Source organism: Marinobacter segnicrescens (genome assembly GCF_900111555.1).
GTDB lineage: Bacteria > Pseudomonadota > Gammaproteobacteria > Pseudomonadales > Oleiphilaceae > Marinobacter > Marinobacter segnicrescens.
The window spans coordinates 1-47,329 of sequence record NZ_FOHZ01000020.1 but is presented as its reverse complement, the minus strand read 5'-3'; the positions used below and the strand labels follow the sequence as shown (position 1 = coordinate 47,329).

General features: G+C 58.2%; 51 protein-coding genes and 1 pseudogene. 35 read left to right on the top strand and 17 right to left on the bottom strand.

Going from position 1 to position 47,329, the window contains the following annotated elements; all coding sequences use genetic code 11:
• Positions 1-283: integrase core domain-containing protein (locus BM036_RS15640; RefSeq protein ID WP_143066626.1), on the top strand; the 283-nt coding region annotated here is incomplete at its 5' end.
• A gap of 18 nt (positions 284-301) precedes the next feature.
• Here BM036_RS15640 and BM036_RS15635 read toward each other — a convergent pair.
• Positions 302-481: a CDGSH iron-sulfur domain-containing protein gene (locus BM036_RS15635; RefSeq protein ID WP_091854088.1), complete on the bottom strand. Its 180-nt coding sequence runs from the start codon at positions 479-481 to the stop codon at positions 302-304.
• Between the two features lie 200 nt (positions 482-681).
• Here BM036_RS15635 and BM036_RS15630 point away from each other — a divergent pair, with 200 nt between their 5' ends.
• Together BM036_RS15630 and BM036_RS15625 are read left to right on the top strand one after the other, a co-directional pair.
• Positions 682-1,026, top strand: a complete 345-nt coding sequence (locus tag BM036_RS15630; protein ID WP_091854086.1) for a PBPRA1643 family SWIM/SEC-C metal-binding motif protein — start codon at positions 682-684, stop codon at positions 1,024-1,026.
• Positions 1,027-1,045: 19 nt separating this feature from the next.
• Positions 1,046-1,483, top strand: a complete 438-nt coding sequence (locus BM036_RS15625) for a DUF3010 family protein (protein ID WP_091854084.1) — start codon at positions 1,046-1,048, stop codon at positions 1,481-1,483.
• A gap of 214 nt (positions 1,484-1,697) precedes the next feature.
• Here BM036_RS15625 and BM036_RS15615 read toward each other — a convergent pair whose 3' ends face one another.
• Together BM036_RS15615 and BM036_RS15610 are read right to left on the bottom strand one after the other, a co-directional pair.
• The gene (locus tag BM036_RS15615; protein WP_091854082.1) at positions 1,698-2,366 is read right to left on the bottom strand and encodes a glutathione S-transferase; all 669 of its coding nucleotides are present in this window, start codon (positions 2,364-2,366) and stop codon (positions 1,698-1,700) included.
• A 210-nt stretch (positions 2,367-2,576) separates the two neighbouring features.
• Positions 2,577-3,440 (bottom strand): PEP-CTERM sorting domain-containing protein, encoded by an 864-nt coding sequence (locus BM036_RS15610; RefSeq protein WP_177186080.1) that lies wholly within the window; start codon positions 3,438-3,440, stop codon positions 2,577-2,579.
• 462 nt (positions 3,441-3,902) lie between these two features.
• Between BM036_RS15610 and BM036_RS15600 the strand changes: the two genes are divergently transcribed.
• The gene (locus BM036_RS15600; protein WP_143066625.1) at positions 3,903-4,127 is read left to right on the top strand and encodes a hypothetical protein; all 225 of its coding nucleotides are present in this window, start codon (positions 3,903-3,905) and stop codon (positions 4,125-4,127) included.
• Positions 4,128-4,229: 102 nt separating this feature from the next.
• Here BM036_RS15600 and BM036_RS15595 read toward each other — a convergent pair whose 3' ends face one another.
• Entirely contained in the window at positions 4,230-4,613 is a 384-nt protein-coding gene (locus BM036_RS15595) for a group I truncated hemoglobin (protein WP_218144823.1), read from the bottom strand.
• 101 nt (positions 4,614-4,714) lie between these two features.
• On the opposite strand from BM036_RS15595, the gene BM036_RS15590 reads away from it, so the two are divergent.
• The 3 genes from BM036_RS15590 (at position 4,715) to radD (ending at position 10,827) form a co-directional block, all read left to right on the top strand.
• Positions 4,715-6,760 (top strand): ATP-binding protein, encoded by a 2,046-nt coding sequence (locus BM036_RS15590; RefSeq protein WP_091854074.1) that lies wholly within the window; start codon positions 4,715-4,717, stop codon positions 6,758-6,760.
• A 242-nt stretch (positions 6,761-7,002) separates the two neighbouring features.
• On the top strand, positions 7,003-8,724 hold the full coding sequence (locus BM036_RS15585) for a mechanosensitive ion channel family protein (RefSeq protein ID WP_091854072.1): 1,722 nt from the start codon (positions 7,003-7,005) through the stop codon (positions 8,722-8,724).
• Positions 8,725-9,048: 324 nt separating this feature from the next.
• The gene (gene radD, locus BM036_RS15580) at positions 9,049-10,827 is read left to right on the top strand and encodes a DNA repair helicase RadD (protein WP_091854070.1); all 1,779 of its coding nucleotides are present in this window, start codon (positions 9,049-9,051) and stop codon (positions 10,825-10,827) included.
• A 96-nt stretch (positions 10,828-10,923) separates the two neighbouring features.
• Here the strand turns inward: radD and BM036_RS15575 are convergent, their stop codons facing one another.
• Positions 10,924-11,331: a hypothetical protein gene (locus BM036_RS15575; protein ID WP_091854069.1), complete on the bottom strand. Its 408-nt coding sequence runs from the start codon at positions 11,329-11,331 to the stop codon at positions 10,924-10,926.
• 150 nt (positions 11,332-11,481) lie between these two features.
• Here BM036_RS15575 and BM036_RS15570 point away from each other — a divergent pair, with 150 nt between their 5' ends.
• Positions 11,482-12,285 (top strand): helix-turn-helix domain-containing protein, encoded by an 804-nt coding sequence (locus tag BM036_RS15570; RefSeq protein ID WP_091854067.1) that lies wholly within the window; start codon positions 11,482-11,484, stop codon positions 12,283-12,285.
• On the opposite strand, the gene BM036_RS15565 is transcribed toward BM036_RS15570, so the two are convergent.
• On the bottom strand, positions 12,277-12,879 hold the full coding sequence (locus BM036_RS15565) for a DUF938 domain-containing protein (RefSeq protein WP_091854065.1): 603 nt from the start codon (positions 12,877-12,879) through the stop codon (positions 12,277-12,279). The two genes, BM036_RS15570 and BM036_RS15565, sit on opposite strands and share 9 nt — an antisense overlap.
• 107 nt (positions 12,880-12,986) lie before the next feature.
• Here BM036_RS15565 and BM036_RS15560 point away from each other — a divergent pair, with 107 nt between their 5' ends.
• The gene (locus BM036_RS15560; RefSeq protein ID WP_091854063.1) at positions 12,987-13,466 is read left to right on the top strand and encodes an FKBP-type peptidyl-prolyl cis-trans isomerase; all 480 of its coding nucleotides are present in this window, start codon (positions 12,987-12,989) and stop codon (positions 13,464-13,466) included.
• A gap of 18 nt (positions 13,467-13,484) precedes the next feature.
• Here the strand turns inward: BM036_RS15560 and BM036_RS15555 are convergent, their stop codons facing one another.
• Positions 13,485-13,697: a penicillin-binding protein gene (locus tag BM036_RS15555; RefSeq protein WP_091854061.1), complete on the bottom strand. Its 213-nt coding sequence runs from the start codon at positions 13,695-13,697 to the stop codon at positions 13,485-13,487.
• 209 nt (positions 13,698-13,906) lie between these two features.
• On the opposite strand from BM036_RS15555, the gene BM036_RS15550 reads away from it, so the two are divergent.
• From BM036_RS15550 to BM036_RS15535, 4 genes are all read left to right on the top strand, one after another.
• Complete coding sequence (locus BM036_RS15550) at positions 13,907-14,299, top strand: glutaredoxin family protein (protein ID WP_091854059.1); 393 nt, start codon at positions 13,907-13,909, stop codon at positions 14,297-14,299.
• Positions 14,300-14,448: 149 nt separating this feature from the next.
• Positions 14,449-14,670: a DUF4177 domain-containing protein gene (locus tag BM036_RS15545; RefSeq protein ID WP_091854057.1), complete on the top strand. Its 222-nt coding sequence runs from the start codon at positions 14,449-14,451 to the stop codon at positions 14,668-14,670.
• 3 nt (positions 14,671-14,673) lie between these two features.
• A complete protein-coding gene (gene yidD, locus BM036_RS20550; protein WP_091854055.1) occupies positions 14,674-14,931 on the top strand; it encodes a membrane protein insertion efficiency factor YidD in 258 nt (85 codons plus the stop codon).
• Positions 14,909-15,292, top strand: coding sequence for a TM2 domain-containing protein (locus BM036_RS15535; RefSeq protein WP_091854053.1), 384 nt, complete (start codon positions 14,909-14,911; stop codon positions 15,290-15,292). The genes yidD and BM036_RS15535 overlap by 23 nt, the downstream gene beginning before the upstream one ends.
• Before the next feature lie 39 nt (positions 15,293-15,331).
• Here BM036_RS15535 and BM036_RS15530 read toward each other — a convergent pair whose 3' ends face one another.
• The 4 genes from BM036_RS15530 to BM036_RS15515 all read right to left on the bottom strand — a co-directional run bounded on the left by BM036_RS15530 (position 15,332) and on the right by BM036_RS15515 (position 19,029).
• Complete coding sequence (locus BM036_RS15530; RefSeq protein WP_091854051.1) at positions 15,332-16,405, bottom strand: putative urea ABC transporter substrate-binding protein; 1,074 nt, start codon at positions 16,403-16,405, stop codon at positions 15,332-15,334.
• Positions 16,406-16,472: 67 nt separating this feature from the next.
• On the bottom strand, positions 16,473-17,042 hold the full coding sequence (locus BM036_RS15525) for a hypothetical protein (RefSeq protein ID WP_091854049.1): 570 nt from the start codon (positions 17,040-17,042) through the stop codon (positions 16,473-16,475).
• Positions 17,039-17,980, bottom strand: a complete 942-nt coding sequence (locus tag BM036_RS15520) for a hypothetical protein (RefSeq protein ID WP_091854047.1) — start codon at positions 17,978-17,980, stop codon at positions 17,039-17,041. Before BM036_RS15520 ends, BM036_RS15525 begins: the two co-directional genes overlap by 4 nt.
• Positions 17,977-19,029 carry an isopenicillin N synthase family dioxygenase gene (locus BM036_RS15515; RefSeq protein ID WP_091854045.1) on the bottom strand — a complete coding sequence of 351 codons (1,053 nt, stop codon included), beginning with the start codon at positions 19,027-19,029 and terminating at the stop codon, positions 17,977-17,979. The genes BM036_RS15520 and BM036_RS15515 overlap by 4 nt, the downstream gene beginning before the upstream one ends.
• A 461-nt stretch (positions 19,030-19,490) precedes the next feature.
• On the opposite strand from BM036_RS15515, the gene BM036_RS15510 reads away from it, so the two are divergent.
• Positions 19,491-20,126: a class I SAM-dependent methyltransferase gene (locus BM036_RS15510; protein ID WP_091854043.1), complete on the top strand. Its 636-nt coding sequence runs from the start codon at positions 19,491-19,493 to the stop codon at positions 20,124-20,126.
• Between the two features lie 75 nt (positions 20,127-20,201).
• Positions 20,202-20,585 carry a DUF2750 domain-containing protein gene (locus BM036_RS15505; protein WP_091854041.1) on the top strand — a complete coding sequence of 128 codons (384 nt, stop codon included), beginning with the start codon at positions 20,202-20,204 and terminating at the stop codon, positions 20,583-20,585.
• A 66-nt stretch (positions 20,586-20,651) separates the two neighbouring features.
• Here BM036_RS15505 and BM036_RS15500 read toward each other — a convergent pair whose 3' ends face one another.
• Complete coding sequence (locus tag BM036_RS15500; protein ID WP_091854039.1) at positions 20,652-21,635, bottom strand: CobW family GTP-binding protein; 984 nt, start codon at positions 21,633-21,635, stop codon at positions 20,652-20,654.
• A 159-nt stretch (positions 21,636-21,794) separates the two neighbouring features.
• Between BM036_RS15500 and BM036_RS15495 the strand changes: the two genes are divergently transcribed.
• Positions 21,795-22,502 carry a tellurite resistance TerB family protein gene (locus tag BM036_RS15495; protein ID WP_091854037.1) on the top strand — a complete coding sequence of 236 codons (708 nt, stop codon included), beginning with the start codon at positions 21,795-21,797 and terminating at the stop codon, positions 22,500-22,502.
• A 137-nt stretch (positions 22,503-22,639) separates the two neighbouring features.
• Here the strand turns inward: BM036_RS15495 and BM036_RS20350 are convergent.
• Positions 22,640-24,286 (bottom strand): annotated as a pseudogene (locus tag BM036_RS20350) (methyl-accepting chemotaxis protein); the annotation flags it as partial.
• A 231-nt stretch (positions 24,287-24,517) separates the two neighbouring features.
• On the opposite strand from BM036_RS20350, the gene BM036_RS15485 reads away from it, so the two are divergent.
• Positions 24,518-24,895, top strand: a complete 378-nt coding sequence (locus tag BM036_RS15485; RefSeq protein WP_091854033.1) for a DUF4112 domain-containing protein — start codon at positions 24,518-24,520, stop codon at positions 24,893-24,895.
• Between the two features lie 69 nt (positions 24,896-24,964).
• On the opposite strand, the gene BM036_RS15480 is transcribed toward BM036_RS15485, so the two are convergent.
• Together BM036_RS15480 and BM036_RS15475 are read right to left on the bottom strand one after the other, a co-directional pair.
• Entirely contained in the window at positions 24,965-25,267 is a 303-nt protein-coding gene (locus BM036_RS15480; protein ID WP_091854031.1) for a monooxygenase, read from the bottom strand.
• A gap of 62 nt (positions 25,268-25,329) precedes the next feature.
• The gene (locus tag BM036_RS15475) at positions 25,330-25,728 is read right to left on the bottom strand and encodes a DUF2306 domain-containing protein (RefSeq protein ID WP_091854029.1); all 399 of its coding nucleotides are present in this window, start codon (positions 25,726-25,728) and stop codon (positions 25,330-25,332) included.
• A 133-nt stretch (positions 25,729-25,861) separates the two neighbouring features.
• On the opposite strand from BM036_RS15475, the gene BM036_RS15470 reads away from it, so the two are divergent.
• The 7 genes from BM036_RS15470 (at position 25,862) to BM036_RS15440 (ending at position 33,126) form a co-directional block, all read left to right on the top strand.
• On the top strand, positions 25,862-26,410 hold the full coding sequence (locus BM036_RS15470) for a PadR family transcriptional regulator (protein ID WP_091854027.1): 549 nt from the start codon (positions 25,862-25,864) through the stop codon (positions 26,408-26,410).
• Positions 26,411-26,626: 216 nt separating this feature from the next.
• Positions 26,627-28,072 carry a YfcC family protein gene (locus BM036_RS15465; protein WP_091854025.1) on the top strand — a complete coding sequence of 482 codons (1,446 nt, stop codon included), beginning with the start codon at positions 26,627-26,629 and terminating at the stop codon, positions 28,070-28,072.
• 24 nt (positions 28,073-28,096) lie between these two features.
• A complete protein-coding gene (locus BM036_RS15460; RefSeq protein WP_091854023.1) occupies positions 28,097-29,326 on the top strand; it encodes an arginine deiminase in 1,230 nt (409 codons plus the stop codon).
• Between the two features lie 59 nt (positions 29,327-29,385).
• Positions 29,386-30,303, top strand: a complete 918-nt coding sequence (gene arcC / locus BM036_RS15455; protein ID WP_091854021.1) for a carbamate kinase — start codon at positions 29,386-29,388, stop codon at positions 30,301-30,303.
• Between the two features lie 40 nt (positions 30,304-30,343).
• The gene (locus BM036_RS15450) at positions 30,344-31,081 is read left to right on the top strand and encodes an AzlC family ABC transporter permease (protein ID WP_091854019.1); all 738 of its coding nucleotides are present in this window, start codon (positions 30,344-30,346) and stop codon (positions 31,079-31,081) included.
• The gene (locus BM036_RS15445; protein ID WP_091854017.1) at positions 31,081-31,395 is read left to right on the top strand and encodes an AzlD family protein; all 315 of its coding nucleotides are present in this window, start codon (positions 31,081-31,083) and stop codon (positions 31,393-31,395) included. Before BM036_RS15450 ends, BM036_RS15445 begins: the two co-directional genes overlap by 1 nt.
• A gap of 117 nt (positions 31,396-31,512) precedes the next feature.
• Complete coding sequence (locus tag BM036_RS15440) at positions 31,513-33,126, top strand: BCCT family transporter (protein ID WP_245742672.1); 1,614 nt, start codon at positions 31,513-31,515, stop codon at positions 33,124-33,126.
• A 46-nt stretch (positions 33,127-33,172) separates the two neighbouring features.
• On the opposite strand, the gene BM036_RS15435 is transcribed toward BM036_RS15440, so the two are convergent.
• On the bottom strand, positions 33,173-33,793 hold the full coding sequence (locus BM036_RS15435) for a flavin reductase family protein (protein ID WP_091854015.1): 621 nt from the start codon (positions 33,791-33,793) through the stop codon (positions 33,173-33,175).
• Positions 33,794-33,923: 130 nt separating this feature from the next.
• The gene (gene rpsT, locus BM036_RS15430) at positions 33,924-34,190 is read right to left on the bottom strand and encodes a 30S ribosomal protein S20 (protein ID WP_091854013.1); all 267 of its coding nucleotides are present in this window, start codon (positions 34,188-34,190) and stop codon (positions 33,924-33,926) included.
• 225 nt (positions 34,191-34,415) lie between these two features.
• Between rpsT and murJ the strand changes: the two genes are divergently transcribed.
• From murJ to BM036_RS19945, 11 genes are all read left to right on the top strand, one after another.
• Positions 34,416-35,993: a murein biosynthesis integral membrane protein MurJ gene (gene murJ, locus BM036_RS15425; RefSeq protein WP_091854011.1), complete on the top strand. Its 1,578-nt coding sequence runs from the start codon at positions 34,416-34,418 to the stop codon at positions 35,991-35,993.
• Positions 35,994-36,066: 73 nt separating this feature from the next.
• Positions 36,067-37,038 (top strand): bifunctional riboflavin kinase/FAD synthetase, encoded by a 972-nt coding sequence (ribF, locus tag BM036_RS15420; protein ID WP_091854009.1) that lies wholly within the window; start codon positions 36,067-36,069, stop codon positions 37,036-37,038.
• A gap of 10 nt (positions 37,039-37,048) precedes the next feature.
• Positions 37,049-39,868, top strand: coding sequence for an isoleucine--tRNA ligase (gene ileS / locus BM036_RS15415; protein ID WP_091854007.1), 2,820 nt, complete (start codon positions 37,049-37,051; stop codon positions 39,866-39,868).
• A 15-nt stretch (positions 39,869-39,883) separates the two neighbouring features.
• On the top strand, positions 39,884-40,402 hold the full coding sequence (gene lspA, locus BM036_RS15410; RefSeq protein WP_091854005.1) for a signal peptidase II: 519 nt from the start codon (positions 39,884-39,886) through the stop codon (positions 40,400-40,402).
• Between the two features lie 5 nt (positions 40,403-40,407).
• Positions 40,408-40,860 (top strand): FKBP-type peptidyl-prolyl cis-trans isomerase, encoded by a 453-nt coding sequence (fkpB, locus tag BM036_RS15405; RefSeq protein WP_091854003.1) that lies wholly within the window; start codon positions 40,408-40,410, stop codon positions 40,858-40,860.
• Positions 40,861-41,036: 176 nt separating this feature from the next.
• A complete protein-coding gene (gene ispH / locus BM036_RS15400) occupies positions 41,037-41,987 on the top strand; it encodes a 4-hydroxy-3-methylbut-2-enyl diphosphate reductase (protein ID WP_091854001.1) in 951 nt (316 codons plus the stop codon).
• Positions 41,988-42,253: 266 nt separating this feature from the next.
• Entirely contained in the window at positions 42,254-42,769 is a 516-nt protein-coding gene (locus BM036_RS15395; RefSeq protein ID WP_091853999.1) for a GspH/FimT family pseudopilin, read from the top strand.
• On the top strand, positions 42,769-43,251 hold the full coding sequence (gene pilV / locus BM036_RS15390; RefSeq protein ID WP_091853997.1) for a type IV pilus modification protein PilV: 483 nt from the start codon (positions 42,769-42,771) through the stop codon (positions 43,249-43,251). Before BM036_RS15395 ends, pilV begins: the two co-directional genes overlap by 1 nt.
• 8 nt (positions 43,252-43,259) lie before the next feature.
• Positions 43,260-44,369 carry a PilW family protein gene (locus BM036_RS15385; RefSeq protein WP_091853995.1) on the top strand — a complete coding sequence of 370 codons (1,110 nt, stop codon included), beginning with the start codon at positions 43,260-43,262 and terminating at the stop codon, positions 44,367-44,369.
• Positions 44,366-44,848 carry a pilus assembly PilX family protein gene (locus BM036_RS15380; protein WP_091853993.1) on the top strand — a complete coding sequence of 161 codons (483 nt, stop codon included), beginning with the start codon at positions 44,366-44,368 and terminating at the stop codon, positions 44,846-44,848. Before BM036_RS15385 ends, BM036_RS15380 begins: the two co-directional genes overlap by 4 nt.
• Positions 44,849-44,892: 44 nt before the next feature.
• On the top strand, positions 44,893-47,148 hold the full coding sequence (locus BM036_RS19945) for a pilus assembly protein (RefSeq protein ID WP_143066624.1): 2,256 nt from the start codon (positions 44,893-44,895) through the stop codon (positions 47,146-47,148).
• Positions 47,149-47,329: the final 181 nt, after the last annotated feature.

The following is a 47,329-nucleotide window of genomic DNA, read 5'->3' as shown; positions in this document are numbered from 1 at the left end:
CCAGTTCACCAGTGAGGCCTTCACAGGCGCTCTCAAGGAGCATGGCATTCGGATCAGCATGGACGGCAAGGGCTGCTATCATGACAACATCTTCGTGGAACGGCTCTGGCGCAGCGTCAAGCACGAGTGCGTCTACCTCACAGCCTTCGAGGATGGACGCCACTTGAAGCAGGCGCTCCACCGGTACTTCCGGCATTACAATCAGGCCCGGTACCACCAAACCCTTGATTACCAAACACCGGATGAGGTGTACTACCAACAACCCATGACCCTGGCAGCTTGAGCCGGGAATACAGCCGGATCAGAGCTTAACTGCACCTTCAGGCTGTCCAACTGATGGGGTCCACCTCACGGTACCCTTGTGGGAACCGTCGCAGAAGGGTTGATCATTGGAACGCCCGCAGGCGCAGAACATATACTTTTTACCCTGTTCGAGCGTCACTTTCATCGGCTTGTTGTCTGCAATAATAGGGTTGCTCATGGTCGGCCTCCTTAATGTGTACAAAGTATACGGCCCTGCTGTTATGGAGTATTAATCCTCCAGGACAGCGGACATGATTATGAGCCTGAAAATCATGCAGGAGATTGTCCCGGTTGTCGAAAGCGTGCTAAAACGTCGCCGCCCAGTGGCCCATCCTCATCGAGCGCCCCAGGTACCCTCCCTTTCACCAGGATATCAGCATGTCAGACAAGTTTTTCTACAAGGGCCGCCAGGACGCACGCCAGCACCACACCGATTACGGCGGCTTTGAAACCAAGGCCAGCAAGAAGGCGGGCACCAAAAAATACCCGCTGAACCTGGTGGTTACCAGCGAGGCCCGCAAGCAGGAGCTCGAAGCCCAGGTGGCAGAGGCCAGGCTATATGCGAACATTACCGTTGATCTTCGCGATGGAGCGGTCGAGTCCATCAGTGAACTGACCGCCCTTTCCGGAAAAGGCGCGACGGTAACCACGGCAAAAGCCCCGTCCCGGAACGATCCCTGTCCCTGTGGCAGTGGCAACAAATTCAAGAAGTGCTGCGGCTGAACGCCGTCAGGAGAACAGTATGGTGATCTGTGGCGTCGAACTGACCGGCAACGATGCGGTGGTCTGTTTACTGAACCTGGATCGCGGCCAGTTCAGCCTGCCGGAGACCAAGCTGCGCAAGCTGTCGCTGAACAGGAACCACACCCGGGAAGATCTCAAGCAGTTCCAGTCGGCTTTCGCTGACCTGATGGCCGAGCACGGCGTGTCCCGTGTTGTCATCAAGGAGCGGATGCAGAAGGGCAAGTTCGCCGGCGGCGCCGTCAGCTTCAAGCTGGAGGCCGCCATCCAGCTGATTTCCGGACTGGATCTGGACGTGGCGTTACTTCCACCCGCACTGATCAAGTCTACCCTCGCAGCCAACCCACAGCCGGTACCCTTTGCCGAGACCGGGCTGAAGGCCTTTCAGGAAACGGCCTTTACCGTGGCCTATGTGGGGCATATGGCGGCTGTCGGCTGACAGTCTGGGTACTGAGCACCTGCACCGATCCGGTTTGCGTTCCCGCGCCCAGGGAAAACCGAGGGAAATCCGGGACAGGAAATCCGGGTGGTTCTGGGCCGCGGCGTTTTACGCTGCCCAGTACGGTAGGTCGGCTGAAAGTGAGTGAAGAGCGTGTATCCGGAGAAATCATCGAACTGCCGGTTTGATGCGTTTCGGTCTGGGCCCCTTACCCTCAGGCAAAATCATACTCCCCACCCTTCTCAAGCCCCCGCTGATAAGCCGGCCGGGCATGGACCCGCTCCACCCAGGCGTTGATGTTGGGCCGGTTGTTGCCGACGATGGCCCGGGCGACGGAGGCTTCCAGGGGGAAGCTCATCTGGAAATCCGCCGCGCTGAGGCGGTCACCCAGGAACCAGGTGTTCTGCGCCAGGTGGGCCTCTACAAAGTCCATGTGGGTGTTGATCATCGGACCGATGAAGGACTGGTTGGTTTTATTAGCAATGCCCCTGGCCACGGGTTTGATAAAGAACGGCATCGGGCTGGTTTTGACTTTTTCGAACACCAGGCGCATCAGCAGCGGCGGCATCAGTGAGCCTTCGGCATAGTGCAGCCAGTAGTTGTAGTCGAGCCACGCCTGGCCACTGTCGGGTGGGGGCATGGTGTCCTTGCCGTAGGTTCGGGCCAGGTAGTCAATGATAAGGCCGGACTCCGCCACCACCAGGTCGCCGTCGGTGATGACCGGCGATTTACCCAGCGGGTGTACCTTCTTGAGGCTTTCCGGAGCCTGCATGGTCTCGGGATCGCGCTCGTAGAACCGTATCTCGTAGGGTACGTCCAGTTCTTCCAGTATCCAGAGAACCCGTTGTGAGCGAGAATTATTCAGGTGATGGACTGTAATCATGCAGGTACTCCGTTCGCATCAGTGGAATGGGCAGGTTAGCAGACTGGTTGGCCAATGGTTGGCTGCGATCAGGGAAAGGTACCTGTTACGGCGCTAAAGGAGGTCATTGGTGGCACTGCTATTCGGGAGTACTAATCCATCAAGACACAGGGAAAACCAGTAAGTTCTATTTTTACCGTTCCAGAAAGGCGCCAAGAACACCGCTATCCATCAACGGGTCCTGCGCCTCCTCAGCATCAGGGTCCCAAGTCCGAACATCAATAATGCCCATGAGGCGGGTTCTGGCACCTCCACTGGGCCATCAGGAACATAGGCGACCAGACCACCAGCGCTGAAGTTTGAATTAATGTTCAGCTGTGAGAACGAGCTGTCGGCGATAATGCCATCCAGCAGGTCTTGGAAATCATCGAAACTGGCCAGGAAGATTTCGTTCCCGGCGCCGCTGTCCATATCGGATTCAAGCAGTAACTGATAGGACGAGCCGTCGAAGGCCAAACCACCCGCACTGAAGTTTGAATTGATGTTCAACTGTGAAAACGAGCTGCTGGCGACAGTACCGTCCAGCAGGCTTTGGAAGCTGTCGAAACCGGCCAGGAAAATTTCGTTTCCGGCACCGCTATCCACATCGGATTCAAGCAGTAACTGGTAGGAGGAACCGTCGAAGGCCAAACCACCCGCACTGAAGTTTGGATTGATGTTCAGCTGTGAAAACGAACTGCTGGCGACAGTGCCGTCCAGCAAGCTTTGGAAGCTGTCGAAACTGGCCAGGAAGACTTCGTTCCCGGCGTTGCCGTCCACATCGGATTCAAGCAGTAACTGATAGGACGAGCCGTCGAAGGCCAAGCCGCCAGAACTGAAGTTCGAATTGATGTTCAATTGAGAAAATGAACTACTGTTGATAGTGGCATCTATCAGGCTTTGGTAACCGTCAAAATTGGCAAGGAAGAGTTCATTCCCGGCACCACTGTCATCGTTGGACTCAAGCAGTAGGTCAATGGGCATTGCATGTGACTGGATCGAACCCAGGTAAAGCATCGCGGCGAAAAGCGATAGCAAAGAAGAGCGGCTTATCATGGTCTGTCCCCCGTTCGCTGAGTAGAGGGAACAGAATGCATATTCAGCGCCAGTAATATTTGTTGTTACCATTTAACGCGTTAGGGTTTTGCGTCAAACCGGTGTGTAAGATTATTCGACAGTCCCCGCTGGGCATCTCATAGTGTGTCTGGGATTGGTCAATAAATCGGTTTCGGATCAGTTCTTCCCCTGTGCGCTACACTCCAGTCAGCAGTTCCCTTTCTCGCCCGTCAGTGTGGGAGAACCACAATGCTGGACTAAGAACTCTATTACTGGGACCTGCCCTTTCGCGGAAATTTCATCCAGCTTTTTCTGGAGGAGGTCCGGGCGAATTACCGCAAGCTGGATGCCAGCGAGGTCTACCCTGACAGGCGCCTGAACATTCATTACCCGGGGATGGCACCTCCGTATCTCTACGACTGCAGGACCCAGGTCTGGTACGCGCAGATGCCGGCGATTCTTATGCATCTGGCGAAGGCCTACCACTTTCTTCCCGACGAGCCTGAGCAACAGACCCTGGCTCTCAAGGTAGTGCTGGACTGCAATGATATTCTCATGGAAATCACCAACTACCATGGCACCGTAATGTGGGACCAGGGTTCATGGACCGAATTCCGTACTCATCGCCTGGCCGACTGGATGGCCAGACGCTACGGCTTTCCGTCTCCAGGATGTCTACTATCATGACAGTATAGGGGGCAGCGTTAGAAGCGGGAATGGGGTCCGGCGGTCAATGGATCATCATCTCCCATCCCCCTTCTGCAGCAGATGGACACACCATTCTGCCCTCTATTTGTGAACGATTTCCTCCTTAAGGGAATAGGCGATACCGAGGACTTCATCACACACCGGGCGCGGGTAGTCCATCTCGTTCATGGCCTGCATTATATCGTCAACCACGGCCACGAATTCGGCCGAGCTGACGTTCATGCCGGTGTGGGTCTCCAGCATCGACCGGCCGGTGTACTCTACGGGACCGCCGGAGCCGGCTGCGAGGAATTCCTTGACCTTCGCGCAGGCCCTGGCAGTTGCCTCCTCGGACAGAGCCTGGTATCTGGGGCCTGCAACATCATTCTGGAGGTGTAGGTCGACAATGCGGTCTACAAGCTTGTCGATGCCATCTTGGCCGCCGAGTCTGTTGTACAGGGTGTCGCTCGTAAGGATGTTGTTCATAAGAAATACTCCTTTTTCATAAGGTGTTCGGCAGGTGCACCAGGCACCTACCTAATGGGGCGTAACAATCCTTGTTACATCGGAACAGGGAGGGCTAAGTGATGGAGGAGACGGAACTTTCGCGGATTCGCGGGGCACTCGACGCTGGCGACTTCACCAGGGCGAGGGAATTGATTACCTCACTGCCTTTTGAGCGGTCTGCCGAGTTATTGGAGCTTCGGGCCAAGGCTGCGTATGGCAGCGGAGATCTGGAAGAAACGCTGACTGCCTACGGTGAGCTCTACCGCTTTCACCTCGACGCCGGCGACACGCACGAGGCGGCATTCGCGGCGGTGATGGTGGGCATGTATCTGATGATGGATACGGGGTTGATGGCCACTGTGCGGGCCTGGCTGTCGCGGGCCGAACGCCTGATCGAAGATGTACCTGACAGCCCGGTCTGGGCATGGCTGGCGGCAGTACGGACCTATGAACGACTGATGTGCGGCGATATGCCGGGTACCGGTGAGTGGGCCCGAAGGGCGATGGAGCTGGGCCAGAGGCACGATCTTGCCCCGCCGTCCATCATCGGGCAGGTGGCCCTGGCAAGGGTATGGATTTATAACGGTGACGTTGATAAAGGGCTCAGCGCCCTCGATGACGTGGCTGTGGAGCTGAGCGCCGGGAATCTCGACCCCCTGACGACAGGGCAGATGTGGTGTGAGGTTATCTGCGCGATGCAGTGGATCGGGCACCATGATCGCGCCGAGGAATGGACCGAAGCCATGGAGCGATGGCGTCAGGGTGCAGCATTTGGGGGGCTTAATGGCCGCTGTCGGGTGCACCGGGCGGAGATCATGCGTTTGCGGGGGCCATGCGACGCCGCCGAGCAGGAAGCGCTCCAGGCATGTGAAGAATTGCGGCCCTGGATGCGGCGGGAATTTGGCTGGCCGCTGACTGAACTCGGCAATTCGCGGCTGCGCAAGGGTGATTTTGTGGGCGCCGAGGAAGCCTTCCTGGCGGCGCACCAGAACGCCTGGCTGCCCCAACCCGGGCTCGCATTACTGCGACTGGCTCAGGGACGAGTCGACGAAGCCGCTTCAATGATCGAAACGGCGCTCGAGCATCCGTTTGATATCCCATCGAAGGAACGGCCACCCTCGGGCAGCCTGCAACGGGCGCCTCTGCTCGATGCTCAGGTGGTCATCGCCCTGGCAGCGGGCAAGTTCGACGATGCCCATGCCGCGGCAACGGAACTGGCTGCCATCGCGGAAAAATATCAAAGCCGTACGCTGAAAAACGCTGCTCTGGCAGCAGCAGGTCGCCTGGCACTCCGGGACGGGCGGGCAAATGACGCCATACGGCTGCTCACCGAAGCTGTCATGGAATGGGCCGAGTTGCGAATGCCTTACGATGCGGCAGATTTGCGGATAGTGCTGGCGGCCGCTCACCGGCAGGCGGGGGACGAGCACACCGCAGAGATGGAACTGGATGCAGCCTGCCGAGCCCTTGAAGCCCTCAACGCCAGGCCCTGGGCGGAACTGGCTCGCCAACGGGAACCGGCGGTGCCGGTGCGGCCGTGTGCAGACACCGAGCATTGCCTGTTTCGCTGCGAGGGTGAGATGCGAACGGTTACCTTCGGCGGCGCCACCGTGCGCCTGAAGGACCTCAAGGGTATGCGTTATCTGGAACGGCTGCTGGCCGAGCCCGGGCGGGAATTCCATGTGCTCGACCTGGTTTCGGTGGAACGTGGGGCGCTCCCCGCCAACACCTCACTGGCCGCAGCCCGTATCGATGCCCAGTGCGGGTTGGAGGTGTTCGATTCGAAGGCCCGTGAGGCCTACCGGCAAAGGCTGACTGAGGTGGAGGAAGACATCGCGGAAGCGGAGAGCCAGAACGATTTCCGCCGCGCCGAGCTGGCACGTGCTGATCGCGAGTTTCTGGTTGATGAACTCCGCCGCGGCGTTGGCCTGAATAACCGCGCCCGGATGGTCGGCGATGGCGTTGAGCGTGCGCGGACCGGCGCGACCCGCTCACTGCGTTATGCCATCAATCGGATTGCCCGGCATCACCCCCGTCTTGGCGAGCACCTCGCGCGGACCGTACGCACCGGTATCTACTTTGCCTATGAACCTGATCCTCGCGCGCCCTTGCATTGGGCGACGTGAGCCTGGAACCGGGACAGATCTATTTTTCTAGTGATTTTTCTAATGTGGCGACTGATTCGGAGCTGAAGTACGGGTGTCTTGTTCAAGTCTGATCCATAAGTAAATTTCCCCTATTCACCTGGGAAGTAACCGTGTTCGCCATTGGCCGTGCACCGCCTTGCCTCCTATGCTTTACCAGTGAAAGTGAGGGCTGCGTCCATGTGAAGGATGTGGGTAGGGTTGCGAATGTCAGGGAGGCGCGAATGAAAAAGCATGCAACATGGGGGCTGTTGGCCATCGCTCTTCTGTTTTCCAGCCTGTGCGTGGGGCAGGCCTCGGAAGACGACAAAGAGATGCGATGGTTTTCCATCGAATCGCTGAATGCCGGGCTTGATACGCCCCCGGAGGAGGTCAATCGCCTGACGCCGCGGGATTCGGTCCGTAGCTTTCTTGAACTCACCAAACAGCAGGACTTCTCGGCTGCGGCGCACCTTCTCAATCTTTCAGAGCTGGGCGCTGCGGAGCAGCGCGAGAAGGGGCCTGAGTTGGCCAGGCAGCTGGCCGCGGTGCTCCGGCGTGGCGAGTGGATCGATACCTCCGATCTGCCGGCGCGACAGGACGCCGTTATCGAAGATCCAGCGGGGCAGAATCCCCAGGCCGGGCAGCCACGTCGCAACCTCGAGATCGCCTCCCTTCGCGCCGAGGGTCAAGCCTATGATATTCGCCTGGCCCGTTATCGTGTGGGTGATGAGGACCCCGTCTGGTTGATCACACCGGACAGTCTCTCCCCGGTTCCTCTCTTGTACGAAAAATACGGCCCGTCGTGGCTGGAAAAGCATGTGCCGCAACGGTTCAAATCAACGTTCGGCAGGCTCCAGGTCTGGGAATGGGTCGCCATTCCGGTGTTCCTGCTGGTAACGGGACTGGTGGGATGGCTCGTCATCCGTCTGGTCGGCGTGATTGCACGCTGGTTACCTTCCGGCTCTCCAAGCATCTATGCCAGCCAGATCAAGGTGCCAGTGGCGCTGGTCGTCATGACGATTGTGGCCCAGTTTCTGTTGAATTACGTGGTGTCCTTCTCGGCAGTGGCGACGACCTCTTTTCGCATATTACTGATCACCATCACCGCCTGGGGTGTTGGATTGATCGCACTGCGTTTCGTGGACGTCATATTGCTCAATGTGAAGCGACGTCTCGTGGGCGAAATCGACGACAACAAATCCCGGGACGAGCGCCACTTCCTCACCTCGCTGTATGCGGTGCGCCGGGGCATCATCCTGGTCGCCATCGTCGCAGTTACCATCTACATCCTGTCCCAGATCGAACTCTTCGAGACCCTGGGCCTGACCCTCCTGGCGTCGGCCAGTATCCTGACGGTCCTGTTGGGTATCGCCGGTCAGGCCGTGCTGGGCAACATCCTCTCGTCGTTTCAGGTATCGCTCGCCAAGCCTATAAGAATTGGTGACCTGGTTATTTTCGAGGGCCGATGGTGCTATGTGGAAGGCATCTTTTATACGTTCATTCGGTTGAGAACCTGGGATGAGCGCCGTCTGGTCGTACCCGTCCAGTACTTTACCTCCAGGCCCTTCGAAAATCTGTCGGTCAAGAGTGCCAAGATGTACAGGGTGATAGAGCTGGCGCTTCACCTGAATGCCGACGTCGAATGCCTGAGGGAGAAGTTCAAGGAGTTCGCCGAGGCTGAAAAAAACGTCATCGAACACCACAAGCTCTGCTGCTACGTCACGGCGCAGTCCGCGGCGGCCCAGACGGTTTCTTTCTACCTTATGACCTCCGAGCCCTTTGCCGGCTGGGAAGCCGAAATGAATGTGCGTGAGAAGTTGTTGGGATTCATCCGCGACAACCACCCGGAATGGTGGCCGAGGGAGGTGGTGGTTACCAGCCAGCACGACATCACAGGCGGCGAAAGATCAGCAAACGGTCCAAACCCCGGGGCAGTCTATCCTGGGGCAGGGGACTCGTCGTGATGCGTCACCGCAAGCTCTCCAGGCACTGTCAGTGCAGTTGTCGAATGGCTTCTGCCATAGCCGGAAACGGGCCCTCGACAGGCAGCCCGGACACAACATCATTGATTGGCAGGGCGGCCACGGGTGGTCTTGCCGCGTTCAGTTCATCCAGCCATAACGTCAGCTGTTCCGAAGACAGCCAGGAAAGCCAACACATTGGTCGGCAATGCTGGCAATCCCGTGAACACGGTGATCCGGGCCGGTTTTTCCTGGATGACGGGTAACGGCACCAGTATTTGTTAGTATGACCGCCTTTCCATCGAGACAACCACCAACCGATGCCCAATGAACACACCTTTCAAGCTCCGGCCATACCAGCAGGAAGCGGTCGACGCCACGCTCAGTCATTTTCGACAATCTGATGAGTCAGCCGTGATTGTGCTACCCACCGGCGCTGGTAAAAGCCTGGTCATTGCCGAGCTGGCCCGCCTTGCCCGCCGCAAGATCTTGGTGCTCACCCACGTAAAGGAGCTGGTGGAGCAGAATCACGCCAAGTACGAGAGCTATGGGCTGACGGCTGGCATCTTTTCCGCCGGGCTGAAGCGCAAGGAGCGCCAGCACCAGGTGACCTTTGCCAGTGTGCAGTCGGTATCGGCGAACCTGGACCAGTTTCGGGATGAATACTCGTTGGTCATCATCGATGAATGCCATCGCGTCAGCGGTGAGGATACCAGTCAGTATCAACGGATCATTGAGCTGCTTCGGGAGAAAAATGCTTCCCTCAAAGTGCTCGGGCTGACCGCCACCCCCTACCGGCTGGCCATGGGCTGGATTTATCGTTATCACTACCGGGGCTTTGTTCGGGGCTCGGATGAAGAGCGGGACAAACCCTTTCAGCACTGCATTTACGAACTGCCGTTAAGCTATATGATCAACCAGGGCTACCTTACCCGGCCGGACCTGGTGAACGCGGCGGTGGCGCAATACGATTTCTCCGCGCTACCCCGGGACCGCTTTGGCGAGTACGCCGAGAAGGACGTCAACCAGCTGCTGGGCAAACACCAGCGTGTAACACGGGCCATCATCGAGCAGGTGATGGAACTGGCCGCCGAGCGCCAGGGAGTGATGGTCTTTGCGGCAACGGTGGACCATGCAAGGGAGATTACCGGTTACCTTCCGGAAGACCAGACCGCCCTGATTACCGGTGCAACGGACCTGAAGGACCGGGACCTGCTGATTCAGCGCTTCAAGCAGCGGCAGCTGAAGTACCTGGTGAATGTGTCTGTACTCACCACGGGCTTTGATGCACCCCATGTGGACTTTATCGCCATTCTTCGGCCTACCCAGTCGGTCAGCCTGTATCAGCAGATTGTGGGTCGCGGTCTCCGTCTGGGCGAAGGCAAACAGGATTGCCTGGTGATTGATTATGCGGGCAACCATGTAAATCTGAACCACCCGGAGGTAGGGGAGCCCAAACCCGACCCCGACAGCGAGCCGGTGCAGGTATTCTGCCCGGGCTGTGGTTTTGCCAATATCTTCTGGGGCAAGACAGACGCTGAAGGCCGTGTTATTGAGCATTACGGCCGCCGCTGTCAGGGGCTTCTGGAACCGGCAGATGGGGATAGGCCTGCCGGGGCGAACGGGCGCGCGCAACAGTGCGATTACCGTTTCCGTTTCAAGGAATGCCCGCACTGCGGTGGCGAGAATGATATCGCCGCGCGTAATTGCGGGCAGTGCCATAACGCCATCATCGACCCGGATGATCAGTTAAGGGATGCGCTGAGACTCAAGGATGCCATGGTGATCCGGTGCGCCGGGGTTACGCTGGGCGTTGATGGCAGCAAGCTGACGATCACCTATCACGGTGAGGAAGGGGAGGAACTCAGCGAGTCGTTCGATTTCGGCAAGCCGGCACAGCGCACCGTTTTCAACAAACTGTTCGGTCGCCGTATCGCCAATGGCCAGGCCCCGAAAGTTTTCCATCGGGCGGATGAGGTGTCCCGGATGCAGGCCTTGTTGACAGCGCCGGATTTTGTGATTGCCCGCAAGCAAAAGCGCTATTGGCAGGTTCAGGAACGGATTTTTGATTACCGGGGTCATTACCGAAAGGCGAATGAAGCGTGAGACTTCTAACTGGGTTTGGCCGTTACGCTGCCTTGAATGCCAGTGTGGCTGGCGGGGTGCGCTCAGCCACACGCTTTTAGTGGGAGAAACAGAGCGTTATCTGAACGCAGGCTCCTGCGGTATGCTTCCAGCAACCCGTTTCATCCACGCCATATCCAGCGGAATCAGAACGTTCAGGGCGAACAGTACCCAGCCGAGGGGGTTCAGGCTCTGGGCAAACCACACCATCAGGGCAAGGGACAGCAAGCTCCAGGTGACATCGACGGCAATCGTCAGGTTGAGGAACTTCTCAATCCATCGTTCATTGATGGCCATGGCGGCCATGTCCACGCACCACAGTAGCATCACAATGCCGGCTACCAGGTAGAAGGTCGCGCCGGGGCCTCCCGCCCACCGGGCAATCGGTTCAGAGCCGACGATGAGTGCCAGCGCGAGTGGCGTGGACAGGAACACGTCGGCCAGGATGATCTGTTTCAGGCTGAATTGACGGACAAGGTTTTTCATAGCATCACCTCAATCGGGTATCGCAGTGAGTTTGACTACGCTACAAAGCTTCTACCCGGGCGGTGCGCGTCTCAATTACCTTTGAGGTAATGGTGTGGCCTACCCGCGCGCAGCATAATTGCTGAAAACTCGTAACTGACAGGAAATCCGATGAGTGCCTTCGGTACGTTGTTCAGAGAAATGCGGCAGGGCAAGCGTCTGAGTCAGATGGATTTCGCCCTTGCGTGCGAGGTGTCGGCAAAGCACATCAGCTTTCTGGAGACCGGTCGAAGCAGGCCCAGCAAGGGCATGGTTCTGCATTTAGCACAGATGCTGCAGGCCGACCTGGCCGGGACCAACCGGTTGTTATCGGCGGCGGGTTACAGCCAGGTCTACTCGGACCAGGATCTGGGCGCACCCGGGATGGCCATGATACGGGAGGCGCTTGAGCACCTCTTGCGATCTCACCTGCCGTACCCGGCGGTGGTGTTCGACCACGAGTATTATCTGGTGATGGCCAACCAGGCCATGCAGGCGATGATGGCAAGAATGGTAGAGCTGGGTGCCCAGTTCCCGCCCCGGCCAAACTTTCTGCTGTCAGTGCTGGATAGCAATGGCATCAAGCCATTCGTGGATGATTGGGAGAATATCGCCTGTCACTTGCTCCAACGTGTCTACCATGAGCATCTTTCAGGACCCTTCCGGGATCAGCCCAATCGTTTGCTGGAGCAGGCACTGACGGTCCCTGGCGTTCCGCAAGACTGGAAAAGCCACGTGGTGGAACACCTGGACTACCCGGCGATCCCTTTCACCCTGATGCTGGGAGAGCAAAAACTCAGGATCTTTTCCACCATCGCAACCATTGGCACGCCCCTGGATGTCACCGCTCAAAATCTGCGGATCGAGCATTTCTTTCCGGTGGACGAGGGCAGTAAAGCTTATTGGCGAGCGCCTCCCAAGACCATCTCAGAGTAGTGAGCGAAACACCAGAAGGCGGTTGTTGGCAGGCATGGGGTGGTTTTCAGCGAGGGTCATCCCGGCTGATTCTGCCAGGGCACTGAGGTCGGCCAGGTCCCGGATGCCCATATGAGGTGACTGGGATTTCAGGTGCTGGTCAAAACGACGGTTGCTCTCACTCGAGTATTCACCCTGGTTGTTGAAAGGGCCGTACAGGCAAAAGGCGCCGTCTTCTGGCAGGCGCTCGCCGATATGGCGGAACATCTGTTCGACCTCGCGCCAGGACATGATGTGGGCGGTATTGGCAGAGAAAACCCATCTGAAGGATTCGACCGGCCAGTTGGTATCGGATACGTCCAGTTCAACGACAGGCAGGACGTTGGGCAGAGCTGCCTGTTTCAGCCGGGAGCGACACAGGTGAGCCGCCTCCGGGTGGTCACTCGGTTGCCACTGCAGGTGGGGCATGGCCTGGGCGAAATGTTCGGCGTGCTGTCCGGTAAGGGTGCCGATCTCCAGGACCTTGCCTGGTGCGTTAAAGAGGGTCTTCAGCTTCTCGAGGATCGGGGCCTTGTTATTCTCACAGGCCTGGGAACAGGGCAGGTCGCTGGTCATCGGGTAACTCTCCTCTCGAGGGCGGCAGTGGCGGCTGTGGTCCATTAGCTGAGAAAAAAGCCGCTGATGTTTATAATGGCATATCCTTAACCGTCTCAGAGAATCCTATGCCCATCGAAAAGAACCAGGTGGTCCTGTTTCACTACAGCGTCAGTGATGAACAGGGCAATGTCGTTGAAGACTCCCGTGGCGGCGAGCCGAATGCCTACCTGCATGGCCATGGCGGTATCATCCGCGGCTTGGAAGAAGCCCTGCAAGGGCGTGACGCTGGTGAAAGCTTTACGGTTACCGTCACCCCGGACAAGGGCTACGGCCCCCGCAAGGATGACGCCATCCAGCGCGTGCCGATCAAGCACTTGATGGGTGCCAAACGCTGGAAGCCCGGCATGATCGCCCAGGTGCAAACCGAGCAGGGCCCCCGTCACGTGCTGGTTGCCAAGGTCGGCCACAAGTTCGCAGATGTGGACACCAACCATCCGATGGCCGGCAGAACCCTGACGTTCGATATCGAGATCATCGACGTACGCCCGGCCGATGCGGAAGAGATCGCTCACGGCCACGTGCATGGACCGGGCGGGCACCATTGAGGATTAAAACCCCGCTCGTTAGTAGCAGGAGTTCGGTGACGAGTCCGGGTTGATTTCACCAGCCACTTCGTCGGGGTCAATGCCGTGGCTGACCAGGATCTCCCGCACAAAGTTCACCTGGGCGAGAATCCTGTCAGCATCGTCGCCGTACTCGAACCGGTTGATTTCTACCGGCTGGGGCATAAACGTGAAGGCGGTTTTGAGTGCATGGAGGGTATCTTCGTCAGCCATAGTGGAGCCTCGCAATTCAGGTGGTTCATCGATGTCGACGATTATACGCGACGCAGTCCGGCCTTACCGTTCCTTCTCACTGAAGCACTGGATTGTCGGTGCAGTTGGTATCTGACCAACGTCAGGAAGTGATACCCTATTTCGTCGCGATCAAGCCTCAACGCCCACTGCTGGCACGCCTCTACAAATCCGGAATATGAGCATTACCCATGAGAGTCATCATTCGTTATTTTTTCCGCGCTCTGCGCCTGATACTGACCCCTTTCATGCTGCTAAGCGAAAAGCTCAGTACACCCCAGGGCGTAACCCGTGCCGCTGATGAGCAGGCCCTTGTCGACGAGACCAGTAAAAACCTCGCTCTGTACCAGTTCAGTGCCTGCCCGTTCTGCATCAAGGTGCGCAAGGAGATCGCCCGGCTCGGTCTGACGATCGAGACCCGGGACGCCCAGCATGACCAGCGGCATCGGGCAGACCTGGAAGCGGGAGGCGGCCGCATCAAGGTTCCCTGCCTGAAGATTCTCCAGGATGATGGTAGCGTCAGCTGGCTGTATGAATCCGACGACATCAAGGCATGGCTGCAGGAGCGATTTGAGCCCGCGTGACTGCAGTTGCGCACGAGTATCAATGATTGCGAACAGACAACCGATCCTCTGTGGGGGCGATTGAGTCTGCCTCCTCACCAATTCGGATTCGGCATTGTTGCGGTCCAGCAACCGGTCGATGCACCAGTTTTCACTAAATGGGAGATAACATGTCCGAGGCTCGTTTCACCGAGTACAAGATGGTCCACATTGCTGAGGGGGGATGCGGTACCCTGCTTCTGGGTTCCTCCGGCCTTCCGCTGAAGAAGATCGAAGCAGAGTTGAATCGCTATGCGGCCGAAGGCTGGCAGGTGGTGTTCCAGGTGCTCGAGATGAAACGGTTCTGGCTGTTCTGGCAGCGCGAAGCCGTCATCGTCACGCTGGGCCGGTGAGTTGTGCTCACCGGACTGACCCTTAAGGCCATCGGTTACTATCGCAAGACCGGCGGCGGCATCCGGTGGTTTGGCATTGACTGCAATTTCGAACCGAGCTGTTCAGCCTATTCGGAGGAAGCCATCAGAAGGTTTGGCCTCCTGAGGGGGCTTGGGCTGACTTGGGATCGGGTTCGCAGGTGCAACAGGCCCGACGCAGTCTGTAAGTGTATCGAGCCGGTCAGATGGGATTCCGGGCATGTTGAGAAAAGACGAGGTTGAAGCCGAGGAGGAGTCCCTCAGGCGGGTGATTCGTGGCCTCTCTGATGACCAGAGAGGCGAGTTCTACCGGCATGCCGGAAAAGCGGTCAAGGACCCGGACACGTACGCGGCCTTGAACTGGTTGTTCATAGTGGGTTTGCACCATTTCTACCTGGGTCGGTGGGGCAGGGGCATGGTTGATATTGCTGCCCTGCTGGTGGCTATCGGGTGTTTCGTGTCTGGTTACGTGTGGACTGGTGCCGGCCTTTTGCTGGTCGTCTGGTCCTGTGAGGTTTGGGCGCTGTTCCGGTCCCAGATCATTGTCCAGGACTGGAACAACCGTCTTTATCGGAGCTTGCTGCACCGCCAGAAACAGCCTTAGACGGTCAGTACCTCCCGCACCTTTGCAGGGAGACCTGGCCTATAGCTTGCCTTCTGCAGCGAGTTCCAGGAATTCATGGTTGAATCGCATTTTTACAAAATCCTTATTGCCCAAAACCGAGCCATCTGGCAATTCAATACCGATCGCGTCGGGTGACTGCGCGCCGGCGCCCAGCAATCCGTGCTTGTAAGAGAAACGGGTCACGAAGTCCATCGTTTCGCGCAGGCGGCCGGCGGACAGGAACTCGAGCTTCTCGTTTGGAGTCCTGAACATATGAGTGGCAGCCAGCTGTAGCTCAATGCCCTCCAGGTCGGTTCCGGACTCCTCGCCCATATAGGTTCTCGCTGCGATCGCCTCCTCGCCATCCCCATGAATGATACTCATGGCCTCGAACCAGGCCCCCGTCACTGCCTTGCCAAGCTCAGGGTACTTTTCCAGGGTTTCAGAGTTAACGCCCATAATGTCGAGGATTTCACCTGGGATCTGGGTGGAGTCGAACACCTTGATCGCATCGGGCTGCTGCATTGCCGTCTGCAGCTGTGGGTTCCAAAGCGTGGCAGCCTGTACGGCGTCAGTGGTGAAGGCGGTGGCGATGTCAGCGTCAGAGGTATTGACCACGTTGATGTCGCGCTCACTCAGACCTGCCATCTCGAGTGCCCGGGCGAGTGTGTAGTGGGACACGGAAAGTTCCAGCAGGTAAACATCCATCCCTTTGATGTCTTCCATGTTATCGCGTCCTTTCAGGACGACTGCGTCGTTACCATTGGAAAAGTCACCAGTGATCAGCGCGGTGGTATCAACACCGGACGCGGAAGGGATGGTCAGCATGTCCATATTAGTCATGGTCGCGCCATCGAATTCACCAGCAGTGTATAAATTGATGGCTTCGATGTAGTCGTTGACCTTGACCAGGTCGACCTCGATGTCGTACTTCTCGGCCCACTTGTCCATGATGCCGGATTCATCGATATAGGCCCAGGGCATAAAGCCGACATAGATCGACCATGCGAGAGAGAACTGCTTCCGGTTATCTTCCGCCTGCGCGGCTGCAACATTGAGTAACAACATTCCAGAGAGAGCAGCGGTAGCGATGGTTCTGGTCAGTGAATTCATGGTTCAACTCCTGCTTTCGCGTTGATAGCACAAACGGCTGAGGGCATGCGCCCGATGTAAATGAATGTCAGCTTCCGTTATCGGGTGACTCCCCGGCCATCCGGGTACTGGCGTAGTAGTTGGGTATGCCCGACTCCTCCCATTGTTTGAACGGTATGAATCGTCCCGGCCAGGCGACGGATGTGAAGGGCCAGTCCTGGCTGACCCAGCCAATGACCTCGTCTTCGATCAGGGTTGCCTGTGGGCTGGTGAGTTCGATGTGAGTCCACAGATAGGCTTCGGCGTCGTGTGTTCGGCTGGCAGTCGGATACAGGTAAAGGCAGCCAAGGCACTGTTGCTGGTCATGGCTGAGCAGGTGATAGGCGAATGACCGGCGGCTCGAAAATTCCCGGGCATGCCAGGCCAGGTCGGCTTCGTCCATTTCCGGCGTGAGGTCGTCGGGTGGCCATTGATCCCGCGGACCGAACAGGTTCTTGAGCTTGTTGCGACTCTCCACGACGGCCGGGTAGTCCAGCGTAACCCACTCACGACCAGCGGAAACCAGCAACGCATGTGTGCCACGCCATTGCGCAGGTACCGGGAAGCCGCTCACCGGTAGTGGCTGGAAACACCTGTCATGCGGCGTGGGCACGGTCATGTCATCACCCCGGTATAGCGGCGCAGGGTATCGGATTCGTGCAGGAACCAGGCTTCGGCTTGTGGATTGGAAGGTGTGGTCAGGGCGAACTCCCAGTGTGGATTGATAACATCCACCTCAAATACCCGAACCCGGTTCTGGCCGTTATGGGAGAACGCCTGCTCCACACGTTCGAGGTCTTCATTCCAGCTGAACGACCCTTGTTCCAGCAGCGGAAGCCCTACCCGTCCAGGCTGAGTCGAGTGCTCTACGGTGTATCCCTGCTCGAGTGAGCCTGAGGCCACTGACGTTTCAAAGTCGAATACAGGGGTCAGCTGCTCCCGGCTACCCACGGCAGAGACCGCCATCTCTGACAACGGCAAACTGTTGTCGGTAAGTGGCACGGATCGTCCCAGCACCCGGGCGGCGTAGTCACCGCAGATGATCAGCCCTCCGTCCCTGGCGAAGCGATGCCCCGTTTGTGGATCGTATTCTTCCAGTAGCCGGAGACCGACCAGCGGTCCCGGACTGGACGGCTGCAGACGCCAATCCTCTACATAGGCGCCACTGGGGGCGAATTCGACCATGCAGTTGCCAACCCGGCGAAGTTCGGCGGGTTCTGGCCAGCGGTTCGTCAACTGTAATGCCGTACCGCCGTACCAACTCATTTTCCTGTCGGCCCACTCGCAGGGTGCCAGCCAGCCTTCGTAACTGGCCAGGATCATAAGGTCTTCTGCCGGGTAATCCTCCAGCGGGGCAGGGCTTACCTGGTCAGCAGCCCGGGGTAGGCGCAGGTCAATGGTGAAGTTCCGGCTCTGCAACCAGTAAACGATGGTGTCACTGTCTGACTCCCCGTTGGCGAAGCTGATACAGCGACGGCGGAAGCAGCCGAGCATCCAGTCCGGCACGCCCTGGTCAGGGGAGCGGGTGACGCGGTTGATGAGCTCTTGCAGTGTCATCTCTGGCCTCCGGCTTCACGGCCGAAGGAGGACAGGCCCTTGCTGCCTTTCGGCAACTCCAGTTCGCCGCGTTCCAGGCGCTTTTTCAGATACTGGAAAGTCTGGGCGGTCTGGGCAAAAAGGTGTTCGCCACAGACCTGGGGTTCATAGCGGGCAGGTCGTTCCTTGCTGATCAATTGTGGCAAGGGCTCTATACGCACGTCGTAATCAAGGTTGCAGAACATTGGGAAGGAATATCGCTCTTCGGCAACCTTGCGCACGCGGTGTGAGGTGGCGACGTAAAGGCCGTTGCTGAGAATTTCCATCATATCTCCGATGTTGATGACGAAAGCGTCTTCCAACACCGGAACATCGATCCATTCTCCGGCACCGTTCATCACCTCCAGTCCGGGGGCGGTAGGTTTGAGGATGGTAAAGCACTCGTAATCCGTATGGGCACCGATACCAGGCCGGTCAGTGGGAACGTCCGGATTGTACGGGTAGTGAATCAGGCGCAACTGGCTGGGTGGGCGGTTAACGTGTCGTGTGAAACTGTCTTCGGGAAGCTCCAGGGCCAGGGCAAAGCCCCTGAACAGCAGGTTGCCCAACTGGAAGACTTCGTCGTAGTAGGCTTTGACGTCCGTCTTGAATCCATCCAGTTCAGGCCATTGGTTGGGGCCGAGCATGGGCCGGGCATGCTCTGGCTCGAGCATGTCGAAATTGACGTCGTAAGCCTCTTTGCGGTCCGGTGCTTTTGCCCCGTAGAACTGCTCCTCGCCCTCGGGAACGTAGCCACTGTGGTTCACTGAGTAGCCTATGTAGTCACGCATTTTCTCGTCGTGACTTTGCTGAAAATATTCCCGCACCCGCTTCCTGAAACGGTCAATCAGCTCCGACGAAATACCGTGTCCCGTCACGTAGAGAAAGCCTGCATCGCGAGCGGCCTTTCCTAGTGCGTCGGCGCTCTTCTGGCGTTGTCGTGCATCCCCGGACCGGAGGCCGGACACGTCGATAACGGGTAACGACTGGAATGCGATGTGGGCGGTCGTTTCTGGGCTGGCGGCTGACATACGGATAACCTCTTTGGTATCGAAAGGTCATCTGGTCGTCCAGACAGGAAGGCGGCGATCCACGCCGTCCGGGTCGTCCCGGAGGGAAGGGCCAGAACCCGGAAAGCCGGGTGAGTATCGGGTTCAGCCTTTAATCCGTTAAAAGCGGAAACTGTGCCAAAAAAGCGCTGATGGATTAAAACAATCGGCTAGACAAGAGGTTAGGCTTTGGGTTTGGTTGGAGGCCGGGCCGTCGGCTACCGCGGAGCAGAATAGGGCCGCCTCATCAGGAGGCACGCCAGTGGCAAAGATGACTTATTTTGGTGCGGGTAGGGCGGGGCACTTTGTTGCTGTCCGGGGGTTGCCGGACTCCGGCAAGCGAAGAACGTCATGGCAACACCCGGTGGCAGACAGGACTGCCGGTTACAGGTTTGACTGCTAAGCTCAACAGACACGCCCGACAGCCAGGTTGAGAAGACAGCATGGATGGAGAAAGTAGCAGCCCGAAGTACGACACAGCCCGAAGAACCAGCCCGCTGGCATTCTTTCGGGGTTTCCTGCGGGAGCCGGCCCAGGTGGGTTCGGTTATTCCCAGTTCACGATTCCTGGAGAAGCGGATTGTCGATGCGGCGGACCTGTCATCAGCCAGGCTGGTGGTGGAGCTGGGGCCCGGAACCGGAGGGACTACCCGTACCTTTCTTCGGAATCTTGGCCCTGATGCGCGTTTGCTGTCCATTGAGCTGAGTCCCTGGTTTCATGAATTACTCCATGAGATCGATGATCCGCGTTTCATCAACCACCAGGGCAGTGCCGAGGACCTTGACGAGATTCTGGCCCAGCACCAGCTTGGGCAACCGGATGTGGTGATCTCCGGTATACCGTTTTCGAAAATGCCGGAGCAGGTGGGGACGCGTGTAGCGCAGGCTGTGCAGGCCTCCCTCGCAGACGGCGGTTGCTTCGTGGCGTACCAGTTCCTGGGTGACGTGGCCACGATTACCACTCCCGTGATGGGGCCGGCAGTCAGCACGGAGCTGGAGCTGCTGAACATTCCACCGATGCGGGTGTATCGTTGGCTTAAGCCGGGGCCGGCTGAGTCGGTCCGTGCCAATCCTGAATAATAGCTGTAACGCCCGATCGCACCGGCTTTTGCGATAGAATCCCCCGACACATACCGAAAGAGCCGTGGCCCTGTTATGAGCGATAACCCGTTAAGGCAAATACTCCAGATGGATGGCGAGGAGCGTTATGACTACTTCCTGAGCGAAGTGGCCGAGGAGCGCGAGATCTGGATTCTGGTCAATGCCGACAACCAGTTCCTGAAAATCGTATCGGACGAAGACGGTGTGGCGTATTTGCCGGTCTGGCCTCATTCAGAACTGGCCGTGGACTATGCCCAGGCAGCCGGTGACCTCTCACCAAAAAGTATTTCGCTACCGGATTTCTTCAGGAAGTGGGTGCCAGGGCTCACCAGGGATGGGCTGCAGATTGGCGTTCTCCCCGGCGAAGATGGGGAACTCTGGATCACCGCGCCGGAAGAGCTCAAGGTAGACCTGCAGGAGGCCATGGCCAGTTTCTAGCCAGTCGGGAGGTCCACTCCGGGCATCCATCAGATACACCCTGGCCGCCGCCCCTCACCTGCAGACTCAGGTGACGAGACAATCCTGTAATCGCGATTCCCAGCGCGAATCCACCCGTGTCGCGATGACTTCGAAACGGCTTTCTGTAAGTTCATCCAGCTCGACTTCGGTCAGGCCGTCCCGGGTCAGGTTGTAGCCGAACACGCCCCGGTCGGTGATAAAGGCGGCTTTCATCCGTTCTGCTTCCAGTCCGGTCAGGAAGGCAAGCAGCTTCCCGTAATCGAAGATCTGTCCGGCATCGAAATGCCAGCCAATGCTTTCGTACCCCTCACCCTGGCCTGAAGCCGGGGGAGAACTGGGCGTGCCCAATAAACGGGTATCCGATGGCCGAGCTGGCCTGGGTCGGTATGCAGGTGCTGTCGGCGAAGCTGGGCCCTGCAGCCATTGGGGGTCGATCGCGCCCTGAGTCACAGATTCAACACGGATACCCGGTGAGCCCTTCTCCTCGACATAGGCCTTCAGGCGCGCCATGTCGGCATCGTCATAGAGGTCCTGTTTGTTACCCACCACCAGGTCAGCGATAGCAATCTGCTGATTGAAGGTGTCGTGGCTGGTGTAACGGGCGTCGGTCAGCTTCCGGGCATCTACCAGGGTGATGGTCTTCTGAATGGAAAGGACGTCCCGGTAGTGCTCCGCTGCCAGTGTCTGCAACACTTCCGCCGGATGACCAAGGCCGGTAGGCTCGATGAGCAGTCGGTGGGGCCTGGCCTTCGCCAGCAGCTGGTTCAGTGCGATCTGCATCGGCAGCCCGGCTGTACAGCACATGCAGCCACCGGGCACCTCGCGAACAAAAATGCCTTCCTCTTCGGTATGGGTGCCCTTTACCAGCGTGCCGTCTACGCCTATTTCACCGAACTCGTTGACCAGCACCGCCCAGCGCTCATGCTCGGGTTTGTGTCTGAGCAGGTGCAGGATGGCAGTGGTTTTACCCGCGCCCAGGAAACCGGTGATGACGTTAGTGGGGACGGCGGTGATGTCAGTTTGATGCACAGGCGAGCTCGACAGGGAATGAGATTGTTATAGTATAACAGTTGGCAGATCGCTGCGAAGTCTTACCGCCAGTTAAATAGCCAGGAACCATCCCTTTGTTAGACTGGTCATAGCGCAACCAGAAGGTTGTTTGCATTGTCCATAGAGGAACATGACCCCATGAACGTATCGTCGATTCTGAATCAGCTCATCGGCCAGGCTTCAGGCCAGTCTGCCGGCAAAGGCTCCAGTAGTGGTATGGATGTCAGCCGCGTTGTCGACAGCCTTTCCTCGCAATTGAAGGGCTCGTCGGGTTCGACCGGTGGTATCGACCTGAAAAGCCTGCTGGGTGGCGGCGCGCTGGGTCTGATGGTGGGCTCCAAACGGGGCCGGAAGATGGGCGGCAAGGCGATCAAATACGGCGCCCTCGCCGGTATCGGCGTACTGGCCTGGAAGGCTTATCAAAATTACCAGAGCGGGTCCGGTCCCGATGCGTCGCAGGGCCAGCCCATTGAGCAGCTGCAGGGACAGGCCCGTGAACAACGGGGTCTGGAAATTCTCCAGGCGATGATCATGGCAGCCCGTGCCGATGGCCATATCGATGCCAACGAGCGAGCCGTGCTGACGCAGGAAATTGAGAAGCTGGGCGCCGACGACGAGTTACAGGCATGGATCCAGCAACAGTTCGAAGCGCCGTTGGACGCGGATTTGCTGGCGCTGCAGGCGGATTCGCCCCAGGCGGCGCGGGAAATCTACCTGGTCAGTGCCGTCATCATTGACGATCAGAACCCCATGGAGCGGGCCTGGCTTGACCAGTTGGCTAACGCGCTCAAGCTGCCGCCTACGTTGACGAAAGAACTGGATCGTCAGGTCCTCGAGCCTGCCTGAAGCCTTCCGGGGCGGCACCATACGGTGAAACGCCCCGCATTGACGACCTGGCCGGGGCTTCAGCCTTCGATCCGGCTCAGGGATGAGGCCAGTGCCGTCACTTTCTGGTGAGTCCCTTCCACCAGGGCGTCGATCTCACTGGCGGAGGTACTGGATTTGCGCGCCAGTGAGCGCACCTCCTCAGCCACGACCGCGAATCCTCGACCCGCATCGCCGGCCCGCGCGGCCTCGATGGCGGCGTTCAGGGCCAGCAGGTTGGTCTGGTCCGCAATGTCGTTGATGGTTGATACAAACCCGCTGATCTGTTTGCTTCCCTGCAGGACCGAGTCCATGGCTTCCCGGGTTTCCATCAGGGCCATGTGGCGGTCCGTAATATCAATGCCGAACAGAACATAGCGGCGGACATCGCCGTTGAAGTCCTTTAACGCCACGACCTGGTAATCCAGAGCCAGGGCCGGAATGCCCTCGGCCTCGACCGAAGCCTTGCCACTGAACTCGCCCTGCTGACTCAGCTGTGTCCGGGCATCGGCTGGCAGCTGGGACCAGAGCGCCGCTGCGACCCTGGCGGCACCATCGCCACCCCCACACTTGTCCTGCACCAATTGATTGGCGCTCAGGTAGTTGCCGTCCGGACTGTATTCGACAATCGCCATGGCGTTCTCTATGGCACTCATGCGGCGGGTAAAATCCACCGTTTGCTGTTTGCTGGCCGTAATGTCCGCCTCCACTGAGATAAAGCGCTCCACCTGGCCGTTGTCACCGAACACGGGCGCAATGGAGAGTGACACCCAGTACGGGGTGCCATTCTTGTGGTAGTTGAGGATTTCCGTGTAGAACGGCTCGGCGCGGTCAAGCTTTGATCGGATGTCCCTGACCGTTCCCGGATCCGTGCCCGGCCCCTGCAGGAGCGGCCCGGGTTTCTTGCCGCGGATTTCCTCCAGGTGGTAGCCGGTGAGATGCTCGAAGCCCGCGTTGATGTACTCTATGGCACCGTCCCGGTTGGTGATCACAATGCCGCTGTTGGCCCGGTCGGCGACCATGGACAGCATTTCCATCTGTTGCCGTCTTTCGACTTCTTCGGTGACATCCTTGATGAAGGCGGTGTAGGTGATTCTTCCGTCGAACTCGGTCTTGCTGATAGCCGCCTGTCCCCAGAACCACGAGCCGTCCTTGCGTTGTATGTGCAGTTCCCGGTAACTGCCGACTATCCGGTTCTCGCCAGTGGTGCGGTTGCGGTTAACGTACTCATCGTGGCGGGCGCGGAACGCTTCAGGCACCAGCATCTTGACGTTGCGGCCGAGCACTTCGTCCCTGCGGTATCCCCAGAGTTTCTCGGCGGTGGCGTTGAATACGCTGACGCAGTTGTTCTCATCGATGGAAACCACGGCATCCATGGCTTGCTCGAGGGTCTGGTTCATCAGCTCCCGGGCGTAGCGCTCCTCACTGATGTCCCGGATGAAGAGGGTAGTTGTTTGGCTGCGGGACCTGGCATTGCCCGCAACCGCAAGGTGGGCCCAGAAAGTACGCCCGTCCATGGAGGTCAGGGACAGCTCGGCTTCGCGCTGCTGGCCGGAAAGGACCGGGTTGGCCGACTGGCCAAGCAACCGGGAAGCCGGCTGTCCAATGACCTGGCCCCGCGGGCAGCCCCAAAGCCGCTCGGCCGCCAGATTCACAAAACTGATGGCGCCTTGCTGGTCGACACTGACCACCGCGTGTGGCGCGTTCTCCAGAATATCGCTGGCATTGGATGAGCTGAACAGGAGGCGGGACAGGAAAAGGACCATCGCTTTGTAAACCCTTGATCGCGGTCGTCAGATCGGCTTTCGGGGAGCGAGGTGCATGTTCCCGGAGATTGCAGCCCTTAACGACAGGTTGCTTCGTTTAATTGTGTTGCTCTGTTTACGAAAGGCGGTGCTGGTCAGACCTTCAGGCGCTGGAAGGATATGTATCAACTTGTAATGAAGGTTAAGGTAGAACCGCAGCTATAGACGTCCTGCTGTCACGAGGAAACATAGATGACCAGACAACGTACACAGGCATTACGCCGGGTCGAGCGGTTCAGCCGCCTGATGGACAGCGCCATTCGTATTCCGGGTACCCGCTTTTCGGTCGGGCTGGATGGCCTGCTGGGACTGGTGCCGGTGGTTGGAGATATGACCGGATTGCTGTTATCGGGCTACATCCTGGTAGAGGCCCAGCGGGCCGGGGCAAGCCGTCGTGCCCGCGCGCATATTGTGAAGAACATCCTGCTTGATGCGGTTGTCGGCTCAGTGCCCGTTCTTGGCGATGCCTTTGACTTCGTTTACAAGGCGAACCTGCGCAACGCCCGCATCCTTCGGGAAGAACTTGGCGATCCGCCTGGGCGAGAGGCTGCCGCCGAGACAGATCATTGAGCCGGGGTCATAGACCCCGGGGCGTGATAAGGGTGGTAGGTTCTTTATCTGTCACCCCTTGATGAGGCTTCAGACTGGGCCATTGTCAATGGCGGATAGCGCTTCATTAACGGCAAAGACTTTCGCATTCACTTCCGGCACGCCAAATTCCTTCAGCCGGGCGCTGTGCATGTCCAGATAGGCCCGGGCGCTGGCTTCATCCTCGAACAGATAGATGCCCCCGGCTTCACGGTTATCGGCGTTTTCTGTCCAGACTTTCCAGATCAGGCCGGGTTCCTGGGCGATGGACTCGGCCAGGCCTTTCATGGCATCGGTCATCTCGTTCCCGAAGGGACCGTCAAAGGGAAAATCGATTTGCAGCAGGGTTTTCATGGTCGGATTCTCCGAAGGGGCAGGGAAAAGCCAGTCTGGCAGGAATAAAAGGTACCCAACGATTAACCGCCAAACAATACCTGATGCATGATCCTCCCGGGCATTAATGTGAACGCGCCAGCCCCGATCAGCCCCGTAACGTAAATCGACGCCAGGGCGATGCCATGTCCCCTGTGGTTTCGGGCCCTGGCGGCGTATATCGCGTACACCAGTGTAACGGTGGTCGTTACGGTCAGAAGGTGGATGGGGCTCCACAGACCCACCATCCGGATCTGATGAATAAACAGGGACGATAGGGCAACGGCTGCTATCAGAACGATCCAGACCCAGCCAAGACTGCGGTGCAGGGTTGAGCCCCGCCGCGTTGTGAACTGTGCAGCGCCCAGCATCAGGGCGCCGAGTGCCGCCCAGACATGAATCTGAATAGCCGGTGAGGCGGCCAGGATGGGTTCGATTGTCATCTTCCTTGTCCTCCGGGGTCCTGTTTCTCTGAAAATTCCAAAGGCTGACTTATGACTTCTATTATGCATTTGTTTGCATAATAGACCTGGGGCCCATGATATGCAATAGTATGCATAACAAAAGGAGGAGCTTGTGGCCCTGAGATTTGCCCTGCTGGCAGCGCTCTATGAAGAGCCCTTGACCGGCTATGACCTGACCCTGAAGTTCAAGACCCGACTAGCCAATGTCTGGAACGCCAGTCATCAGCAGATTTACAAGGAGTTGGGAAAACTGCACGAAGAGGGATTGGTTTCCGTGGAAGACATTCCTCAGCAAGGCAAGCCGGACAAGCGTCTGTACCGGATTAACGAAACCGGCGAAGCCGCTCTGTCAGACTGGGTAAACACCGCCCATAACCGGCCACCGACGCGGGATCCATTGCTGGTGAAACTGTTCGCCGGCGGCCTGCTGGACCGGGACAAACTGGCGCATGAGCTGGCGGATACCCGTCAGATCTGGCGGGAGCAGCTTGCCTATTACCGGTCAGTGGAAGCGCAGTACTTCACCAGCCGGGCCGAAATGCCAGCCCACTTCCGATTTCAGCACCTGGCCCTGCGCCGCGGCATTCTCGGCATGGAGAGCAACCTGCAATGGCTGGGTGAGGTAGAGGCCATGCTTGCTGACCTGGCTGCAGGCGTGTAGCCGGAAGGTCTGCAGAGACTTCGCAGGGTACTCTGCGACCGGTGAGGTGCCTGGTCGTCCTTCTCTGGGCTCGTTTCCCGGGAACCAAGCGCCTGGATCGACTGCCAGGAAACCAGGGATTCCATTGCTGTTGATCAATTTGTGTACTAAAAATAAGGCTAATACAAGGAATATGGCAAAGCCTGGTTACGTGTCACCAGGGACAGGAGGTGCCCCGTGTCTGACGATCAGTCCGTCTCAGCAAATCCCGAATCAGAGCTGCAAACCCGGTTTCCTACCGCCTATACCATTCTGTTCCTGCTGATTGTTCTGATGGCAGCGCTGACCTGGTTCATCCCGGCCGGTCAGTACGAACGGGCCATGAACGAGGAGGTAGGCCGCGAAGTTGCCGTGCCCGGTACCTATGAAACCGTCGACCCGAATCCCCAGGGTTTCGTCGATGTGATGCTGGCGCCGACTGCTGGCTTCTATGACCCCGACAGCTACGCGGCCAACGCGATCGATGTGGCCCTGTTCATACTCTTTCTGGGTGGATTCCTGGGTGTGATGAATGCCACCGGGGCCATCGATACCGGTATTCGCAGTGCCATGCATCGGCTGGAGGGCCGGGAGATCTGGATGATTCCCATCCTGATGACGCTGTTTGCCCTGGGTGGCACCACCTACGGTATGGCCGAGGAGACCCTGGCTTTCTATGCCATCCTGATTCCGGTAATGCTGTCAGCGGGCTACGATGCGGTCACCGGTGTTGCCATCATCCTGGTGGGTGCGGGCATAGGTGTTCTCGGTTCGACGATCAACCCCTTCGCGACGGTCATTGCAGCTAATGCCGCCGACATTCCCTTTACCGATGGCCTTGCGCTGCGGCTGGTGTTGCTGGTCGGCGGCCTGGTGATATGTGCGGCTTACGTTATGCGATATGCAAGGCGGGTCAAGGCCGACCCATCCCGTTCTGTTGTCGCCCGGCAGTGGGACGCTCACCGCCGACTGTTCCTGCGAGGGCATGACGAGATCGAGGATTTCACGCTGACTGGCATTCAGAAGATCGCCCTGGTGATCTTTGCGTTGACCTTCCTGGTGATGATCTGGGGCGTTTCGTCCCAGGGATGGTGGATGGCACAAATGGGGGCATTATTCCTCGGCTCGGCCATCCTCATTGGCCTGATTGCCCGTCTGGGTGAGAAAAAGCTGACGGGTAGCTTTGTCGACGGCGCCCGGGACCTGCTTGGTGTAGCGCTGGTCGTTGGCCTGGCCAGGGGAATTGTGGTGATCATGGAGCAGGGCATGATTGCCGACACCATCCTCCACAGTGCCGAAACGACCCTGGGTGGCCTGCCGGAACTGGCGTTTATCAATGTGATGTTCTGGCTGGAGGTGGGTATGAGCTTCTTTGTGCCGTCCTCATCCGGCCTTGCGGTGTTGTCCATGCCTATCCTGGCACCGCTGGCGGACTTTGCGGGCGTAGGCCGGGACCTGGTGGTTACCGCCTACCAGTCCGCCAATGGCCTGGTGAACCTGGTCAATCCGACGTTTGCAGTCGTAGTGGGCGGCCTGGCCATAGGCCGTGTGTCCTATGACCGGTGGCTTGCCTTCATCTGGCCCCTGCTGCTGATCCTCACCCTGTTCATATCGGTTGTTATCAGCATCGGTGCATTTCTGTGACCAGTCGGTAAAGGAGAAACCAACATGACTGAGCACACTCTGGGGGTTCACTCCGAAACCGGTACCCTGCGACAAGTGATTGTCTGTCGGCCGGGACTTGCCCATCGCAGGTTGACCCCGTCGAACTGCGACGCGCTGTTGTTTGACGATGTGTTCTGGGTGAAGCAGGCCCAGAAAGACCATGACGTCTTTGCCGGGGTGATGCGATCCCGAGGGATCGACGTTCTGGACGTAAACGAGCTGCTCGCAGAGACCCTGGGCATCGCCGAGGCCCGGCGCTGGATACTGGATCACCGGATTACCTGGAACCATATTGGGGTGGGCATGGTATCCGACCTCCGGGCCTGGATGGATGAGCTTCCTGGAACCATCCTGGCGGAATTTCTGATCGGGGGTATGCAGGTCAGTGACCTGCCTTTTGACCCGACTGGACTTTTCGGTAGCCATCTTGGGCCCCAGGGCTTTGTGTTGCCCCCGTTGCCGAATTTTCTGTTCACCCGGGACAACAGTGCCTGGATTTATGGCGGCGTCAGCCTGAACCCCATGTACTGGGCCGCACGGCGTCCCGAAACCCTGCTTACCACGGCTATTTACCGGTTTCATCCTGCCTTTGCTGGCAAGGTCGACGTCTACTGGGGTGATCCCCTGGCAGACCATGGCCTGGCCACACTGGAAGGCGGGGACATCATGCCGGTAGGCAACGACACGGTGCTGGTCGGCATGGGGGAGCGCTCATCTCCCCAGGCCATCGGTCAGCTGGCCAATGCCCTTTTTGAACGGGGTGCAGCGCAGCGGGTCATTGCCTGCCAGCTTCCCCGCACACGCGCTGCCATGCACCTGGATACGGTATTTACCTTCTGCGGTGGCAATGTGGTCACCGCCTTCAAGGAGGTTGCCGACGAAGTCATCTGCTACGACCTGCGCCCTGGAAAGGGCGACAAGCACCTTGGCTTCCAGCAGGATCGGCGACCGCTGTTCGACATAGTCGCCGACGTGCTCGGCTATACCTCGCTGGAGGTTATAGCCACCGGCGGTGATACCCCGGCGGAACGGGAGCGCGAGCAGTGGAACGACGGTAATAACGTGCTTGCCCTGAGTCCCGGAGTGGTTATTGGCTATGACCGTAATGACGACACCAATGCCGCGCTGACGGCGGCCGGGATTGAAGTGCTCGCCATTCCCGGCGCCGAACTCGGCCGGGGGCGAGGTGGAGGGCGCTGCATGAGTTGTCCGACCATGCGCGATGCCATCTGACAGGCCCCGGCCGATCGGCGGGGGCCTTTCTCTGAATTGTGATCAACGGAGTCTGCTCTATGCGTGTGGTTGCAGCCCTGGGTGGCAATGCCCTTTTGCGGCGCGGTGAACCCCTGACCGCCGAGGCCCAGAGGGCCAACGTAAAGACTGCGGCAGAGTCCTTGGCTCGAATTGTCCGCGCCGGGCACCAGCTGGTCATCACCCATGGCAATGGGCCACAGGTGGGCCTGCTGGCATTACAGGGAGCCGCCTACAAGCCCGATGAGGCTTACCCGCTGGATGTGCTGGGGGCGGAAACCGAAGGCATGATCGGTTACATCATTGAGCAGGAGCTGGAGAACGCCCTTGGGCACGATCGCCCGGTCGCTACCTTGCTGACCCAGGTTCGGGTGGACAGGGATGACCCCGCTTTTCGTAACCCGACCAAGTTTGTCGGGCCGGTGTATGAAAAGGCGGAAGCCGAAGCGAGGGCGGAAGCTGCCGGTTGGCAGATTGCCCGTGACGGGGACAAATGGCGCAGGGTTGTCCCTTCGCCAAAGCCCCTGGAAATCCCGGACATGCGGGTACTGAAACTGCTGCTGGACCAGGGCGTTGTGGTTATCTGTGCGGGGGGCGGCGGTATTCCGATGCTGCGCCGTGACGACGGCAGTATGGTTGGGGTGGAGGCGGTCATCGACAAGGACGCCGCCAGCGCTCTCCTGGCCACCGAGCTGGATGCCGATGTGCTCCTGCTGCTCACCGACGTGGATGCTGTCTATCGTGACTTCGGTAAGGACACTGCCACTCCCCTTCATCGGCTGACCATCGCTGAGGCTGACAGCCTCAACCTGCCGGCCGGCTCCATGGGACCCAAGCTGGCCGCTGCCCGGGCATTTGCCGAGGGTGGTGGAATCAGTGGTATCGGGCGGCTGGAAGATGCGCTGGCTATTCTTGAGGGGAAGGCAGGGACCCGAGTGGTCCGGGCTGGGGCCGCCTGAATTACGTGCCAGAGGCCGCAAATTCTGTTAGGTTCCTTTCATGTCTGCCACTCCCTATCCCTACCAGTGGCAGCCGGCCAGAGTCCGTGCAGAATTCTTCCGGCTGCTACCAATCTCTCTGTTTGTCGTCGCTTTCGGGGCGGCCTTCGGTCTGGCTGCGGTGCAGGAAGGGCTGGAGCCGCTGCAGGCTCTGCTGATGAGCGTGACGGTGTTTGCTGGTGCCTCCCAGTTTGCCGCGGTGGATATGTGGGGAACGGAAGTGTCGCTGGTGCCGTTACTGGCCGTGGTCTTTGCCATCAATTCCCGGCATCTGCTGATGGGGGCCTCGTTGTACCCGGTGCTACGGGAGCTGCCGCCGGTAAAGCGCTACGGCGTGCTGTTGTTGTTAACGGATGCGAACTGGGCGGTCGCCGCACAGGATTACCAGAACGGCCGCAAGAACCTGGAAGTGATCGTTGGTGGTGGCCTGGTGCTGTGGCTGGCCTGGGTGATCGGCACCATCCTGGGTGTTTACTTCGGCGGCCTGCTGAAGGATCCCCAGGCATTGGGCCTGGACATGGTACTGGGGTGTTTTTTGCTGGCCATGGCCCTAGGTGGTAAGAAATCCCCTCGTACCCTGGTGGCCTGGGGCGTTGCCTCGGCTGCTGCGCTGGCGGCATGGCGATGGTTGCCGCCCAATATCCATGTGGTTGTTGGCGCGCTCGCCGGTGGGGTGGTTGGCTTCTTCTGGCTTGAAACCGGGCGGGTTGCCAAACCCCGGCCTGACCCGGAGGCGTAATGACGGTCGAAACCACTCCCACAGGTATCCTGATCATTATCGCTCTGATGGCTGTGGTTACGCTGGCCACCCGGTACGGCGGGGCGTTTGTCATGTCGTTTGTACGGATCAGCCCCCGCATTGAAAGCTTTATCAATACCATGGCCAGCTCGGTGCTGATCGCAATTATCGTACCCATGGCCTTCAGTGGCGACGCTGGCGCGCTGGCGGCATTGGCTACCACGGCCTTGACCATGCTCATCATGCAACGCCCCCTGCCGGCTATCGCCGCCGGTATTCTCGCTGCAGCACTGGTGCGACTTTTTACCGGTTAATCTATGTGTCCTTACATCGGCTTGGTGAACCATTCCGGTCATAGCCCATGAAATATTTGCAATGCGTTGGCTGGGCCTGTCGTTTGCTCCTACCTTTCAGGCATGGAGGGCGACAATATGATGGAAACGTTGGCAAGGATCCTGCGGCTACGCACTGATACAACCATATTCTTCTGGTCAGCTGGCATTATGGTGGCCTTCCTGGTTGCACTGCTTTTGGCGCCAGAAGCCATTGGTGCAGCCTTTGGCAGTGGGCGGGAGTGGATCGTCACCAACCTGGGCTGGTTCTTTATCTTCGGCGTGACCAGCTGGGTGGCATTTCTCCTGTGGGCGGCGTTGAGTCGCCACGGTTCCATTCGCCTTGGCGGCAACCATGCCCGGCCGGACTACGGAAATATTTCCTGGTTCACCATGTTATTCGCCGGTGGTATCGGTACCGTGCTTATGTTCTGGGGGGTTGCCGAGCCCATCTCCCACTTCGCCAATCCACCGCGTCCCGAGGTGGAGCCATTCACGGTGGATGCGGCGGACGATGCCATGGGCTTCGCGATTTACCACCTGGGGCTGCATACCTGGGCTATCTTCACCCTGCCGGGGCTCGCGTTTGCGTACTTTATCTACAGGTACGACCTGCCCATGCGTTTCAGCTCGGTTTTTTTCCCGCTCATCGGTGACCGTATCTACGGCCCGCTTGGCAAGACACTGGATATCTTTGCCATTCTTGGAACCCTGTTCGGGGTTGCCGTCTCCATCGGGCTGGGCACCCAGCAGATCAACGCAGGATTGAGCGAACTGCTGGGGCTTCCGGATGATGTCACCACCAAGGTGTCTATCATCCTGGTGCTCACCACGGTTGCAGTAACTTCTATCGTGGCTGGCCTCGACAAGGGCATCAAGTTTCTGTCCAACCTGAACATCGGCATGGCGGTGGGTTTGATGCTGTTTGTGCTGTTTGCCGGGTCTACCGTCTTCCTTCTCCGGGCGATTGTGGAAACCTTCGGCATCTATATTACCAACCTGCTGCCCATGGCCTTCTGGAACGATGCGCTGGCGCAATACACCCACCAGGAAGGCGGCTGGGGCTGGCAGGGCAACTGGACAGTGTTCTACTGGGCGTGGACGGTAACCTGGTCACCCTTTATCGGTATTTTCGTAGCCCGTATTTCTCGCGGGCGGACCATCCGGGAGTTCGTCTTGGGAGTCCTCTTCGCGCCTTCCGTTTTCACCCTGGTCTGGTTTGCCATCTATGGCTGGTCTGCGATGGAAATTGATGGCATTGGTGAGCAGGCGAGGGCGGCGCTCGGTGCCCAGGCCGGTTCACTGTCTGCTGCGGTGGAAGAAAGTATTCCACTGGCCATGTTCGCCTTTTTCGAGAACTACCCCTTCGCAACCCTGATACAGGGGCTGGCCGTGGTGATCGTGGCCATCTTCTTTGCCACCTCATCGGACTCCGCCTCGCTGGTGGTGGATATGCTCTGCACCGGTACCCCGGATCCTGGCCCTTGGCATCAAAGGGTATTCTGGGGTGTGTCAGAGGGTCTGCTCGCGGTCATGCTGATTGTCCTGGCTGGTGATGCCGGGCTGACGGCACTTCAGGAGGTCATTACGGTGGTTGGCCTGCCCATGTTCATCCTGGTGTTTACCATGATGTTTGCCTTGCTGCGCGGGTTTGCCTCCGAGCGCATCAAGGATGTCTCCATCGGGCGCAGGCCGGATATAGAAGAGTTATAGGCGACTGGTATGGCGCGGCACGGGGGCGCCGCGCTGTCCTGCAGTCTCAGTCAGGGCGATGCATCCGGAATTTCTGCTCCGGTCCGACGCTGAAATAGTCCGCCGGGCCACCACCACGCATCACCGGTTCGGCGGCGCCGGTGTCGTATATGCCGTCCTTGAGCAGGTGTTTGGCGATATGCACTCCCACCACCTCGCCGTAGACCATCCAGGTATCCACGGGTACACCATCGGCGCCGGTGAGGCGTAGTACCTGGGATACCCGACACTCCAGGGCCACCGGACTTTCGGCTACATGGGGCGCTGAAATGACTTGCGAAGGCCTCGGCGTCAACCCGGAGAGGGTGAATTCGTTCTCCTCAGGACCTACCGCAGCGCAGGTTTCATTCATGGCTTCGCTTAACGGGCGGGTGACCAGGTTCCAGCAGAACTCACCGGTTTCCTCGGCGTTACGTACAGAGTCCTTGTAGCCGATGCTGGCGAAACCGACGATGGGCGGGTGGTAATTGAACGCATTGAAGAAACTGTAGGGCGCAAGGTTCAGGTTGCCCCGGCCATCGCGGGAGGAGATCCAGCCGATGGGGCGTGGTGCCACCAGGGCGTTGAACGGATCATGGGCCAGCCCGTGGCCGTTGGACGGTTCGTAGAAGTGGATGTTGTCCGCCATAATTCGCACCTTGTCATTGGATGAGTATGGGCATCTTAACCGTATTGGCGGTGGGGGAGGCCAGCAGGGGACGAATTTTGTCCAATAAAAAAACCCCGCCGTGGCGGGGTTTTTCAGTCGATCTGACCAATCAGGCTTTCAGCGCCTTGATCTTGGTGGTCAGACGGCTCTTGTGGCGAGCAACCTTGTTCTTGGCGAAGATGCCCTTGTTGACCATGCTGTCCATGATCGGCTGGGCTTCCTGGAAGGCCTTCTGGGCTTCTTCGTAGTTGCCGGCCTCGATCTTGGCCTGAACCTTCTTCATATAGGTACGCGCCATGGACCGCAGGCTGGCGTTATGCTTGCGGTTCTTCTCGTTCTGACGTGCGCGCTTCTTGGCTTGCGGGGTATTTGCCACCGTGTAACTCCTGAAAAATCTGTGTGAAAATCTGAATTCGCTGAGAGCGCCTTCGCGGAAGTCGCCCCGACAATCGTAGCCGCGCCCACTGCATTCGACGCGTCAAAATAAATGACGCGGAATCATGCCTTCAGATGCCGCCAATGTCAAGAGCCGGGAGCGCTTCACGACGGCCCGAAAGCCTGTGATAAACTCCCGCCACCATTACCACAGGAAGCGGTCTGAATGAGCCAGTCGGAGTCACAGGAAGCCCCGCCACAACCCCCGAAAGCCCCCGGCCTGTTGCGATCCTCCGGCGTGGTAGGGGTGATGACCATGCTGTCCCGGGTACTGGGGCTGGTGCGGGATATGGTGATTGCCCGTTATTTCGGGGCCGGCGCCGGGGCAGATGCCTTCTTTGTCGCTTTCAAAATCCCCAACTTCCTGCGCCGCCTGTTTGCCGAGGGCGCTTTTTCCCAGGCCTTCGTTCCGGTGCTTTCGTCCTACCGTGAGCAAGGTGACATCACCGAGGTCAGACGGCTGGTGAATGCGGTGGCCGGCTCCCTGGGGTTGGTGTTGTTGGCGGTCACTGTGGTGGCCATGGCTGGCTCCCCGGTGCTAACGGCCGTCTTCGCGCCGGGCTTTACCGATGACGCCGTCAAGTTCGGCCTGGCCAGCGACATGCTGCGCATCACCTTTCCTTATTTGTTGCTGATCTCTCTGACAGCATTTGCCGGGGCCATCCTCAACAGCTACGACCGGTTTGCGGTCCCGGCGTTCACGCCGGTCATCCTCAACCTGTCGATGATCAGCGCAGCGATCTTTATGACGCCGTTGATGGACGAGCCGGTCATGGCGCTGGCCTGGGGCGTGTTTATCGCCGGTGCGTTGCAGCTGTTTTTCCAGTTGCCGTTCCTGATGCGTCTGGGGTTGATGCCCCGGCCGCGGGTGGATTACCGCCACGAGGGCGTTCGCCGGATCCTGAAGCTGATGGCCCCGGCCCTGTTCGGGGTATCCGTCAGCCAGATCAACCTGCTGCTGGATACGGTGCTGGCGTCGTTTCTGCAGACCGGCAGTGTGTCCTGGCTCTATTATTCGGACCGGCTCTCGGAGCTGCCTCTAGGGGTTTTCGGGATTGCGATCGGCACGGTGATCCTGCCAAACCTTTCCCGCAAGCACGCCTCGCAGTCTCGAGACGAATTTGCGGCTACCGTGGACTGGGCGGTTCGGGCCGTGCTGCTGATCGGCCTGCCTGCGGCAGTCGCATTGGTGCTGCTGGCCGAGCCGCTGATTGCCACCCTGTTCCATTACGGCGAGGTGACCGACCGGGACGTGGCCATGTCGGCCCAGAGCCTGCGGGCCTATTCCCTGGGGTTGCTCGCCTTTATGCTGATCAAGGTGCTGGCGCCGGGGTTCTTTGCCCGGGAAGACACCAAAACGCCGGTCAAGATCGGTGTCATCGCCATGGTGGCCAACATGGTCTTCAACCTGGCGCTGATTCTGCCGCTGGCCCACGCCGGCCTGGCCCTGGCCACCTCCCTGTCTGCCTGGCTGAATGCGTTCCTGCTCTGGCGTGGGCTGGCGAAAGAGGGTGCCTGGAAGGCCCAGTCCGGGGCCGCCAGGTTCCTGCTGCAACTCGCCATTGCCAATGGTGTGCTGGCAGTCGTTATCCTGTTGCTGAATGAGCCAGTTTCCACCTGGCTGGCTTATGGCGGTATGGAGCGGGCGCTGGAGATGGCCGTCCTGGTGGTGGCTGGTGTGGCGGCCTACTTCCTGGCGCTGGCCCTGGTGGGCGTGAGGGTAAGACATTTCCGCCGTCGATAGGTTATAATCGCGCGTTTTCTCACCAGCACCATGGGGTCGCTGGCAAGCATTCAACAGAGGGTTCGCAGTACGCATGCGTCTGATCCGGGGGCTGACCAACCTCAAGCTACTGTCACACCAGGAGAATACCTTTCTGTCCCGGGGCTGTGTGGCCACCGTGGGCAACTTTGATGGTGTGCACCTGGGGCATCAGACCATCCTTGACCAGGTCAAGGACAAGGCCACCGAACTCGGCGTACCCTCGGTCGCCATGGTGTTCGAGCCCCAGCCCCGGGAGTTCTTCCAGGGGGATGACGCCCCGCCCAGGCTGACCGGGTTTCGTCAGAAGTTCGAGGCCATCCTGTCCCACGGGGTGGACTGTGTGCTGTGCCTGAAGTTCGACGAGAACTTCCGGAGCTATTCCGGCATGGGCTTTATCGAAGACGTTCTGATTGATGGCCTGAAGGTGCATCACCTGGTCGTGGGGGACGACTTCCGTTTCGGCTGCGACCGCGCCGGCGATTTCCAGCTGCTTCGTGACGTGGGGGAGACAGAGGGCTTCTCTGTGGAAAACACCCGAACCGTAACCATTGACGGTGAGCGGGTCAGCAGTACCCGGATACGCAACGCCTTGCAGGAAAACCAGCTTGAACTGGCCGGCCGACTGTTGGGCCACCCTTACACGATTCGTGGCAAGGTGGTATACGGCCGGCAGCTGGGCCGTACCATCGGAGCACCCACCGTCAACATCATGCTGGGCCGGCTGGCCCCCCTGCGGGGTGTGTACGTGGTTGACGTGGCGCTGCCGGACGGCTCCCGCTGTGATGGCGTGGCCAATATCGGACTGCGGCCCACGGTAGACGGGCGCCAGCCTTCGCTGGAAGTGCACCTGCTGGACTTTGCTGGCACACTTTATGGCCAGCGTATAGCTGTCACGTTCCGCCACCCGCTGCGGGACGAGACCAAGTTTGATTCCATTGACGAACTCAAAGACCAGATCGCCCGGGATTTCGAGAATGCCCGGGCGTGGATCGCCGACCACGGCACGGTCGCCAACCAACACTGACCGAGAGATTATGAGCGACTACAAGCACACGCTGAATCTGCCTGAAACCGCCTTCCCCATGCGCGGTAACCTGGCCAAACGCGAGCCAGACATGCTCAAGCGCTGGCAGGACCTGGATGTGTACGGCACCCTGCGCCAGCAGCGGGAAGGCCGTGACAAGTTCATCCTCCACGATGGCCCTCCCTATGCCAACGGCAGCATTCATATCGGTCACGCGGTCAACAAGATTCTCAAGGACATGATCGTCAAGTCCCGCAGTTTCATGGGCTTCGATGCGCCCTACGTGCCTGGCTGGGACTGCCATGGCCTGCCGATCGAGCACAAGGTGGAACAGGAAATCGGCAAGGCCGGGGTCAAGGTGGACTACAAGACCTTCCGCCAGGCCTGTCGGGATTACGCCACCAAACAGATTGAAGGCCAGAAGGCGGACTTTATCCGCCTGGGTGTCATGGGTGAGTGGGACAAGCCCTACCTGACCATGGATCCGAAGGTGGAAGCGGGTATCGTGCGTGCACTTGGCAAGATCGTCGCCAAGGGGCACCTGGTTCGTGGGTTCAAGCCGGTCTACTGGAGCGTGGTCGGTCAGTCCGCGCTGGCAGAGGCCGAAGTTGAATACCAGGACAAGACCTCAACCCAGATCGACGTGCGCTTTACTGCCGTGGACCAGGGCAAGGCACTGGCGGCCTTCGGCACCGACCAGGGGCAGGGCGATGTCTCTGTCGTGATCTGGACCACCACTCCGTGGACCATCCCGGCCAACCAGGCGGTGTCACTTCACGCCGAGCTGGAGTACGCCCTGGTGCAGACCGATGTGGGCCATGGACCGGAGCGGATGATCCTGGCCGCTGAAATGGTCGAAGGCATCATGAGCCGCTGGGGTGTGGCGCAGTTTGAAATACTGGCCACCTGCAAGGGCGAGGCCCTGGAGCGGCTTGAACTGCGCCACCCTATCTACGACAAGCAGGTGCCGGTCGTCCTGGGTGACCACGTTTCCACAGACGCCGGTACTGGTGCAGTTCATACCGCGCCAGATCATGGTATGGAAGACTTTGAAGTGGGCAAGGCCTACGGCATCGGCACGATCAGCCTGGTGCGGGCCGACGGTACCTACACCGATGCCGCCGGTGAATTTGCCGGTGTCCACGTTTACAAGGCTGACGAACCTGTCTGTTCGGCGCTAGAGCGCGAAGGCAAACTGGTGCATTCTGAGAAGTTCCAGCACAGCTACCCCCACTGCTGGCGTACCAAGACCCCTCTGATCTACCGGGCGACGCCCCAGTGGTTTATCAGCATGGACAAGGAAAACCTCCGCGCCGATGCCCTGGAAGCGATCAAGGGTGTGCGCTGGGTGCCGGCCTGGGGCCAGAACCGTATCGAAGCCATGTTCGAGCAGAGCCCGGACTGGTGCATCTCCCGTCAGCGCACCTGGGGCGTGCCTATCACCCTGTTTGTGAACAAGGACACCCAGGAGCTGCATCCGGACACCCAGGCCCTGATTGAAAAGGCCGCCCAGGCCATCGAGAAAGACGGTATTGACGCCTGGTACGACCTGGACATCAACGACATGCTGGGCGCTGATGCGGACCGGTACGAGAAGGTCACCGACACGCTGGACGTGTGGTTCGACTCCGGCGTTACCCACGAATCCGTCCTCCGGCCGCGGCCGGAACTGGGCCAGTTCCCTGCGGATATGTACCTGGAAGGTTCCGACCAGCACCGTGGCTGGTTCCAGTCGTCCCTGAAGACCTCCATTGCCATGAACGGCGTGGCGCCCTACAGGCAGGTGCTCACCCATGGTTTCACCGTTGACGGCAAGGGCCGCAAGATGTCCAAGTCCCTGGGCAATGTGATTGCGCCCCAGGAGGTCATGAACGAGCTGGGCGCCGACATCCTGCGCCTGTGGGTCTCCGCTACTGACTACAGCGGCGAGATGACCGTGTCCAAGGACATCCTCAAACAGACCGCTGACGGTTATCGTCGCATCCGTAATACCGCCCGTTTCCTGCTGAGCAACCTCACCGGTTTCGATCCGGCGGAGCATATGGTGATGCCGGAGGACATGATTGCCCTGGACCGCTGGATGGTGGACCGGGCGCTGCAGCTTCAAAACGAGCTGAACGAGGACTACGGCAACTATGCCTTCCTGCGGATCTACCAGAAGGTCTACAACTTCTGTGAAGCGACCCTGGGTGGCTTCTACCTGGACATCATCAAGGATCGCCAGTACACCACCCCGGCTGACAGCCTGGCCCGTCGCTCCTGCCAGACCGCGCTGTACCATGTGGCCGAAGCCCTGGTGCGCTGGATCGCCCCGATCCTCAGCTTCACCGCCGATGAAATCTGGCAGCACCTGCCGGGTGAGCGGGGCGAGACCGTGTTCTACGAAACCTGGTACGAGGGCCTCACCGCATTGCCCGATAATGCCGAACTGGGCCGTGACTACTGGCGCGAGATCTACAGCGTCAAGGAAGCCGTAAACAAGTGCCTGGAGGAAGCTCGCGGCCGCAGTGAGATCAAGGGCTCCCTCAGTGCAGAAGTCACTCTGTACTGTGAAGGCGAACTGGCTGACCGGCTGAAACACCTGGGCGAGGAGCTTCGCTTCGTACTGATTACCTCCGAAGCCACTGTGCGCCCGGTCTCCGAGGCAGATGGCGCCGAGCAGACTGGCCACGAAGGCCTGATGGTCAAGGTAACGCCGGCGGCCCACGCCAAGTGCGAACGCTGCTGGCACCACCGGGAAGACGTCGGCCAGAACGAGAAATACGCCGATCTGTGCGGCCGCTGTGTCACCAACGTGGAAGGCCCGGGTGAAACCCGCTCCTTTGCCTGACGGAGCCAATACCTGATGGACGCTGCCATGACCCGGGAACAGACCGGCACCAAACTGAAATGGCTGTGGCTGGCCGTGGCCGTCATCGCCATCGACCTGGGCACCAAGGCCATGGCTACCGCCATGCTTACCTACGGTCAGCCGGTGCCGGTGTTGCCCCTGTTCAACCTGACCCTGCTGCACAACACGGGTGCCGCGTTCAGCTTCCTGGCAGACGCCGCCGGCTGGCAGCGCTGGTTCTTCGTGGCGCTGGCAGTGGTTGTCAGTGTGGTACTGGTCTACTGGCTGAAGGGACTGAAGCGCCACGAAACCTGGACCGCCATCGCCATCGCCCTGATCCTTGGTGGCGCGATTGGTAACGTCTATGACCGGGTAGTCCATGGCTACGTGGTGGACTTTCTCCACTTCTACTGGCAGGACTGGCACTTCCCGGCCTTCAACCTGGCCGACACCGCCATTACCATTGGTGCCGGCATGATGATACTCGACATGTTCCGCAAGCCTGACGACGAGGCGGCGGACGGGAGCAACTGATAGCCATGAAAGAACTGCCCATCGACCAGGGAACCCGGGTGACCCTGCACTTCGCCCTCAAGTTCACCGACGGCCAGGTCATAGACTCCACCTTTGAAAAGGAGCCGGCGTCGCTGGAAATCGGCGACGAAAACCTGCCGGAAAACTTCGAAGCCTACCTGATGGGCCTGAAGGCCGGCGATCGGGAAACCTTCGAAGTTCCCCCGGAAAATGCCTTTGGCCAGCACAATCCCAGCAACGTACAAACCTTCAAACGCCACGAGTTCAGCGCCGACATGGTTCTTGAACCCGGCGTCATGATCTCCTTCGCCGACGCCCGCCAGAGCGAGTTGCCCGGTGTGGTCAGCCGGGTGGAAGGTGATCAGGTGGACGTGGACTTCAATCACCCGCTGGCGGGGCGTACACTGGTGTTTGAGGTAGAAATTATTGACGTTGAACCTGTTGCGACAGCGCATTAGTTGGCGACTCGCAACCAGTTACGAGGATTCGCTGCGGGGCGGTACTCTCCGGGACCTTCAAAAACATGGACGTTTTTGAAGAGCCTCCATGGATGGATTTACGGCGTGTCCCGGAGAGTACCGCCCCGCAGCGAAGCCAGACTCCCAAGCCAGCAGGCCCGAGTAACCAAGGCACTATGCAAATCAGACTAGCCAACCCCCGCGGCTTCTGCGCCGGGGTAGACCGAGCCATAGAAATCGTCAACCGGGCCCTCGAAGTCTTCGGCGCCCCAATCTACGTACGCCACGAAGTCGTCCACAACAAATACGTGGTAGACGACCTCCGCAACCGCGGCGCCATCTTCGTGGACGAACTCGAAGAGGTTCCGGACGACACCCTGGTCATCTTCAGCGCCCACGGCGTTTCCCAGGCCGTCCAGAAAGAAGCCGCAGACCGCGGTCTCAAAGTCTTCGACGCCACCTGCCCGCTGGTCACCAAGGTTCATATGGAAGTGATGCGCTACAGCCGTGACGGCCGCGAGTGTATCCTCATCGGCCACCAGGGGCACCCGGAAGTGGAAGGCACCATGGGCCAGTATGATCGCAGCAACGGCGGTGACATCTACCTGGTGGAAAATGAGGCAGACGTAGCCAGCCTCGAGGTAAAAGACCCCCAGCGACTGTCCTTCGTCACCCAGACCACCCTGTCCATGGACGACACGGCCCGGGTCATCGATGCCCTGAGGGACAGGTTCCCCCACATCGAGGGCCCCCGCAAGGATGACATCTGCTACGCCACCCAGAACCGCCAGGACGCCGTCAAACAACTGGCCGGCGACTGCGACCTGATGCTGGTGGTGGGCTCCCCCAACAGTTCCAACTCCAACCGCCTGCGGGAACTGGCCGAACGCATGGGTACACCGGCTTACCTGATTGACGAGGCCGCCCAGATCGACCCCGCCTGGCTGACAAACTGCAACATCGTGGGCGTAACCGCTGGCGCCTCCGCTCCGGAAGTCCTGGTTAACGACGTTATCAGACGCCTGCAGGAGCTGGGCGGTACAGCCCCTGAAGAAATCGCCGGTCGCGAAGAAAATATCGTTTTCTCCATGCCCAAAGAGCTGCGTATTGACGCTGTAAACGTCTGACTCTAACCATCGTGAACCTGTCTCACCTGCCGTAAGCCCCTCTCCCCGACGTGGGAGAAGGGCTGGGGAGATGGGCCGACTCCCCAGCCCAGTCTTCAGCGCCGCGTCGCCGTAAACCCAAACCCAAACCCTCAACCTGTGATCCCCATCACGCCAACGCCAGTCCTTCAACCGCTTATCCGCCAACTAAAACCGCTCATCGTGTTGCCGTAGATGGCACAATGGACGCCGGTTAATCTTTCAGTAAGTCATGATGGAAGTGGACTATGCGCGGAAGAAGTCGAAGTGCTGGTTTTACGATAATCGAGTTGATGATCACTCTTGCGGTGCTCGCAATTATTCTGACGATTGGGATCCCGTCGTTCAGAACACTGATCGAAAACAACCGGGTTACCTCTCAGGCAAATACCCTTCTGAGTGCTGTGAACCTGGCAAGAACCGAGGCTATCAAGCGGGGAACCGAGGTGACGTTGCTTGCGGAGGCGGGCGGGTTCGCCAATGGTTACTGCGTGACTGTCGGGAACTACGCCAATTGCGGGGCTGCGGAAGCGGGCAATGATGTCATTCGGTCCTTCGAGGAACCGGGCGCGTTAATCCTCAGAGATGGAGGGTTGACCAACGTGAGTTTCGACGGTCGTGGTTTTCGGTCTGCCCCTGGCGCCGGCGTCAACGTCCAGATTGAGTTTCAGCCTCTATCCTGCACTTTGGGAGACCAACGCTTGCGGCAACTGAACGTGGCTCGCGCAGGGCGTGCTTCAGTTACTCAGGGGAACTGTACCTAATGGGAAAAATTCAGTTTAAACCGCAGAGTTCTTTCGGCTCTAAAGCCAAAAAAAATACCGGTATAGCGTTGATTGAAGTACTCGTCGCAGTACTGGTGCTAGGTGTAGGCCTACTTGGTATGGCGGCCATGCAATCGGTGTCGAGCCAGATGACCAACGGTGCTGAACAGCGCACGCAGGCGGTATTGCTTACAGCCGATATGCTTGATCGTATCCGTGCTAATCGGGGTGCTATCAACAGTTACAACGGAGTCGTGATCGATCCGGACAACGTCAATTGCGCTACCGACTTCTCCTATAACAACGGCCAGACCGTAGCCCAGAATGATATTGCCGAATGGGGAAACCTGCTCGCCTGTACGCTTCCTGAAGGTGAGGGCACCGTTAACGTTAATGCCGCCACAGGTGCGGTGACGGTCTGGATCGACTGGCAACGCCGGGATCCGGATGGTCAGCCCGTTACCGTAACCACAGTGATCTAGGGGGTGACATGATCAATAACAGACACATGCCACAACTTCGACTAATGGCGGGCCTCTCACTGGTCGAGCTGATGATTGCCTTGCTGCTCGGCGTAATCCTGACCTTGGGGGTTACTCAAGTTTACCTGGGGACAAGCCAGACCTACCGCCTTACGGATGGTATCGCGCATGTTCAGGAGACCATACGTTTTGCAACCTCAATGATTCAGCGGGACGTGCGTAGTGCGGGGGGGCTAAGCTGTTTGCCGCCCAGCAGCGTGGATGAAGATGGTAACCCGGACCCGTTATTACTCGATGTTAAGCTGCAGGGAGATCGGGCCGTCTCGCTTGGGCATGGTATCAATGGCTGGGAGGCCAAGAATACTGGCGTTGGCGATTCCTTGAATCTTTCTATCTCGAAAGCAACAAGCTGGGGTGATTGGGAACAAGGAGCGGGGGGCAAGGCATTGCCAGCTGAGTTGGCGCAGGCCTCGGCAAACCTGATTACCAGCTCTGACGTGCTGATCGTTAACTCTGTTACCACGTTGCCTGTCGAGGTCGAAGGGTACAGTACTGGCAATCTTGACGTGGACGACTCAACCGGTATTCCCCAAGGTGCTTTGATCTTGTCTATCACTGCTGGTTGCACAGGGGGCGAGTTGTTCCAGAAGGCGAACTCTCCGAATGGGCAGTCTATTCCGATGGCAGGCTCTGGTTTTACGCCAGGAAACAAGCCGAGTAGTGGGTTCCAAATGGAGTATGAAGACGGGTCTCGTGTAGCACAGTTTGCCACGAAGGCATATTACGTAGCAGAGGGTGCTAGTGGCGAACCAGCCCTGTTCTCGCGTGAATTGGGGGTCGGAGCAGCGGGCCAAGAACTGGTTGAAGGTGTTGAGGCGATGCAGGTGGTGTATGGGCTAGGGGGCAACTACCTGACGGCTGATGAAATCAGCGCGCAGAACTGGCCAGAGGTTACCAGCGTACGGATCGCATTCGTGGTTCGTAGTGGAGACAACGCCAATAGCGAGAATATTACCCGTACCTTCAACCTGGTTGGCACTGAAGCCACTTCACCCGCGGATCGTCGTGCGCGAATCGTTTCATCCACCACGATTGGCCTCAGGAATCGAATGCCATGAGAAACGTAACGCCCAAAACAACATTCAGTACTGAAGCAGGGAGCGCTTTAATAGTTTCCCTCGTAATGCTGCTGCTGATTTCACTGATTGGTATAAGCAGCATGCAAGGAACGGTACTACAGGAACGAATGGCATCTAACCTTCAGGACCGCAACATTTCCTTCCAGGCCAGTGAAAGGGCATTGAAAGTGGGTGAGAACTGGCTTGTCGACAATCCTCTTTCTGCGCTCCTCAACGACAGTCTTGAGAATCCGGCTAGTTGGGCCGGTGGTGGGAATGACACTGTTACCCTCAATACCGGGGATGATCAGCTTGCCTCACAGCCGGAATATCACGTTGGCTGGCTTGGAGATTATTGTCCGCCATCGCCAGAAGGTGCCTTGCCTTGTTATGACCGGTTCGCAGTAACATCTCGTGCTGTAGGTGGCACGTCCACCTCTGTGGTGATTTTGCAATCTACGTTTATGCCGAAACCTTGATTCGAATTGATTATCAGGCTTCTTGTTAAGCCAGGAGACTAGCAATGGAATATCCAAAGAGCAGAAAGAAAGTTATGAGTACCCGATCAATGCATTGCTTGCTCTCTTGCCTTTTTAGCATTGTGACGATGAACTCTGCACTGGCTGATGCGGTTGATATTGCGGATGTTCCGCCATCACTGAGTGCCGGAGTTGAACCGAATATAATGTTCATTATCGATGATTCGGGATCTATGCAATTTGAGTTGCCCGAGAGTTCATATACTTCTAATACAGATTACCTTTTTCCACCCGTTCCAGATATGTACGGGCAGAATATATACGAGAACAATATTTTTGATTTTAGTGATAACAATCCAAGAAATCGATATTTCCGGTCAAATCATAACAACCCGTTTTTTTACAATCCAGAGAAGACCTATGAGCCCTGGTATAAGGGCGATAGGTCGCAGTGGCCCGACGCTGATCCGACCGCTGCTCCCTATTTTCCAGGATTGGAAAATTCCGATACACTAAATATTACTACTGAGCAAAGTTATAATCGATGGGTGGAGTATGATGGTGGCAATGATTATGACTACGAGAATGATTCGAAAAATTACTGGCCCATTACCTATTACGTTCTGAAAAATGATGGTGATGACGTATGGGAACGGGATAGTTATTATCGATACCAAGTTCGGAATCAAGTTGCGTACCGAAAAGATCTTGCTACAGGGGTTGAAGTTTCGGTGTCATCACTCCAGTTCGGTAGTGGTCCTGCCAGAAGCGTTGAGGACGAAATACAAAACTTTGCCAACTGGTTTTCCTATTATCGTTCGAGGACTTTAGCCGCACGCTCTGGTATAGGCAATGCTTTTTCGCAGCAGCCTGAAGGAATGCGAGTAGGATACGGACGTCTTAACAAAGGCAGTTCCAGTGTTGATGGAGTTTCCACTAGCACTATTGTGAATGGTGTGCGCTTGTTTAAAGGCAGTGATCGAGAGCAATTTTTTACTAGCCTATATACTGATGAAACGCCGAATAAAGGCACACCATTGCGATTGGCGCTAAAGCGAGCTGGTGAATACTTCGAGAGGACGGATAACCGGGGGCCATGGGGCGCCGAGCCTGGGACAAACAACTCTTCGGAGCACCTTGAATGCCGGCAATCTTTTACGATCCTTATGACCGATGGGTACTGGAGTGGTAGTAGCCCAAACGTGGGTAATGTAGACGGTAGTGATGGTAATGCTATAGGAGACTATGAAGGGTATAAAGCGGTAGCGCCGTTCAGGGATACCTACCATAACACTCTTGCCGACGTGGCATTGGACTACTGGAGCCGTGACCTGCGGCCTGATCTGGAAAACAAGGTACCGGTCACTGGTATTAATCCTGCGTTCTGGCAACACATGGTTACCTTTGGCGTAGGCCTCGGTGTAAATGGAACAATAGATTATCCTGACTCCGACCCGTTCGCCGAAATTGGGAAGGATAACCCAAGTTTTGAGTGGCCAAATCCTGGCTCCAGCGAACCGGCAAAAGTAGATGACCTGTTGCATGCAGCTGTAAACAGCCGGGGTGGTTTTTTTAGTGTCGATGATCCGGACAGCTTTGCTACCGAATTGTCTAATGTGCTTTCCGTTATTATTAGCCGGGTCGAACAATCTGCCACAGCGGCAGCAGCCAGCTCTGCTGTGTTCAGTGAAGGCTCTTTGAGTTATTCAGCGGGCTTCCGCTCCACGGACTGGAGCGGTGCGCTGCAAGCCAGTCGAATCTTGTCTGGGGGCGCTCGCGGACAGCTGATGTGGGATGCTGAAAGGGAGCTGGAATCCAAAGGCTTCAGTGAGCGTGACCTTTTTACATACACAGGCACTACGGGAACAGCACTTGACTACGATGGCCTCTCAGAGCTTCAAAGAAATGCCCTGGATACGGCACTCGACGGGACTTCAGATGGTCTGGGGACGGAGCGTATTGCCTGGTTGAGTGGTGACAATAATGCGGGAGTGAACTTCCGCGAGCGCACGCACAAAGCCGAGGGCAGCTCCATAACCCGTCCTCGCATGTTGGGAGATATCATCGGGTCAAATCCGCAGTATGTTGGCAAGGTGAATTATGGTCATCGGCGTTTGGGTGGCACGGAAGGGGCTGACTACGCCGCCTTTCGCGCCAGTGATGATTATAACGAGCGACCTGATGTCATATATGTGGGGGCAAACGACGGCTTCCTTCATGCGTTCCACGCGAAAACTGGGGAGGAGCTGTTTGCATATACTAATGGGTACAAAAGTAAGCGAACATCATTTATAATGTAGCGGTCGTTTGCCAAGCTTATCGGATATCTACACACATGCGCCACGATGACGGTCGTAAACTTGATCACAAAACATTAGAAGCCATTCGCGTTCGCGCCGTTCAACGAGTCATGGATGGCGAGAGCCCGGAAGTCGTCATCAAAGCGCTTGGCATGAGCCGGGCACGAATTTACGAATGGCT

Excerpts from the sequence above, each read along its gene's own strand:
- BM036_RS15635 (WP_091854088.1), bottom strand. The coding sequence starts at position 481 with ATGAGCAACCCTATTATTGCAGACAACAAGCCGATGAAAGTGACGCTC.
- BM036_RS15630 (WP_091854086.1), top strand. The coding sequence starts at position 682 with ATGTCAGACAAGTTTTTCTACAAGGGCCGCCAGGACGCACGCCAGCAC.
- BM036_RS15625 (WP_091854084.1), top strand. The coding sequence starts at position 1,046 with ATGGTGATCTGTGGCGTCGAACTGACCGGCAACGATGCGGTGGTCTGT.
- BM036_RS15615 (WP_091854082.1), bottom strand. The coding sequence starts at position 2,366 with ATGATTACAGTCCATCACCTGAATAATTCTCGCTCACAACGGGTTCTC.
- BM036_RS15610 (WP_177186080.1), bottom strand. The coding sequence starts at position 3,440 with ATGATAAGCCGCTCTTCTTTGCTATCGCTTTTCGCCGCGATGCTTTAC.
- BM036_RS15600 (WP_143066625.1), top strand. The coding sequence starts at position 3,903 with ATGCATCTGGCGAAGGCCTACCACTTTCTTCCCGACGAGCCTGAGCAA.
- BM036_RS15595 (WP_218144823.1), bottom strand. The coding sequence starts at position 4,613 with ATGAACAACATCCTTACGAGCGACACCCTGTACAACAGACTCGGCGGC.
- BM036_RS15590 (WP_091854074.1), top strand. The coding sequence starts at position 4,715 with ATGGAGGAGACGGAACTTTCGCGGATTCGCGGGGCACTCGACGCTGGC.
- BM036_RS15585 (WP_091854072.1), top strand. The coding sequence starts at position 7,003 with ATGAAAAAGCATGCAACATGGGGGCTGTTGGCCATCGCTCTTCTGTTT.
- radD (WP_091854070.1), top strand. The coding sequence starts at position 9,049 with ATGAACACACCTTTCAAGCTCCGGCCATACCAGCAGGAAGCGGTCGAC.
- BM036_RS15575 (WP_091854069.1), bottom strand. The coding sequence starts at position 11,331 with ATGAAAAACCTTGTCCGTCAATTCAGCCTGAAACAGATCATCCTGGCC.
- BM036_RS15570 (WP_091854067.1), top strand. The coding sequence starts at position 11,482 with ATGAGTGCCTTCGGTACGTTGTTCAGAGAAATGCGGCAGGGCAAGCGT.
- BM036_RS15565 (WP_091854065.1), bottom strand. The coding sequence starts at position 12,879 with ATGACCAGCGACCTGCCCTGTTCCCAGGCCTGTGAGAATAACAAGGCC.
- BM036_RS15560 (WP_091854063.1), top strand. The coding sequence starts at position 12,987 with ATGCCCATCGAAAAGAACCAGGTGGTCCTGTTTCACTACAGCGTCAGT.
- BM036_RS15555 (WP_091854061.1), bottom strand. The coding sequence starts at position 13,697 with ATGGCTGACGAAGATACCCTCCATGCACTCAAAACCGCCTTCACGTTT.
- BM036_RS15550 (WP_091854059.1), top strand. The coding sequence starts at position 13,907 with ATGAGAGTCATCATTCGTTATTTTTTCCGCGCTCTGCGCCTGATACTG.
- BM036_RS15545 (WP_091854057.1), top strand. The coding sequence starts at position 14,449 with ATGTCCGAGGCTCGTTTCACCGAGTACAAGATGGTCCACATTGCTGAG.
- BM036_RS15535 (WP_091854053.1), top strand. The coding sequence starts at position 14,909 with ATGTTGAGAAAAGACGAGGTTGAAGCCGAGGAGGAGTCCCTCAGGCGG.
- BM036_RS15530 (WP_091854051.1), bottom strand. The coding sequence starts at position 16,405 with ATGAATTCACTGACCAGAACCATCGCTACCGCTGCTCTCTCTGGAATG.
- BM036_RS15525 (WP_091854049.1), bottom strand. The coding sequence starts at position 17,042 with ATGACCGTGCCCACGCCGCATGACAGGTGTTTCCAGCCACTACCGGTG.
- BM036_RS15520 (WP_091854047.1), bottom strand. The coding sequence starts at position 17,980 with ATGACACTGCAAGAGCTCATCAACCGCGTCACCCGCTCCCCTGACCAG.
- BM036_RS15515 (WP_091854045.1), bottom strand. The coding sequence starts at position 19,029 with ATGTCAGCCGCCAGCCCAGAAACGACCGCCCACATCGCATTCCAGTCG.
- BM036_RS15510 (WP_091854043.1), top strand. The coding sequence starts at position 19,491 with ATGGATGGAGAAAGTAGCAGCCCGAAGTACGACACAGCCCGAAGAACC.
- BM036_RS15505 (WP_091854041.1), top strand. The coding sequence starts at position 20,202 with ATGAGCGATAACCCGTTAAGGCAAATACTCCAGATGGATGGCGAGGAG.
- BM036_RS15495 (WP_091854037.1), top strand. The coding sequence starts at position 21,795 with ATGAACGTATCGTCGATTCTGAATCAGCTCATCGGCCAGGCTTCAGGC.
- BM036_RS15485 (WP_091854033.1), top strand. The coding sequence starts at position 24,518 with ATGACCAGACAACGTACACAGGCATTACGCCGGGTCGAGCGGTTCAGC.
- BM036_RS15480 (WP_091854031.1), bottom strand. The coding sequence starts at position 25,267 with ATGAAAACCCTGCTGCAAATCGATTTTCCCTTTGACGGTCCCTTCGGG.
- BM036_RS15475 (WP_091854029.1), bottom strand. The coding sequence starts at position 25,728 with ATGACAATCGAACCCATCCTGGCCGCCTCACCGGCTATTCAGATTCAT.
- BM036_RS15460 (WP_091854023.1), top strand. The coding sequence starts at position 28,097 with ATGACTGAGCACACTCTGGGGGTTCACTCCGAAACCGGTACCCTGCGA.
- arcC (WP_091854021.1), top strand. The coding sequence starts at position 29,386 with ATGCGTGTGGTTGCAGCCCTGGGTGGCAATGCCCTTTTGCGGCGCGGT.
- BM036_RS15450 (WP_091854019.1), top strand. The coding sequence starts at position 30,344 with ATGTCTGCCACTCCCTATCCCTACCAGTGGCAGCCGGCCAGAGTCCGT.
- BM036_RS15445 (WP_091854017.1), top strand. The coding sequence starts at position 31,081 with ATGACGGTCGAAACCACTCCCACAGGTATCCTGATCATTATCGCTCTG.
- BM036_RS15440 (WP_245742672.1), top strand. The coding sequence starts at position 31,513 with ATGATGGAAACGTTGGCAAGGATCCTGCGGCTACGCACTGATACAACC.
- BM036_RS15435 (WP_091854015.1), bottom strand. The coding sequence starts at position 33,793 with ATGGCGGACAACATCCACTTCTACGAACCGTCCAACGGCCACGGGCTG.
- murJ (WP_091854011.1), top strand. The coding sequence starts at position 34,416 with ATGAGCCAGTCGGAGTCACAGGAAGCCCCGCCACAACCCCCGAAAGCC.
- ribF (WP_091854009.1), top strand. The coding sequence starts at position 36,067 with ATGCGTCTGATCCGGGGGCTGACCAACCTCAAGCTACTGTCACACCAG.
- ileS (WP_091854007.1), top strand. The coding sequence starts at position 37,049 with ATGAGCGACTACAAGCACACGCTGAATCTGCCTGAAACCGCCTTCCCC.
- lspA (WP_091854005.1), top strand. The coding sequence starts at position 39,884 with ATGGACGCTGCCATGACCCGGGAACAGACCGGCACCAAACTGAAATGG.
- fkpB (WP_091854003.1), top strand. The coding sequence starts at position 40,408 with ATGAAAGAACTGCCCATCGACCAGGGAACCCGGGTGACCCTGCACTTC.
- ispH (WP_091854001.1), top strand. The coding sequence starts at position 41,037 with ATGCAAATCAGACTAGCCAACCCCCGCGGCTTCTGCGCCGGGGTAGAC.
- BM036_RS15395 (WP_091853999.1), top strand. The coding sequence starts at position 42,254 with ATGCGCGGAAGAAGTCGAAGTGCTGGTTTTACGATAATCGAGTTGATG.
- pilV (WP_091853997.1), top strand. The coding sequence starts at position 42,769 with ATGGGAAAAATTCAGTTTAAACCGCAGAGTTCTTTCGGCTCTAAAGCC.
- BM036_RS15385 (WP_091853995.1), top strand. The coding sequence starts at position 43,260 with ATGATCAATAACAGACACATGCCACAACTTCGACTAATGGCGGGCCTC.
- BM036_RS15380 (WP_091853993.1), top strand. The coding sequence starts at position 44,366 with ATGAGAAACGTAACGCCCAAAACAACATTCAGTACTGAAGCAGGGAGC.
- BM036_RS19945 (WP_143066624.1), top strand. The coding sequence starts at position 44,893 with ATGGAATATCCAAAGAGCAGAAAGAAAGTTATGAGTACCCGATCAATG.